The 55,297-nt window shown below is 71.3% G+C and carries 52 protein-coding genes, 1 tRNA gene and 2 pseudogenes; 31 read left to right on the forward strand and 24 right to left on the reverse strand.

What is annotated here, in order from left to right; all coding sequences use genetic code 11:
- Positions 1-212: 212 nt before the first annotated feature.
- Entirely contained in the window at positions 213-1,220 is a 1,008-nt protein-coding gene (locus WFI16_RS24880; RefSeq protein WP_419900561.1) for an enoyl-CoA hydratase/isomerase family protein, read from the reverse strand.
- Between the two features lie 114 nt (positions 1,221-1,334).
- Between WFI16_RS24880 and WFI16_RS24885 the strand changes: the two genes are divergently transcribed.
- Positions 1,335-2,429: an ABC transporter ATP-binding protein gene (locus WFI16_RS24885; protein ID WP_419900562.1), complete on the forward strand. Its 1,095-nt coding sequence runs from the start codon at positions 1,335-1,337 to the stop codon at positions 2,427-2,429.
- Here the strand turns inward: WFI16_RS24885 and WFI16_RS24890 are convergent, their stop codons facing one another.
- The 6 genes from WFI16_RS24890 to WFI16_RS24915 form a co-directional block, all read right to left on the reverse strand.
- On the reverse strand, positions 2,430-2,855 hold the full coding sequence (locus tag WFI16_RS24890) for a Rap1a/Tai family immunity protein (protein ID WP_419900563.1): 426 nt from the start codon (positions 2,853-2,855) through the stop codon (positions 2,430-2,432).
- A gap of 70 nt (positions 2,856-2,925) precedes the next feature.
- Positions 2,926-3,669, reverse strand: a complete 744-nt coding sequence (locus WFI16_RS24895) for a superoxide dismutase (RefSeq protein ID WP_419900564.1) — start codon at positions 3,667-3,669, stop codon at positions 2,926-2,928.
- 130 nt (positions 3,670-3,799) lie between these two features.
- The gene (locus WFI16_RS24900) at positions 3,800-4,042 is read right to left on the reverse strand and encodes a twin-arginine translocation signal domain-containing protein (RefSeq protein WP_419900565.1); all 243 of its coding nucleotides are present in this window, start codon (positions 4,040-4,042) and stop codon (positions 3,800-3,802) included.
- Between the two features lie 212 nt (positions 4,043-4,254).
- On the reverse strand, positions 4,255-5,028 hold the full coding sequence (locus WFI16_RS24905) for an ABC transporter permease (protein WP_419900566.1): 774 nt from the start codon (positions 5,026-5,028) through the stop codon (positions 4,255-4,257).
- A complete protein-coding gene (locus WFI16_RS24910; protein ID WP_419900567.1) occupies positions 5,025-6,215 on the reverse strand; it encodes an ABC transporter permease in 1,191 nt (396 codons plus the stop codon). The genes WFI16_RS24905 and WFI16_RS24910 overlap by 4 nt, the downstream gene beginning before the upstream one ends.
- A 2-nt stretch (positions 6,216-6,217) precedes the next feature.
- Positions 6,218-7,264, reverse strand: a complete 1,047-nt coding sequence (locus tag WFI16_RS24915) for an ABC transporter substrate-binding protein (protein ID WP_419900568.1) — start codon at positions 7,262-7,264, stop codon at positions 6,218-6,220.
- Positions 7,265-7,837: 573 nt separating this feature from the next.
- Here WFI16_RS24915 and WFI16_RS24920 point away from each other — a divergent pair.
- The 4 genes from WFI16_RS24920 (at position 7,838) to WFI16_RS24935 (ending at position 11,760) form a co-directional block, all read left to right on the forward strand.
- Positions 7,838-9,019 carry a CaiB/BaiF CoA transferase family protein gene (locus WFI16_RS24920; protein ID WP_419900569.1) on the forward strand — a complete coding sequence of 394 codons (1,182 nt, stop codon included), beginning with the start codon at positions 7,838-7,840 and terminating at the stop codon, positions 9,017-9,019.
- Positions 9,020-9,021: 2 nt separating this feature from the next.
- Entirely contained in the window at positions 9,022-9,924 is a 903-nt protein-coding gene (locus WFI16_RS24925; protein ID WP_419900608.1) for a hydroxymethylglutaryl-CoA lyase, read from the forward strand.
- 290 nt (positions 9,925-10,214) lie between these two features.
- On the forward strand, positions 10,215-10,709 hold the full coding sequence (locus WFI16_RS24930) for a CHAP domain-containing protein (protein ID WP_419900570.1): 495 nt from the start codon (positions 10,215-10,217) through the stop codon (positions 10,707-10,709).
- A 64-nt stretch (positions 10,710-10,773) separates the two neighbouring features.
- Positions 10,774-11,760: a Bug family tripartite tricarboxylate transporter substrate binding protein gene (locus WFI16_RS24935; RefSeq protein ID WP_419900571.1), complete on the forward strand. Its 987-nt coding sequence runs from the start codon at positions 10,774-10,776 to the stop codon at positions 11,758-11,760.
- Between the two features lie 46 nt (positions 11,761-11,806).
- Here WFI16_RS24935 and WFI16_RS24940 read toward each other — a convergent pair whose 3' ends face one another.
- Positions 11,807-12,814, reverse strand: a complete 1,008-nt coding sequence (locus WFI16_RS24940) for a TerC family protein (RefSeq protein WP_419900572.1) — start codon at positions 12,812-12,814, stop codon at positions 11,807-11,809.
- A 370-nt stretch (positions 12,815-13,184) separates the two neighbouring features.
- Between WFI16_RS24940 and WFI16_RS24945 the strand changes: the two genes are divergently transcribed.
- The 8 genes from WFI16_RS24945 to WFI16_RS24980 all read left to right on the forward strand — a co-directional run bounded on the left by WFI16_RS24945 (position 13,185) and on the right by WFI16_RS24980 (position 20,570).
- The gene (locus tag WFI16_RS24945) at positions 13,185-13,454 is read left to right on the forward strand and encodes a twin-arginine translocase TatA/TatE family subunit (protein WP_419900609.1); all 270 of its coding nucleotides are present in this window, start codon (positions 13,185-13,187) and stop codon (positions 13,452-13,454) included.
- A 318-nt stretch (positions 13,455-13,772) separates the two neighbouring features.
- Positions 13,773-14,426, forward strand: coding sequence for a methylthioribulose 1-phosphate dehydratase (locus WFI16_RS24950; protein WP_419900573.1), 654 nt, complete (start codon positions 13,773-13,775; stop codon positions 14,424-14,426).
- A complete protein-coding gene (locus tag WFI16_RS24955) occupies positions 14,423-14,962 on the forward strand; it encodes a 1,2-dihydroxy-3-keto-5-methylthiopentene dioxygenase (protein WP_419900574.1) in 540 nt (179 codons plus the stop codon). The genes WFI16_RS24950 and WFI16_RS24955 overlap by 4 nt, the downstream gene beginning before the upstream one ends.
- Positions 14,959-15,696 carry an acireductone synthase gene (gene mtnC / locus WFI16_RS24960; protein WP_419900575.1) on the forward strand — a complete coding sequence of 246 codons (738 nt, stop codon included), beginning with the start codon at positions 14,959-14,961 and terminating at the stop codon, positions 15,694-15,696. Before WFI16_RS24955 ends, mtnC begins: the two co-directional genes overlap by 4 nt.
- A gap of 90 nt (positions 15,697-15,786) precedes the next feature.
- Entirely contained in the window at positions 15,787-16,776 is a 990-nt protein-coding gene (corA, locus tag WFI16_RS24965; protein ID WP_419900576.1) for a magnesium/cobalt transporter CorA, read from the forward strand.
- Between the two features lie 75 nt (positions 16,777-16,851).
- Complete coding sequence (locus WFI16_RS24970; protein ID WP_419900577.1) at positions 16,852-18,720, forward strand: ABC transporter ATP-binding protein; 1,869 nt, start codon at positions 16,852-16,854, stop codon at positions 18,718-18,720.
- A gap of 65 nt (positions 18,721-18,785) precedes the next feature.
- The gene (locus tag WFI16_RS24975) at positions 18,786-19,772 is read left to right on the forward strand and encodes an acetamidase/formamidase family protein (protein WP_419900578.1); all 987 of its coding nucleotides are present in this window, start codon (positions 18,786-18,788) and stop codon (positions 19,770-19,772) included.
- Between the two features lie 195 nt (positions 19,773-19,967).
- Positions 19,968-20,570, forward strand: coding sequence for a GcrA family cell cycle regulator (locus WFI16_RS24980; protein ID WP_419900579.1), 603 nt, complete (start codon positions 19,968-19,970; stop codon positions 20,568-20,570).
- A gap of 113 nt (positions 20,571-20,683) precedes the next feature.
- Here the strand turns inward: WFI16_RS24980 and WFI16_RS24985 are convergent, their stop codons facing one another.
- The 3 genes from WFI16_RS24985 to WFI16_RS24995 form a co-directional block, all read right to left on the reverse strand.
- Positions 20,684-22,369 (reverse strand): methyl-accepting chemotaxis protein, encoded by a 1,686-nt coding sequence (locus WFI16_RS24985; protein ID WP_419900580.1) that lies wholly within the window; start codon positions 22,367-22,369, stop codon positions 20,684-20,686.
- 98 nt (positions 22,370-22,467) lie between these two features.
- Positions 22,468-23,373 (reverse strand): DMT family transporter, encoded by a 906-nt coding sequence (locus tag WFI16_RS24990; protein ID WP_419900581.1) that lies wholly within the window; start codon positions 23,371-23,373, stop codon positions 22,468-22,470.
- 155 nt (positions 23,374-23,528) lie between these two features.
- On the reverse strand, positions 23,529-24,494 hold the full coding sequence (locus WFI16_RS24995) for a LysR family transcriptional regulator (protein WP_419900582.1): 966 nt from the start codon (positions 24,492-24,494) through the stop codon (positions 23,529-23,531).
- Between the two features lie 238 nt (positions 24,495-24,732).
- Between WFI16_RS24995 and WFI16_RS25000 the strand changes: the two genes are divergently transcribed.
- The 13 genes from WFI16_RS25000 to WFI16_RS25060 all read left to right on the forward strand — a co-directional run bounded on the left by WFI16_RS25000 (position 24,733) and on the right by WFI16_RS25060 (position 38,635).
- On the forward strand, positions 24,733-25,521 hold the full coding sequence (locus WFI16_RS25000) for an SIMPL domain-containing protein (RefSeq protein ID WP_419900583.1): 789 nt from the start codon (positions 24,733-24,735) through the stop codon (positions 25,519-25,521).
- A gap of 104 nt (positions 25,522-25,625) precedes the next feature.
- The gene (locus WFI16_RS25005) at positions 25,626-26,504 is read left to right on the forward strand and encodes a DMT family transporter (RefSeq protein ID WP_419900584.1); all 879 of its coding nucleotides are present in this window, start codon (positions 25,626-25,628) and stop codon (positions 26,502-26,504) included.
- 163 nt (positions 26,505-26,667) lie between these two features.
- Positions 26,668-27,390, forward strand: a complete 723-nt coding sequence (locus WFI16_RS25010; protein WP_419900585.1) for a class I SAM-dependent methyltransferase — start codon at positions 26,668-26,670, stop codon at positions 27,388-27,390.
- 569 nt (positions 27,391-27,959) lie between these two features.
- Positions 27,960-28,793, forward strand: a complete 834-nt coding sequence (gene coxB / locus WFI16_RS25015; RefSeq protein ID WP_419900586.1) for a cytochrome c oxidase subunit II — start codon at positions 27,960-27,962, stop codon at positions 28,791-28,793.
- 46 nt (positions 28,794-28,839) lie between these two features.
- Entirely contained in the window at positions 28,840-30,441 is a 1,602-nt protein-coding gene (gene ctaD / locus WFI16_RS25020; protein WP_419900587.1) for a cytochrome c oxidase subunit I, read from the forward strand.
- Between the two features lie 64 nt (positions 30,442-30,505).
- Positions 30,506-31,438, forward strand: a complete 933-nt coding sequence (locus WFI16_RS25025; RefSeq protein WP_419900610.1) for a heme o synthase — start codon at positions 30,506-30,508, stop codon at positions 31,436-31,438.
- Entirely contained in the window at positions 31,435-31,608 is a 174-nt protein-coding gene (locus WFI16_RS25030; RefSeq protein WP_419900588.1) for a hypothetical protein, read from the forward strand. Before WFI16_RS25025 ends, WFI16_RS25030 begins: the two co-directional genes overlap by 4 nt.
- A gap of 23 nt (positions 31,609-31,631) precedes the next feature.
- A complete protein-coding gene (locus tag WFI16_RS25035) occupies positions 31,632-32,300 on the forward strand; it encodes a cytochrome c oxidase assembly protein (RefSeq protein ID WP_419900589.1) in 669 nt (222 codons plus the stop codon).
- A gap of 105 nt (positions 32,301-32,405) precedes the next feature.
- On the forward strand, positions 32,406-33,257 hold the full coding sequence (locus WFI16_RS25040) for a cytochrome c oxidase subunit 3 (RefSeq protein ID WP_419900590.1): 852 nt from the start codon (positions 32,406-32,408) through the stop codon (positions 33,255-33,257).
- 61 nt (positions 33,258-33,318) lie between these two features.
- Entirely contained in the window at positions 33,319-34,020 is a 702-nt protein-coding gene (locus tag WFI16_RS25045) for an SURF1 family protein (RefSeq protein WP_419900591.1), read from the forward strand.
- A complete protein-coding gene (locus WFI16_RS25050) occupies positions 34,004-35,485 on the forward strand; it encodes a carboxypeptidase M32 (RefSeq protein ID WP_419900592.1) in 1,482 nt (493 codons plus the stop codon). The genes WFI16_RS25045 and WFI16_RS25050 overlap by 17 nt, the downstream gene beginning before the upstream one ends.
- A gap of 118 nt (positions 35,486-35,603) precedes the next feature.
- Complete coding sequence (locus WFI16_RS25055) at positions 35,604-37,034, forward strand: amidohydrolase (protein ID WP_419900593.1); 1,431 nt, start codon at positions 35,604-35,606, stop codon at positions 37,032-37,034.
- 32 nt (positions 37,035-37,066) lie between these two features.
- Positions 37,067-38,635 (forward strand): ABC transporter substrate-binding protein, encoded by a 1,569-nt coding sequence (locus WFI16_RS25060; protein ID WP_419900594.1) that lies wholly within the window; start codon positions 37,067-37,069, stop codon positions 38,633-38,635.
- A 160-nt stretch (positions 38,636-38,795) separates the two neighbouring features.
- Here the strand turns inward: WFI16_RS25060 and lpxK are convergent, their stop codons facing one another.
- Genes lpxK through WFI16_RS25075 form a run of 3 tightly spaced genes read right to left on the reverse strand, consistent with a single transcriptional unit; the run spans position 38,796 to position 41,821 of the window.
- Positions 38,796-39,785, reverse strand: a complete 990-nt coding sequence (gene lpxK, locus WFI16_RS25065) for a tetraacyldisaccharide 4'-kinase (protein ID WP_419900595.1) — start codon at positions 39,783-39,785, stop codon at positions 38,796-38,798.
- Positions 39,786-39,809: 24 nt separating this feature from the next.
- Entirely contained in the window at positions 39,810-41,117 is a 1,308-nt protein-coding gene (locus WFI16_RS25070; protein WP_419900596.1) for a 3-deoxy-D-manno-octulosonic acid transferase, read from the reverse strand.
- Positions 41,114-41,821 (reverse strand): lysophospholipid acyltransferase family protein, encoded by a 708-nt coding sequence (locus WFI16_RS25075; RefSeq protein ID WP_419900597.1) that lies wholly within the window; start codon positions 41,819-41,821, stop codon positions 41,114-41,116. The genes WFI16_RS25070 and WFI16_RS25075 overlap by 4 nt, the downstream gene beginning before the upstream one ends.
- A gap of 156 nt (positions 41,822-41,977) precedes the next feature.
- Here WFI16_RS25075 and WFI16_RS25080 point away from each other — a divergent pair, with 156 nt between their 5' ends.
- Positions 41,978-43,033 carry an AbrB family transcriptional regulator gene (locus WFI16_RS25080; RefSeq protein WP_419900598.1) on the forward strand — a complete coding sequence of 352 codons (1,056 nt, stop codon included), beginning with the start codon at positions 41,978-41,980 and terminating at the stop codon, positions 43,031-43,033.
- A gap of 81 nt (positions 43,034-43,114) precedes the next feature.
- On the opposite strand, the gene pyp is transcribed toward WFI16_RS25080, so the two are convergent.
- Together pyp and WFI16_RS25090 are read right to left on the reverse strand one after the other, a co-directional pair.
- Complete coding sequence (pyp, locus tag WFI16_RS25085; protein WP_419900599.1) at positions 43,115-43,504, reverse strand: photoactive yellow protein; 390 nt, start codon at positions 43,502-43,504, stop codon at positions 43,115-43,117.
- Between the two features lie 198 nt (positions 43,505-43,702).
- Entirely contained in the window at positions 43,703-44,386 is a 684-nt protein-coding gene (locus tag WFI16_RS25090; RefSeq protein WP_419900600.1) for an NnrU family protein, read from the reverse strand.
- A 73-nt stretch (positions 44,387-44,459) separates the two neighbouring features.
- Here WFI16_RS25090 and WFI16_RS25095 point away from each other — a divergent pair, with 73 nt between their 5' ends.
- Positions 44,460-44,981: a TetR/AcrR family transcriptional regulator gene (locus WFI16_RS25095; RefSeq protein ID WP_419900601.1), complete on the forward strand. Its 522-nt coding sequence runs from the start codon at positions 44,460-44,462 to the stop codon at positions 44,979-44,981.
- A 63-nt stretch (positions 44,982-45,044) separates the two neighbouring features.
- Here WFI16_RS25095 and WFI16_RS25100 read toward each other — a convergent pair whose 3' ends face one another.
- The 8 genes and pseudogenes from WFI16_RS25100 to rplU all read right to left on the reverse strand — a co-directional run bounded on the left by WFI16_RS25100 (position 45,045) and on the right by rplU (position 51,859).
- Positions 45,045-45,497 (reverse strand): 23S rRNA (pseudouridine(1915)-N(3))-methyltransferase RlmH, encoded by a 453-nt coding sequence (locus WFI16_RS25100; protein WP_419900611.1) that lies wholly within the window; start codon positions 45,495-45,497, stop codon positions 45,045-45,047.
- A 173-nt stretch (positions 45,498-45,670) separates the two neighbouring features.
- A pseudogene (gene rsfS, locus WFI16_RS25105) lies at positions 45,671-46,012 on the reverse strand (ribosome silencing factor); the annotation flags it as partial.
- Between the two features lie 987 nt (positions 46,013-46,999).
- The gene (locus WFI16_RS25110; protein ID WP_419900602.1) at positions 47,000-47,656 is read right to left on the reverse strand and encodes a nicotinate-nucleotide adenylyltransferase; all 657 of its coding nucleotides are present in this window, start codon (positions 47,654-47,656) and stop codon (positions 47,000-47,002) included.
- Positions 47,657-47,675: 19 nt separating this feature from the next.
- Positions 47,676-48,929 carry a glutamate-5-semialdehyde dehydrogenase gene (locus WFI16_RS25115; RefSeq protein ID WP_419900603.1) on the reverse strand — a complete coding sequence of 418 codons (1,254 nt, stop codon included), beginning with the start codon at positions 48,927-48,929 and terminating at the stop codon, positions 47,676-47,678.
- Between the two features lie 30 nt (positions 48,930-48,959).
- Positions 48,960-50,084 carry a glutamate 5-kinase gene (gene proB / locus WFI16_RS25120; RefSeq protein ID WP_419900604.1) on the reverse strand — a complete coding sequence of 375 codons (1,125 nt, stop codon included), beginning with the start codon at positions 50,082-50,084 and terminating at the stop codon, positions 48,960-48,962.
- Positions 50,081-51,109 carry a GTPase ObgE gene (gene obgE, locus WFI16_RS25125; RefSeq protein ID WP_419900605.1) on the reverse strand — a complete coding sequence of 343 codons (1,029 nt, stop codon included), beginning with the start codon at positions 51,107-51,109 and terminating at the stop codon, positions 50,081-50,083. The genes proB and obgE overlap by 4 nt, the downstream gene beginning before the upstream one ends.
- A 127-nt stretch (positions 51,110-51,236) precedes the next feature.
- A complete protein-coding gene (gene rpmA / locus WFI16_RS25130; RefSeq protein WP_120005978.1) occupies positions 51,237-51,506 on the reverse strand; it encodes a 50S ribosomal protein L27 in 270 nt (89 codons plus the stop codon).
- A 35-nt stretch (positions 51,507-51,541) separates the two neighbouring features.
- Complete coding sequence (gene rplU, locus WFI16_RS25135) at positions 51,542-51,859, reverse strand: 50S ribosomal protein L21 (RefSeq protein ID WP_419900606.1); 318 nt, start codon at positions 51,857-51,859, stop codon at positions 51,542-51,544.
- A 227-nt stretch (positions 51,860-52,086) separates the two neighbouring features.
- Here rplU and WFI16_RS25140 point away from each other — a divergent pair.
- The 3 genes and pseudogenes from WFI16_RS25140 (at position 52,087) to WFI16_RS25150 (ending at position 55,198) form a co-directional block, all read left to right on the forward strand.
- Positions 52,087-52,176, forward strand: a tRNA-Ser gene (locus WFI16_RS25140).
- 700 nt (positions 52,177-52,876) lie between these two features.
- Positions 52,877-53,790: pseudogene (locus WFI16_RS25145) on the forward strand (Na+/H+ antiporter NhaA).
- Positions 53,791-54,016: 226 nt separating this feature from the next.
- Entirely contained in the window at positions 54,017-55,198 is a 1,182-nt protein-coding gene (locus WFI16_RS25150; protein ID WP_419900607.1) for an AAA family ATPase, read from the forward strand.
- Positions 55,199-55,297: the final 99 nt, after the last annotated feature.

A 55,297-nucleotide genomic window follows, 5' to 3' on the forward strand; every position in this document is an offset into this window, starting at 1 on the left:
GCCCCGCGCCGCGGGCGGGCGGCGGGGGGGGGGGGGGGGGGGGGGGGGGGGGGCGCCCGGGGGCGCCCCGCGGGGCGGGTGGGGGGGGGCGGGGGGGGGGGTAATCCACCCCCCCCCCCCACCCCCTTCTTTTTTCTGGTCACCGGCCGTCCGATGACCGGCGCCTCAGCGGCGGGCGCGGCAGGGCATCACGCCCCTGGCCTTTGGCTGTCTCAGTCCTCGAACATCGCCTTCATGTCGGCCACCGGCTGCCAGGTCGGCGACTGGTCCTTGTCGACCAGCACGGCACGGACGCCTTCCGCGAAGTCGGGGTGCTGGGTCACCGTGCGGGTCAGCACCAGCTCCTGCTCCAGGCAGCCGGGCAGATCGAGCGTCGCGCCGCGCTTCAGCAACTCCAGGGTCACCGCCACGCTGGTCGGCGAGACGCGCCGCAGGATGGCGAGCTGCTCGGCGGCCCAGTCGGTGCCCTCGGCCTCCAGGGCGCGTTCGATCGCGGCGCGGTCGTCATGCGCGAAGCAGCGGTCGATGGCCGGGCGCAGCGACGCGATGCGGCCGGGCGGCACCGCCTCGGCGAAGTCGTCGATGACACTGGCGTCGCCATGCGCCAGCAGCGCCTGGCGCAGCGCCGGCAGCTTGTCGCGCGGCACGAAATGGGTGGCGAGGCCCGCCTCGACCGCCTCGGCGCCCTTCAGCCGGGCGCCGGTCAGCGCGATCCAGCGGCCGAGCCCGCCCGGCAGCCGCGGCAGCACATGGCTGGTGCCGACATCGGGGAACAGGGCGATGGCGGTCTCCGGCATGGCCAGCAGCGCATGCTCGGTGACGATGCGGTGGCTGCCATGCACCGAGACGCCGAGGCCGCCGCCCATGCAGATGCCGTCGATCAGGCTGACCCAGGGGCGCGGGAAGCCAGCGATGCCGCCATTCACCGCGTATTCGCGGGAGAAGAAGGCATCGACCGCCGCGCGGTCGCCATCCAGCACCTGCTGGCGCACCTGGCGGACATCGCCGCCGGCGCAGAAGGCGCGGTCGCCGGCGCCTTCCAGCAGCACCAGCCGCAGCGTCGGATCGTCGCGCCATGCGGCGATGGCGGCGGCGAAGCCGTCGATCATCGGCAGATCCAGCGCGTTCAGCGCCCGCGGGCGGTTCATCAGCAGCCGGCCAACCGGCTGGTCGCCGGCGCCCTCCCGGGTCGCGATCAGGCTGGCATCCGCATCGGTCATCGACGATCCTCCGTTCTTGTCGCCCGCAGAGTTGCGGGGGTTGCGGCGGTTGACAAGCGGGGGCGCCGGGCCCGATGCCTGTCGCGCTTGGCGTGGCGTTGGGGGATGGTGCGAATGGCGGAAGCCCTGGTCCGGTTCGAAGGCGTGCGCAAGGCCTATGGCCCGGCCTCCGGCGGCTATGCGGTGCGGCAGCTCGATCTCGAGGTGCGGCGCGGCGAGCTGCTGACGCTGCTCGGCCCCTCGGGCTCGGGCAAGACCACGACGCTGATGATGCTGGCCGGATTCGAGCTGCCGAGCGAGGGGCGCATCCTGCTGGAGGGGCGCGACATCGCCCGCCTGCCGCCGCACAAGCGCGGCATCGGCGTGGTGTTCCAGTCCTACGCGCTGTTCCCGCACATGTCGGTGGCCGAGAACGTCGCCTTCCCGCTGGAGGTGCGCGGCGTGCCCAAGGCGGAGCGGACCTCGCGGGTGCAGCGCGCCCTGTCGATGGTGCGGCTGGAGGGCTTCGGCGACCGCCGCCCGTCGCAGCTCTCGGGCGGGCAGCAGCAGCGCATCGCGCTGGCCCGCGCCATGGTCTTCGAGCCGCCGATCGTGCTGCTGGACGAGCCGCTGGGCGCGCTCGACAAGGCGCTGCGTGAGGAGATGCAATACGAGATCCGCGCGCTGCACCAGCGGCTCGGGCTGACCATGATGTACGTCACCCATGACCAGCAGGAGGCGCTGACGCTCTCCGACCGCATCGCGGTCTTCGAGGGCGGGCTGATCCGCCAGCTGGCGCCGCCGCGGCAGATCTACGAGACCCCGGCCAATGCCTTCGTCGCCGGCTTCGTCGGCGAGAACAACCGGCTGCCCGGCCGCGTGCTGGGGCTGGAGGACGGGCTGGCCCGCGTCGCCCTGGATTGCGGGCCGGAGGTCTGGGCACGGCCGGTCGATTCCGGCCCGGCCGGCAGCCGCTGCCTGCTGGCGATCCGCCCGGAGCGGGTGGCGGTGGCCGCGGTCGAGGCCTCGACGCTGGGCGAGGACGCGCTGCCGGCGGTGCTGCGCGAGGCGATCTTCCAGGGCGACCATGTGCGGCTGCGGCTCGGCCTGGGCGAGGGCGGCGAGATCCTGGTCAAGCGCGCCATCGGCGGCGGCCAGCTGCCCGAGCCCGGTGGCCCGGCGGCCCTGGCCTGGGATGCCGAGCACGCGCACGCTTTCGCGGCGGCTTGATCAGCAGCGCAGCGCCAGGCGGACCAGCGGGGCAGCGCCGTCGCGCAGCCGCGCCGGCGGCAGGGCGGCCAGGTAGTCGAAGACCCGCGCGTCGCGCTCCTGCGGCTTGAGGGCGGGGCCGGGGCAGACCTGCGGGACCCCGGCATCGAGCACGCCGTCGATATAGGCATGGGCCCGGGTGGTGGCGACGGCGCGGCCGGCCTCGCCCGCCGGGTCATTCAACTCTGCCTCGCCGCGCAGGGCGCCGAGCAGGGCGGCGCCGCTCATCCGGTCGAAGCGGATCTCCGCCTGGGCCGGCAGCGCCGCCAGCAGCGCCATCGACAGCAGCCCGCCCCAGGCGAGGCGGTCAGGGCCGCGGGCGCCGCGGCGGCGGGCGCGCGAGAGGGCGAATCGAAGCTTGTCGAGGCGGAGCGGCAGGCGATGCATGGCGCCGATCCTGCCGGCTGGCGCCGGAAGAGCCGAATCGCAATCGGGCGATCCGGCTCTCCCCTCGGCCTCAGATCCCGAGCGTGCCGGCCTTCGCCGCGGCATAGCGCTGCGAGATCTTCGACCAGTCCAGCACGTTCCACCAGGCGGCCAGGTAGTCGGCGCGGCGGTTGTTGTATTTCAGGTAATAGGCGTGCTCCCAGACGTCGTTGCCGAGCAGCACCCGGCCGCCCTCCATCAGCGGCGTGTCCTGGTTCGGCTTGCTGGCGATCGCCAGCTTGCCGGCCTTGTCGACGGTGACAAAAACCCAGCCCGAGCCGAAGACGCGGGCGCCGGCGCCGTTGAAATCGGTCTTCATCTTGTCGAAGCCGCCGAGGTCGCGGGTGATCGCCTCGGCCAGCTCGCCGGTCGGAGCACCCCCTTGGCCGCCCATGATCTGCCAGAACATGGCGTGGTTGGCATGGCCGCCGCCATTGTTGCGCAGCGCCGTGCGCACCGCCTCGGGCGCCTCGGGCAGCTTGGCCAGCAGCTCCTCGAGCTTCATGCCGGCCAGTGCCGAATGGTCCTTCAGCGCGGCGTTCAGGTTGGTGACATAGGCCGCGTGGTGCCGGTCATGGTGCAGCGCCATGGTGGCCGCATCGATATGCGGCTCCAGCGCGGCATTGGCATAGGGCAGCGGCGGCAGGGTGTAGGGGCCGGTAGCGGCGGCCGGTGCCGCGGCCTGGGCGAAGACGCGCCCCGGCAGCAGGCCGGCGGCGAGCAGCGAGGCTCCGGCGATCAAGGCCCCGCGGCGGGCGAGAAGGGTCTGGGTCATGGCGCATCTCCCTGGATGAGGTTGTTTCCTCAACGCGGGAGTTTGGTGCGGGATGCGGCGAAAGGAAGGGGGATGCGGCGCCCGCCTCGACTGCCCCCGGCCCTGCGGCCGGGGGAAGGCGGGGTATGGCCTACCAGCGCCGCGGCGGCGGGCGGCGGTAGTAGCGGCGGCGGTAGCGCGGCGGCGGCGGCGGCCGGCGATAGCCGCGGTAATAGCGCCGGCGGTAGCGCGGCGGCGGCGGCGGGCGATAGGGGCGGCGATAGGGATAGGGCTGCGCCTCCGCCTCGCTGCTGAGCACCACCGGGGCCGCCGCCACGACAGGGGCGGCGACCGCGACGGCCAGCAGACGCGAGAGGAATCCACGTCGGTTCATCGGCGATCCTTTGCTCGGCGGGGGCTGCGAGAAACCCGACCCCCACGAGTCAGCTAAAACCGTGACGCCCGCGCCGGTTTCGGTGAGCGGGCCCGACGTCGAGGTTTGGCGCCGCTTGTGGCCAAAGCGGGGCGCCGGCGTGGCGGCAAAAGGGTCAAATGCCGAAGGCCGGCCCCCTCGATGGCGGGGTCCGGGGGGCGGCGCCCCCGGCCTTACTGGCGCCGCTTCAGCAGCGTCACCGCGAGGAGCAGCAGCCCCGAGATCAGCACCAGCACCATGGCCGCGGCCATGATGGTCAGGCTGATCGAATCGTTCAGCCCGGAGAACATCTGTCGCGGCAGCGTGCGCTGGGCGGGCCCGGCGATGAACAGGGCCACTGCCACCTCGTCGAGCGAGGTGGCGAAGGCGAAGACCCCGCCGGCGGCGACGCCCGGCATGATCTGCGGCAGGCAGACGCGCCAGAAGGCGCGCGCCGGCGAGGCGCCGCAGGAGGCGGCGGCGCGCAGCTGCACCGCGTCGAACTGCTGCAGCGCGGCCAGCACGGTCACCACCACGAAGGGCGCGCCGAGGGCCGAATGGCCCAGCACCAGGCCGGTGAAGCTGTTGGTCAGGCCGAGCGGCCCGAAGGCCAGCAGCAGGGCGACGGCGACGATGATGGCGGGCACCACCATCGGCGCCAGCAGGATCGCCATGATCAGCGTCTTGCCCGGGAAGGGCGCGCGCCACAGGCCGAAGGCGGCCAGCGTGCCCAGGCTGCCGGCCAGCAGCGCCGCCGCCGCGCCGATGCGCAGGCTGTTCCACAGGGCGGGCAGCCAGAAGTCGGAGCTCCAGAAATCGGCGTACCAGCGCAGCGACAGGCCGGGCAGCGGGTAGAACAGGAAGGAGCCGGCCGAGAAGGAGAGCGGCAGCACCGCCAGCACCGGCGCCATCAGGAAGAGGATGGCGAGGAGGCCGGTGCTCCACAGCAGGATGCGGGAGGGGGTCATGCGGTCTTCACCCGTCCGAAGCCGACCAGCCGGCCATAGAGCAGCACCACCAGCGCCACCGCCAGCAGCAGCAGGCAGGAGAGCGCGGCCGCCATGCCCCAGTTGACCGTGCGGCTGGCATAGAAGGCGACGAAATAGGGCACCATCTGGTCGTTGGCGCCGCCGAGCAGGGCGGGCGTCACGTAGAAGCCCAGCGCCTGGATGAAGACCAGCAGGCTGCCGGCGCCGATGCCGGGCAGCGACAGCGGCAGCGAGATGCGCAGGAAGGCCCGCATCGGCGAGGCGCCGAGCGAGACGGCGGCGCGCGGCAGCCGCCAGTCCAGCGCCTTCAGGCTGGCATAGATCGGCAGCACCATGAAGGGCAGCAGGATATGCACCATGGCCAGCAGCACGGCGCCGCGGTTGAACAGCAGCGGCAGTGGCCCGTCGGTGATGTTCAGCGCGGCCAGCGTCGCATTGACCACGCCTTCCCGCTGCAGCAGCACCATCCAGGCGGCGGTGCGCACGATCAGGCTGGTCCAGAAGGGCAGCAGCACGCCGGCCAGCAGCCAGGGGACCGCCCGGGCCGGCGCCGTCGCGATCAGCCAGGCCAAAGGATAGCCGATGGCGAGACAAATGAACGTCGCCAGCGCGCCGATCCACAGCGTGCGCCAGAGGATGCCGCGGAAGATGGCGGCGTCCTCGGCGGCGGCGGCGATGTCGCCGGCGGCGTCGCGCTTCAGGTCGAGCACCGCCAGCAGGTTGAAATCGGTGAGCGGCCCGCCGGCGCGGCGGATCGCCAGCCAGGGCAGGCCAGTGCCCCAATCCTCGTTGATGCCGATGAGGGTCTCGCGTGGCGGGCCTTCGGCCGCGGCGACGCGGCGCGCGGTCAGCGGCAGCAGGCTGCGGAAGCCGGGCCAGTCGGCGTTCAGCCGCGCGGCGGCACGGGCGATGGCGCCGCCGCCGGTTTCCTGGTCACGGGCGCGCGCCTCCTTCAGGTCGGCGACCAGGCTGGCGAAGGCGGCGTCATCCGGCAGGCCCTGGCCGTTCCAGCCGGACAGCGCCGCGACGGTGCGCGGCAGCACCGGCGCGACATCGGTCTCCTGCACGGCGCGGGTCAGGAAGGCGCCGATCGGCAGCACGAAGACCGCCAGCAGGAAGAGCAGCAGCGGCGCCACCAGCGCCGCCGCCATCCAGCGTGCCCGCACGCTTACCGCGACACCCAGTTGTTGAAGCGCTGGTTCAGCTTGTCGAGGTTGTCGAGCCAGAACTGGTCGCTGATCTGCAGCGCCCCTTCGGCATTGGCGGGCGTGGTCGGCAGGTTGGCCAGCACCGCGGCGGGCAGGTTGTCCTGGGCGCCGCGCGCCGTCGGGCCATAGGGGATGCGCGGCGGCAGCTCGGCCTGGCGGGCGGGCTGCGTCACGAAGTTGATGAAGTTCAGCGCGGCGGCGCGGTTCGGCGTGCCCTTCATCACCACCCAGCTGTCCAGGGTGAAGAGGTTGTTGCGCCAGCTGATGCCGAAATTGCGGTTGTCGGTCTGGTTGGCCGCGGTGATGCGGCCGTTATAGGCGACCGTCATGGCCAGCTCGCCGCTGGCCAGCAGCTGCGCCGGCTGGCTGCCGCGCTCCCACCAGATGATGCTGGGCTTCAGCTGGTCGAGCTTGCGGAAGGCGCGGTCGACGCCGGCATTGGTGGCCAGCAGCTTGTAGACCTCGCCGGGCGGCACGCCATCGGCCAGCAGCGCGATCTCCAGCGTCGCCTTCGGGCCGCGGCGCAGCCCGCGCTTGCCGGGGAAGCGCTGGGTGTCGAAGAAATCCGCCCAGCTCTGCGGCGCGTTCGGCGTGCGGGCGCGGTCGAAGGCCAGGATGAAGGAGTAGAGGATGTTCCCCACGCCGCATTCGCTGACGGCCTCGGGGATGAATCGCTCGCGCCCGCCGATGGCGGAAAAATCCATCTTCTCGAAGAGGCCTTCCTCGCAGCCGATCAGCAGCTCCTCGCTCTCGACCTGGACGACGTCCCAGTTGTTGGCGCCGGACTGGATCTTGGCGCGCAGCACGCCGACGCCGCCATCCCAGGTCTCCTCCAGCAGGCGAGAGCTGGTCGATTGCTGGAACGGCCGGAAGAAGATCTCCCGCTGGGCGTCCTGATAGGCGCCGCCCCAGGAGACGACCGTCAGGTCGCGCTGCTGCGCGGCGGCACTGCCGGCCAGAAGGGTGGCACCAAGCGCCAGAACGGCGCCGAATTGTCTCCGCAGCATCCCTGCACTCCCCTCGCCATGTCAGTCCGGCGTGAAGCGGGAAGCGTAGAACCGCCAAGCCAGCGTGCGAAGGGGGATTTCACGGGGCGAACCCAGGGCGATCCCCGGGCGATCCATGGCGACACGGTCATGTCGTTCAGTGCCGGGTTGTCGGCGCGCGCCTGCATGAAGGACGGCGTGTGGCCGTCCACCACAGTGCCGCCGGCCACTGGTCCAGCTCACTGGCATCCGGCGCGCCCTGCGTCATGGCGCCACGCCAGGCGGCGCCCGGCCAAAAAAGAAGGGCGGATCCCCGGGGGAGGATCCGCCCCCCAGTTGCATGACCGCATCGGGAAGGCCGGGTGATGCGGCGGCGCCGAGGGATTTCGGGGTCCGGCGCCGATCGGGAGAGACAGGGCCATGGGATCGTGGCCCGGACGCATCCTGCCGCGGCCATGGTTGATGCAGGGTTTCCGGGGCGGCAAAAAAAGCCGGGCCAGGGGAAACGGGCCGAAAAATCGGGAGGGCGGCCCTTGCCCGATCGGCCGGGCTCGCCCAAGCCTGGGCCCAGACCGGGGAAAGGGAAGCAGGCACATGGCCGATCCGCGACTGCCACTGGCAGGGCTGAAGGTGCTGGAGCTCGGCCACTATATCGCCGGCCCCTTCGCCACCCGCCTGCTGGCCGACATGGGCGCCGAGGTGGTCAAGGTCGAGCCGCCCGAGGGCGACCCGATCCGCCACTGGGGCAGCAGGCAGGACGGCCATCCGGTCTGGTTCAGCATCCATGGCCGCAACAAGCTCTCGGTCACGCTGGACCTGAAGAATCCGCGCGACCAGGCCCGGCTGAAGGCCCTGGCCGCCCGCGCCGATGCCCTGGTCGAGAATTTCCGCCCCGGCTACCTGGAGCGCATCGGCCTCGGCCCCGCCGTGCTGCACGCGGCGAATCCCCGGCTGGTGATCGCCCGCATCTCCGGCTACGGCCAGGACGGGCCCTATCGCGACAAGCCGGCCTTCGGCGCCATCGGCGAGGCCATGGGCGGCCTCCGCCACCTGACCGCCAATCCCGGCCAGACCGAGCTGCCGCCGCCCCGCTGTGGCATCTCGATCAGCGACGACCTGGCCGGCATGTATGCCGCCATGTCCGTCGTCTCCGCCTGCTGGGGCCGCGACGCCGGGCAGGGCGGGCCGGGCCGCATCATCGACATCAGCCTGGTCGACAGCGTGGTCAGCCTGACCGAGGGGATGCTCCCCGAATACGGGCTGACCGGGAAAATCCGTCAGCCCGCCGGCGCCGCCATCCCGACCACGGCGCCGACCAACACCTACCCCTGCGCCGACGGCAAGTGGCTCTGCGTCGCCGGCAATTCCGACCTGATCTTCCGCCGGCTGATGGCGGCGATCGGCCGGCCGGAGCTCGCCGCCGATCCGCGCATGGCCGACAATGGCGGCCGCTGCGCCAACGTCGAGGAACTCGACTCCGCCATCGCCGGCTGGACCCGCACCCTGCCGGCCAAGGAGGCGCAGGACATCCTGGAAGCCGCCGAGGTCCCGGCCTCGCGCCTCTACGACATTCGCGACATCGCCGAGGACCCGCATTTCCGCGCCCGCGACACGGTGATGCAGGTCGAGGACCCGCTGATCGGCCCGATCCTGCACCCGGCCGCGCCCTTCCGCTTCGACGGCGTGGCGCCGCGCGACATGGTGCGCTGGACGGGACCGGCCGCCGGTGCGCACAACGACCGGGTCTTCAAGGACTGGCTGGGGGAGCAAGCGTGACCATGAACGAAAGCGTCGCCATCAGCGAGGTCGCCCCGCGCGACGGGCTGCAATCGATCGGCCCCTTCGTGCCGACCGCCACCAAGATCGCCATGGTGCGCGCCCTCTACGAGGCCGGGCTGCGCCGGATGGAGATCGGCAGCTTCGTCAGCCCGCGCCACGTGCCGCAGATGGCCGACACCGCCGAGGTGCTGGCCGCCGCGAAAGAGCTGCCCGGCCTGGAATGCACGGTGCTGGTGCCGAACCGCAAGGGCTTCGACCTGGCCATGGCGGCCGGGGCCGACCGGCTCGGCTTCTTCATGTCGGTGACCGAGGCGCACAACCAGGCCAATCTCAACCGCTCGCGCGCCGACAGCCTGGCCGAGCTCTCCGCCCTGGTCGCCGAGGCCGCCACCGCGGGCAAGAAGATGCGCTTCAACCTGTCCTGCGCCTTCCACTGCCCCTTCGAGGGCGTGGTGCCGACGGAGGACGCCATCGCCTTCATCGCCGGGGCCTGCGCGCTCGACCCGGCGCTGGAGATCGGCGTGGCCGACACCACCGGCAATGCCGCGCCCGACCAGGTGAGCACGGTGTTCCGCGCGCTGCTGCGCGACTGGAAGAACCCCTTCGCCTATCACGGCCACGACACCTACGGCATGGGCGTGGCCAACGCGCTCGCCGCCTTCGAGGCCGGGGTGCGGGTCTTCGACAGCGCCGCCGGCGGGCTGGGCGGCTGCCCCTTCGCGCCGGGGGCCACCGGCAATACCGCGACCGAGGACCTGGTCTGGATGTTCCGGCGCATGGGCGTCGAGACGGGGGTGGACTGGTCCAGGCTCCTCGTCGCCGCCGATCTGTCGGCTGCCGTCCCCGGCGGGACCCCCGGCGGGCGGATGCGCGGCGTGCCGGCGGCGCGGCAGGCGGCCTGACCAGGGAAGCCAGAGGCAGGCCAGGGGAATGAATTCCCCTGGACCCCTTCTTCTTTCTGTTCACCGGCCATTGCCAGACCTGCGCTTCACCGGCGGCCACACCCGGGCAGCCCGGCGGGACGGCCGGGCCGTTGCACGTCCCGTCTCCACGTGGACACGGCAGTCACTCCAGAAAAAAGATGGGGGTCCAGGGGGAATTCATTCCCCCTGGCCTTCAGGCCTGTCTTCCTTCTCACCCCTCGCATGAACCTGCTAAGCCACCCCTTGGGGACCAGGGGGTTTTTCGAAGGATGAGGGTCTGGCTGTTGCTGCTGCCGCTGCTCCTGGCGGCATGTGGCGGGGGCACGCCGCGCGGGCCGGTGCTGGGCGCCGCCGCGCTGCAGGAGCCGGTGACCTGCGTGCCTTATGCGCGGGCGCGGTCGGGGATCGACCTGCGCGGCGATGCCTGGCTGTGGTGGGACGCGGCGGCCGGCGCCTATGAGCGCGGCCACAGCCCGCGGCGCGGCAGCGTGCTGGTGCTGACCCGCAGCGGGCGGATGCGCGACGGGCACCTGGCGGTGGTCAGCCGCGTCGTCTCCTCGCGCGAGATCCGGGTGGACCACGCCAACTGGGCCAGCGGCAGCCTGAAGGGCCGCATCATGCGCGACCAGCCGGTGCTGGACGTCTCGCCGCGCAACGACTGGTCGCTGGTGAAGGTCTGGTATCCACCGGTCGGCGATTATGGCGCCACCAGCTATCCGGCGGCCGGCTTCGTGCATGGCAGCAGTGTCATGGCGGCGCGCTGACCGGCTGGACGCCGTTGCGCTGTCGTGCTCAATCGGCCGCGATCCCCTGCCCGGAGAGCTGTCCGTGACCCTGTCCCGCCGTTCCCTGCCTGCTCTGGGCGCCGCTGGCGCCATTGGCCTGGGCGCGCCGCGCCTGTTGCGGGCGCAGCCGGCCTGGCCGGACCGGCCGCTGCGGCTGGTGGTGCCCTTTCCGGCGGGCTCGACCCCCGACATCCTGGGCCGCGTGCTGGCGCCGCACTACACGGCGGCGCTCGGCCAGCCCTGCGTGGTCGACAACCGGGCCGGCGCCGGCGGCAATATCGGCACCGACATGGTGGCCAAGGCGACCGATGGCCACACCTTCGGCCTGACCATCAACGGGCCGCTGGCCACCGCCCTGGCGCTCTATCCGAACCTGCCCTATGACCCGGCCCGCGACCTGGCGCCGATCTCCTGGCTGGCGCGGGCCGGGCAGGTGCTGGTGGTCAATCCGACGCTCGGCGTGAAGAGCTTCGCCGACTTCGTCGCCAAGGCGAAGGCGGAGCCCGGCATGCTGACCTTCGGCTCGGTCGGCGCCGGCTCGGGCGGGCATCTGGCGATGGAGGACATCAAGGCGCGCACCGGCATCGCGCTGGAGCACGTGCCCTATCGCGGCTTCCCGCAGGCGGTGCTCGACCTGGTGGCCGGGCGGATCAGCGCCATCATCCTGACCGTCGCCGGCATCCTGCCGCAGCTGCGCGAGGGCCAGGCGGTGGCGCTGGCGGTGACGTCGGAGAAGCGGCTGCCGCAGCTGCCCGCCGTGCCGACCCTGGTCGAATCGGGGCTGGAGGGGGCGACCTCCTATGCCTGGAACGCGCTGGTGGCGCCGGCCTCGATGCCGGCCGAGCGGATCGATCGGCTGGCGCGCGAGACCAGGACGGCGCTGGCCAGCCCGGCGGTGAAGCAGACGCTGGACACCTCGGGCTTCGAGATCGTCGGCAGCGGCCCGGCGGAGCTGCGCGCCATGGTCGAGGCGGAGACCGCCCGCTGGGGCGGCATGATCCGCAAGCTCGGCATCACCGCGGACGGGTGAAGAAGGTTCCCAGGGGGCCGGGAAGGGCCCCCTGGGATGTCGGGACTTAGAGGGAATCCTCGACCGGGCGCTCGCCCGGGGCACGCTCGTCGATCACCTTCTGGCCGCGGGTCTTCCACAGCGACAGCGCGATCGAGCCGGCGATGATAGTGGCGGTCAGCGCCAGGGCGTATTCCACCGGCACCGCCTTGCCGCCGGCGAACCAGTTGGCCAGCATCTTGGCGCCGACGATCATCAGCACGATCGACAGGCCATGCTTCAGGTACTTGAAGCGGTGGATGACGCCGGCCAGGGCGAAGTACATGGCGCGCAGGCCGAGGATGGCGAAGACGTTCGCGGTATAGACGATGAACGGGTCGGTCGAGACCGCGAAGATCGCCGGGATGCTGTCGAGGGCGAAGAACAGGTCGGTCAGCTCGACCAGGATCAGCACCAGCAGCAGCGGCGTGACCATCAGCTTGCCGGCCTCGCGGACGGTGAAGGCATTGCCGCGGAAGCCGTCGGTCACCGGCAGGCGGCGGCGCAGCCAGGCCAGGATCGGGCTTTCGGTCGGATCCTCCTCGTCATCGGCGGCGCGCAGCATCTTCCAGCCGCTCCAGATCAGGAACAGGCCGAACAGGATCATCATCCAGTCGAATTCGCGCATCAGCGCGGTGCCGACCAGGATCATGATGCCGCGCATCACCAGCGCGCCCAGGATGCCCCAGAACAGCACGCGGTGCTGATAGGCGGCGGGGACACCGAACTTGGCGAAGAGCAGGACAAAGACAAAGATGTTGTCGACCGACAGCGACCATTCGATCACGTAGCCGGTGAGGAATTCCAGGCTCTTGGCGGCGCGTTCATCGGGCGTCGCGCCATAGCTGAAGCGCAGCCAGAAGAAGAAGGCGATGGCCAAGCCGACATAGGCGGCCGACTTGATCAGCGCGGTTTTCACCGGCACCGGCGCCGGGTCGCCATTCGCCTCCTTGCGGGCGAAGACGCCAAGGTCGATCAGCAGCAGTCCAAGGACCGCAGCGTTGAAGGTTACCCAGAACCAGACAGAAGCTTCCATGCGGGCTACGGCCTCTCAGAATAGGGGCCCGGCCGCCGGCAGGACATCATGCCTGCAGGGGAAGCGCACCGGGCCCGGATTGCGCGAGAAGTCGATCCGACATCGCGGTAGCGACGTCCCGGGGCCGGCGCATGCGCAGGCCTCGGGGCATCGCCGGGTCGCCAGAGGGGCCCGGATCAAGAAAATATATGGAGGAAATGTCATGCGCCTGCAAGAGCGGTTGTTTCCGGGCGCGATTCACGCCATCTCCTCATTTGCCTGGCGGGGAACGGGACAGTAGTGTCCCCCGTGTGGCGAGCACTCGCGGTCAGGCCAGCAGGGACGTCCCCGTTCAGGTCGCTGGCCGCCCCAATTTGATCGAGGCGTGGCTATGGGTTCCTTCAGCATCTGGCATTGGCTTGTCGTGCTGCTCGTTGTCCTGCTGCTGTTCGGCGGCGGGAAGATCAGCGGCCTGATGGGCGACCTCGCGAAGGGCATCAAGTCCTTCAAGCAGAACATGAAGGAGGACGACGACAAGGACGCCTCCATGGCGGCCGAGACGCCGCCGCCGCCGGCCGGCAACCTGTCCGCCCCGGTGCAGCAGGCGCGCGCCGCCAGCACCGAGCAGCGGACCTCGACCTCCTCCCACCCCGCCGCCTGAGGGCTGCCCGGCCGCGCCTGCCGCCGGCCGGGATCCCGTGGGCGACGACCCGCCCCGCCACCAAGCGGGGCAGGGGAGCGTCTGGCCAGGACGTGGCTTCGGCCGCGGGCCTGGCCTTTTTCATGCGCCCTGCCGGCCGGCTGACCGTGCCGCCGCGGGTGGCACGGGATGACGGCCGCGTCATCCGGCAGCCGCCCGCCGCGTGACATTGCCGGGTCGGCGGCGCCGCGGTGGCTGCCATTGCCGCCATCCTGCGCTATCAGCCCGCCGCGGGGTACCGATCCCGCCCAGCCCGATTCTCCTGCCGGGAGCCTTGCCATGCCCGACCCCCATGCCCCCGCCTTGCCGCCGCAGGGCCCGGTCCCGCCCGAGGCGATCGACGCCATCATCGGCGCCGGCCGCCGCATGGACCGGTTCAACTGGGTGCCCGCCACCGCCGGCAATTTCTCGCTGCGGCTGCCGGGGGGACGGGTCGCGGTGACGCGGTCCGGCCAGCACAAGGGCTTCCTCGGCCGCGACTCGGTGATGGTGGTGGATCTCGACGGCCGGCCGGAGGATCCCGCGCTGCGCCCCTCGGCGGAGACCCTGCTGCATTGCGGCATCTACCGCCGCTTCCCCGAGGCCGGCGCCGTGCTGCATGGCCATTCCGTCGCCAATACCGTGCTGTCGCGCCGCGCCGGCGCCAGCCTCACCCTGGCCGGCTACGAGCTGCTAAAGGCCTTCCCTGGCCTCGCCACCCATGCCGCCAGCGTCGAGCTGCCGGTGGTCGACAACGACCAGGACATCGCCCGGCTGCAGGGCGTGGTCGAGGCGCGCTGGGACGCCGCCCCCGGTGCCGTGCCGCCGGGCTATTTGATCCGCGGCCACGGCGTCTATGTATGGGCGCGCGACATGGATGCGGCGCTGGCGCGGCTGGAGGCGCTGGAATTCATGCTCGACTGCGAGCTTCAGGACCGGAGGAACCCCGCATGAGCCTGCTCACCATCAAGGACGCCGCGACCGGCGCCGAGCTGCTGCGCGCCAGCGACCCGGCCGAGATCGCCGCCGCCCTGGCGCCGATCAACGTCCGCTTCGAGCGCTGGGAGGTGGCGCCGCTGCCCGAGGGTGCCTCGGCCGAGGCGGTGCTGGAGGCCTATCGCAGCCAGCTCGACACCTTCATGGCCGGCCATGCCGCCGGCACCGCCGATGTCATCCGCCTGACCGCGGACCATCCGCAGAAGGAGGCGCTGCGCGCCAAGTTCCTGTCCGAGCACATCCACACCGAGGACGAGATCCGCTTCTTCCACGAGGGCGCGGGCAATTTCATCATGCATGTCGACGGCAAGGTCTACGACGCGCATTGCACCCGCGGCGACCTGATCAGCGTGCCGGCCAATACCCAGCACTGGTTCGACGCCGGCACCGAGCCGCATGTCACGGCGCTGCGCATCTTCACCGATACCACCGGCTGGACCCCGCATTACAGCGGCACCGACATGGCCGATCGCTTCCCGGCGGTGACCGGATGAGCGGGCCGGGGCCGGGGGCGCCGCTGCCGGCGCCGCTCAGCGCGGTGCTGACCGATATCGAGGGCACCACCAGCGCCATCGCCTTCGTCAAGGAAACGCTGTTCCCCTATGCCGAGCGGGCGCTGGACGGCTTCCTGGCGGATGAGGCGGCGAATCCGGAGGTCGCCGCCTGCCTGGCCGAGGCCGCCCGCCTGGCCGAGCCAGGCGAGGACGCTGTCGCCGCGCTGCGCCGCTGGATGGCCGAGGACGCCAAGATCGGCCCGCTGAAGACCCTGCAGGGCCTGATCTGGCGCCAGGGCTTCGTCAGTGGCGAGATCCGCGGCCATCTCTGGCCGGATGTCGCGCCCTGCCTGCGGGCCTGGGCGCGCGCCGGCATCTTCCTCAGTGTCTATTCCTCCGGCTCGGTCGCGGCGCAGAAGCTGCTGTTCGGGCATTCGCTGGAAGGCGACCTGACGCCGCTGTTCGGCGGCTTCTTCGACACGGCCATCGGCCACAAGCGGGAGGCGACCAGCTACGCCGCCATCGCCCAGGGCCTGCACCGCCCGCCGGAGGAGATCCTTTTCCTGTCCGACATCGCGGAAGAGCTGGACGCCGCGGCCAATGCCGGGCTGCAGGTCTGCCAGCTGGTGCGGCCGCAGGACGGCACGGTCGCCTCTGGCCGGCATCCGGCGGCGGCCGACTTCCCGGCGGTCGCGGCCCGCTTCGGCCTGCCGGTGCCGCGGCTGGCGGCCTGACGGAACCGGCCCGAGCACCGGCGAACCCCCTCAAGGCCCGGCGCCGCGTGGCGCCGGGCCGATCCCCCTTCTGCCCGGCGGAGCGCGCGCATGATCACCACCTACAGCGTGCAGGATGGCCGCACCCGGCGGCAGGAAGGCATTCCCGATCTCGAGACGGCACGCAATGCCGTCTGGATCGACCTGCTCTCGCCGACGCTCGAGGAGGGCCGCGCGGTCGAGGCGGCGCTGGCCCTCGAGATCCCGACCCGCGAGGAGATGCAGGAGATCGAAAGCTCCTCGCGGCTCTACAAGGAGGACGAGGCGCTGTTCCTGACGGCGAACTTCCTCTACGGCGTCGACGAGGGCGAATACGGCTCGACCGCCATCACCTTCGTGCTGGCCAGCACCACCCTGGTCACCATCCGCTACGTCACGCCCAAGGCCTTCGCCAATTTCGCCAACCGGGTGCAGAAGACGCCCTCGCTGATCGCCAGCCCGGACGGCGTCATGCTGCATCTGTTCGAGCAGGTGGTGGACCGCCTGGCCGATGTGCTGGAGCGCGTCGGCAGCGACATGGACCGCGCCAGCAAGCAGGCCTTCCGCAATGCCCGCGGCACCAGCAAGGTGAAGGTCAAGGCGCGCGACGCCGAGATGAAGGACGTGCTGATCGCGCTGGGCGAGGTCGGCGAGGTGACCAGCCGCGCCAACGAGACCCTGCTCGGCCTGACCCGCATCCTGACCTATGTCGGCGCCGAGAAGTCGCTGGCGGTGCGCAAGGAGAACCGGGCGACCATCAAGAGCCTGCTGCGCGACGTCCGCTCCCTGGTCGAGCATGCCGCCTTCATGAACAACAAGGCCAATTTCCTGCTCGACGCGGTGCTGGGCATCATCAACATCGACCAGAACGGCATCATCAAGACCTTCACCGTGGCCAGCGTCGCGCTGATGCCGCCGACGCTGATCGCCAGCATCTACGGCATGAACTTCGCCACCATGCCGGAGCTGCAGCTGTCCTTCGGCTATCCGCTGGCGCTGCTGGTCATGGTGGTCAGCGCGCTGCTGCCGATCGCCTATTTCAAGCGCAAGGGCTGGCTCTGACCCCGTCTCGCTGAGACCCGGCCTCGCCGAGGCGTCGCTTGACTTGCGCCGGGGCAAGGCGCGCTCTGCCCCGGCATGGCTTTCCGATTCTTCGAGACCCTGATCGATCCCGTCGCGCCGCCGGGCGCGCGGGCCAGCCGGCTGCTCGGCACGCCGGTCCCGGCCGAGCCGCCGCCCGCCGGGCTGCTGGCCTTCTACTGGTACTTCATCCGCCAGGCGCGGCTGCTCTTCGTCCTGCTCTTCCTGGCCGGGCTGCTGGTGGCGCTGCTCGACGCGCTGATCCCGGTCTTCATCGGCCGCGTCGTCGGCCTGCTCTCGGCGCATGCGCCGGGCAACCTCTTCGCCGAGGCCGGCGGCAGCCTGCTCGGCATGGCGGCGGTGCTGCTGCTCGGCCGGCCCTCGGCCATCTTCCTGCAGAACCTGATCAGCCAGCAGGCGATCAATGCCGGCGTCACCAGCCTGATCCGCTGGCAGGCGCATTGGCACGTGGTCCGCCAGGGCTGGGCCTTCTTCCAGGAGGATTTCGCCGGCCGCCTCTCGGCCCGCGTCATGCAGGCGGGGCCGGCGCTGCGCGAGAGCGTCGTCCAGGCGGTCAATGCGGTCTGGTACATCCTGGTCTATGGCACCGGCGCGGTGGCCTATCTGGCGACGGCCGATCTCTGGCTGGCGCTGCCGATCCTGCTGTGGTTCGCCGCCTATTGTACCCTGCTGCGCGTCATCGTGCCGCGGCTGCGCGACCGCGCTAAGGCGGCCTCCGAGCAGCGCAGCCTGCTCACCGGCCGCATCGTCGACAGCTACACCAACATCCTGACCCTGAAGCTCTTCGCCCGGGCGGAGGAGGAGGATGCGGTGGTGCGCGACGGGCTGCGCAGCCTGACCGCCGCCTTCCAGGGCCAGATGCGGCTGATCACGCTGAACGGGCTGCTGCTGTCGGCGCTGAACGCGACGCTGCTGGTGGGCATGGCGGCGCTGTCGCTCAGCCTCTGGGATTCCGGCCGGATCGGCCTCGGCACCGTCGCCGCGGCGCTGCCGATGGCCTGGCAGATCGCCAATATCTCCGGCTGGGTCGCCTTCAACGTCGCCGGCATTTTTGAGAACATCGGCGTGGTGCAGGAGGCCAGCCGCAGCATCGCCGTGCCGCCCACCGCGCCGGACCCCGAGGGCGCGCAGCCGCTGCGGGTGACCCAGGGTCGCATCCGCTTCGAGGCGGTGGACTTCACCTATGCCGGGGCCGGGCAGGGGGTGCTGCACGGCCTGACGCTCGACATCGCGCCGGGCGAGCGGGTCGGGCTGGTCGGCCAGTCCGGCGCCGGCAAGACCACGGCGATCAACCTGCTGCTGCGCTTCTTCAGCCCCCAGGCCGGGCGCATCAGCATCGATGGCCAGGACATCGCTGGGGTGACGCAGGAGAGCCTGCGCGCCGCCATCGGCGTGGTGACCCAGGACACCGCCCTGCTGCACCGCTCGATCGCCGACAATATCCGCTTCGGCCGCCCCGACGCCGCGCGCGCGGAGATCGAGCGCGCCGCCGCCCGCGCCGAGGCCGCTGGCTTCATCGCCGCGGTGCAGGACTGGCGCGGCCGCCGCGGCTATGACGCGCAGGTCGGCGAGCGTGGCGTCAAGCTGTCGGGCGGCCAGCGCCAGCGCATCGCCATCGCCCGCGTGCTGCTGAAGGACGCGCCGATCCTGGTGCTGGACGAGGCCACCAGCGCGCTCGACTCCGAGGTCGAGGCGGCGATCCAGCAGCAGCTCGACGGGCTGATGGCCGGCAAGACGGTGATCGCCATCGCGCACCGCCTGTCGACCCTGGCGCGGATGGACCGGCTGGTGGTGCTGGAGGCGGGGCGCATCGTCGAGCAGGGCAGCCATGCCGAGCTGCTCGCCCTCGGCGGCGCCTATGCCCGGCTGTGGCAGCGGCAGTCGGGCGGCTTCGTCGGCCGCTGAACCCCGGTTGACCGCGCGGCCGCGCGCCGGGAAGCTTGCCGTCTTGCCAGAAGGAGCCGCGCCGCATGTCCGCCACGCATGAGTTGCACGCCACGCCGGAGACGGTGCGCTGGGGCGCCTTCGACGCCAGCTTCGGACCGGCGCTGACCATCGCCTCGGGCGACCGCGTGGTGATGCATTGCGTCTCCGGCCCGGCCGAGGTGCTGCCCCCCGCCGGCAGCGGCCTGACCGTGCCGCCGGCGCTGGCCGCCATCCATGCCGCGGTCGAGGACGGCCGGGTGCCGCGCCTCGGGCCGCATATCCTGACCGGCCCGGTCGCCGTCGCCGGCGCCGAGCCGGGCGATGCGCTGCGCGTCGAGATCGAGGCGATCGAGCCCGGCGCCGACTGGGGCTACAACCTGTTCCGCCCGCTGGTCGGCACCCTGCCGGAAGACTTTCCCTATCGCCGGCTGATCCACATCCCGGTCGACCAGGCGGAAAGGACCTGCCGGCTGCCCTTCGGCCCGGATCATGGCGGGCTGACCCTGCCGCTCTCGCCCTTCTTCGGGGTGATGGGCGTGGCGCCGCCCGAGGCCTGGGGGCAGATCTCCACCAAGGAGCCGCGCGCGCATGGCGGCAATCTGGACAACAAGGAGCTGGTTGCCGGCACCACGCTGTGGCTGCCGGTGCACACCGCCGGCGGCCTGTTCAGCGCCGGCGACGGGCATGGCGTGCAGGGCGATGGCGAGGTCTGCATCACCGCGCTCGAGATGTGCCTGACCGGCCGCTTCCGCCTGACGGTGGAGAAGGGCGGCGGCGCCCGCCAGCCGGCGCTGGCCTTCCCGCGCGCCGAGACGCCGACCCATTATATCAGCATGGGCATCCACGAGGATCTCGACCTCGCCATGAAGCAGGCGCTGCGCGAGATGATCGCCTTCATCGTGGCGCGCGCCAACATCTCTGCGGCAGAGGCGTATCAGTTCTGCTCGCTGGCGGTCGATTTCCGCGTGACGCAGACGGTGAATGGTGAGAAAGGCGTGCACGGCATGCTGCGCAAGGGCCTGCTGTTCTAAGCCGGAACCGGTCCTTGGCGGGGGACGTCATCGCGTCCTCCGCCTGCGCATTTGGTTACGACTTCGCCATCACTTCGAATTCACTTGCGGCAGAGGTTTTCCACACCTTTTTGGAGTCCCGCTCCCTGCCGCATCTTGTGCCACCATCGCCCGTTTCACTACCGTATATGGTGGTGGAGGCAGGAGTTTAGGCCTATGGATTGGACGGCTGAAGCTATCGACGCGCTCCGCGCGCTCTGGGCCGAGGGGCATTCGACGGCCGAGATCGGCCGCCGCATGGGGATCTCCAAGAATGCCGTGGTGGGCAAGGCGCATCGCCTGAATCTGCCGCCGCGCCCGAGCCCGATCCGCCGCGAGGCCGAGACCGGCACCATGGCCGCTGCCGCTCCCGCCGCCACCCCGCCTGCAGCACCGGTTGCCGCGCCCACGCCGGCCGCCGCTGTCCGGCCGCCCGCGGCTGCTCCCGCCCCGGTCGCCGCCGAGCCGGCCCCGCCGCCGCGCGCGCCGGAGCCGGTCATGCCGGCGATGGTCACGCTGCCGCCGGCCACCATGCCGCCCGCCATGGCCGCTCCCCGCCCGGCCGCGCCGCCGCGCCGCCTGCCGCCCGCCCCGCCGATCGCCGTGGTCCGCCCGTTCCAGCGCAGCGGCGGCCGTTCCTGCTGCTGGCCGATCGGCGAGCCGGGCACGCCCGACTTCCGCTTCTGCACCGCCGAAGCCATTCCCGGGAAGCCCTACTGCCCCGAGCACGCGGCCGTCGCCTATGTGAAGGCGCGGGACCGTCGGGAAGACGCCGCCTGACGCCTGCCTCGCCGCCCGGAAGGGCGCGGCCGGGCTGCTGAAGGGCGGCGGAACGGCGGACAGGCCGGAAGCGGCTTTCCCCGCTCCTGCACCTCACCACCCTGGATTGCGCTTCAGGCCGCGCGCACGGCGCGGATGAAGGTGCCGACCTCGACGCCGAGCTGCCCGGCCTGCTTGGCGACCTGACCGGCGGCATCCAGCACGTCCTGGGCGGACTGCCCGGTGACGCTGGCCGCCTGGCTGACGCCCGAGATGTTCTGCGTCACCTCCCGCGTCGAGGTGGCGGTCTTCTGCACCGACCGCGCGATCTCCTGCGTCGCCTGGCCCTGCTCGTCGACGGCGGTGGCGATGCTGCCGGCGATGTTGCTGATCTCGCCGATGGTGCCGCCGATGCCCTGGATGGCCCCGACCGCCTCCTGCGTCGCGGCCTGGATCTGGGCGATCTGGGCGCTGATCTCCTCCGTGGCCTTCGCCGTCTGGCTGGCCAGGTTCTTCACCTCGGAAGCGACCACCGCGAAGCCCTTGCCTGCTTCGCCGGCGCGGGCCGCCTCGATCGTGGCATTGAGCGCCAGCAAATTGGTCTGGCCGGCGATGTTGTTGATCAGGCCGATGACGTCGCCGATGCGCTGGGCGCCGCTGGCCAGGGCGCGCACGGTGGCGTCGGTGCGCTGCATCTCGGCGGTGGCGCGGGCGGTGATGGTGGCCGATTGCGCCACCTGCCGGTTGATCTCGGCGATCGAGGCGGTGAGCTCCTCCACCGCGGCGGCGACGGTCTGCACGCCGCCGCTGGTCTCCTCGGCGGCATGGGCGACGGCGCTGGCCTGGCGGCCGGCCTGGCCGGCGGTGTCGCTCATCGAGCGGGCGGTGGCCTCGAGCTCGGCGGCGGCGGCGGAGAGGTGGCTGGACAGGCCGCCGGCCGCCTCCTCGAAGCTTTTCACCAGCCCGTCCATGCGGTGGCTGCGCTCCTGCCGGCGCTGCTGGGCGGCGGCCTGCTCGGCGCCCAGCCGCTCGGCCTCGGCCATGCTGTCGCGGAAGACGGCGACGGCGGCGGCCATGCCGCCGATCTCGTCCTGGCGGCCGCTGCCGGGGATCGGGCTGGTCAGGTCGCGCTGGGCCAGGCTGCGCATGCGCTCGGCGATCTGGTTGACCGGCCGCCCCAGGTCCATGGTCAGCCAGAGCGCGGCGCCGATCGCCACCAGCAGGGTGATGCCGGCCAGCAGCGCGTCCAGCCAGACCGAGCGGGTGAAGGTGTCGTCCGCATTGGCCATGCTGCGCTGCGCGCCGTCGCGATTGGCCTGCTTGGCGGCTTCCAGCGCTTCCCAGGCCTGGTTGAAGATGGCGGCGGCCGGGGCGCTGAAGGCGGTGATGGCGGCGGACCGATCCTGCAGGCTCTGGGCGAAGGCGCGCTCCTGGGCGGCCAGGTAGCTCTGCCAGTGCTGGCTGAAGGCGGCATAGGCGGTGCGCTCGGCCGGTTCCGAGATCAGCACCGCATAGGCCTGCATCGCCTGCTTCTGCGCGGTCAGCCGGGTTTCCAGCCGGCTCAGGGCCTCGGCCCGGGCGGTGGGGTTCTCGGCGGTGACCACCTGGAAGGCGACGAGCCGCACCCGCGTCGCGGTGGCGCGCAGGTCGCCCAGCGCATCGACCGCCGGCATCCAGTTGGTGGCCAGGTCGAGCGTCGAATGGTTGACCGAGCGCAGCGCCATGACGCTGATGCCGCCCATCGCCATGACCATCACCACCAGCAGGCCGAAGGCCAGGCCCAGCTTGCTGCGGATGCCGAGATTGCTGAGGAAGGACATGGGAATCGCCGGGCTCCTGCGGGCGCCACCGAGGCGCGCTGCCGTGATCTAGCCCGCTTCAGCTTAACGTCCGGATTATGCCGCCAGGAAAGCGGCGCTCAGCGCCCGAGCAGCACCAGCACCACGCCGGCGACGACGATGATCGCGCCGGCCACCTCGCTGCGCTTCAGGCTCTCCTTCAGGTAGAAGCGGCTGAACAGCAGGGTGAAGAGGATCTCGGTCTGGCCGAGGGCGCGCACCATGGCGACGGGGGCGAGCGCGAAGCCGCTGAACCAGCAGGCCGAGCCGCAGGCGGAGAGCGCGCCGACCGGGGCGCTGCTGCGCCAGGTGGCGAAGACGGCGCGCAGCTGGGCAGGCTCGCGCCAGGCCAGCCAGCCGCCCTGCATCAGCGTCTGCAGGATATTGGTGAAGACCAGGGTGACCAGAGCGCGCAGCACCGGGTCGGGATGCGCCAGCTCCAGATTGGCCGACTTGATCAGGATCGAGGTCAGCGCGAAGCAGCCGCCGGCGCCGAGGCCGCAAAGCGCCGCCGGCTGCAGGGTGGAGCGGACCAGCTCCGCCGGTGTCAGCTTCTTGCCCGCCAGCGACAGGTAGAGAACCCCGCCCACGCCGATCGCGATGCCGATCCAGGCGAGGAGGGAAAGCTGCTCGTTCAGCAGGATCAGCGCCAGGATGGCGCCCTGCACCGCCTCGGTCTTGGCATAGGCGGTGCCGACGGCGAAGCCGCGGGCGCCGAAGGCCATGATCAGCAGGTTGGTGCCGAGGATCTGCATCAGCCCGCCCGCCGCGGCGAAGGCCAGGAAGCCCCAGCTCGGCGGCGGCGGCACGAAGCCGAAAAGCGCGGCATAGAGGCCGAGCAGCAGCATCCCCACCGGCACGCCGTAGAGATAGCGCACCACGCCCGCGGCATTGACCGAGAGCTGGCCGCGCAGCTTCTGCTGCAGCGCGGTGCGCCAGGTCTGCAGCAGGGCGGCGGCGAGGGTGGTGGCGATCCAGAGCGGCATGGGCGGTCCCGTCGCGGCGCGGCAGGCCCGCGCCGTCGGGGTCAGCTTAAGCCAAGGCTGCCGGATTGCACCCCGGCCAGCCGCGCGGTCTGCGCAGTTTTGTTATGCGAAGGGCGGGATACGCGACATTTAATTGCCAATTTTCCTGTGACCGGTCAGGCCGCCTGGCCGGCGCCGCCGGCCGTCGCGGGCAGCGCGCGGGCCGGGCCGAAGACGCCGTTGAAGGCCTCCACCACCACGCCGCGGAACCAGCGCTCGGCCGGGTCGCGGTCCTGCGCCTCGGTCCAGGCCATGGCGTTCGGCATCGGCGCCGGGGCCACCGGCGGCTGGTCCACCGCCAGCTTGGCGCGGATCGCCAGCCGCTCGCCGACGAAGTCGGGCACCGTCGCCACCAGGTCGGTCCCCGGCAGCACCGCCGAGAGCAGGGCGAAGGAGCTGACCCCCACCACCACCCGCCGCTGCAGCCCCTGCTGGTGCAGGAGCGCGTCGACCAGCCCGCTGAGGTCGCCGCGCGGCGAGATCAGCGCATGGCTGCGGGCGCAGAAATCCTCGACGGTGGCGACCGGCGGCGTCGCCGGGTCGCGCAGCAGCACCCAGTCGGCATGGCGCAGCACCCGCAGCCGCGCATTGGCCGGCAGGTCCTGGCCGAGGAAGCCGAGCGCCAGGCCGATCTCGCCCTGGGCCAGCATGGTCGGCAGGGTGCGGTGGTCGCCGGTGCGCATCGACAGGTCGCAGCGCGGCGCCTCCTGGCGCAGCCGCGCCAGCAAGGTCGGCAGCAGGGCGAAGGCGACGGCATCGGTGCAGCCGAGCTGGAAGCTGTGCGCGTCGCGCCCGGGCTCGAAGGGGGTGGCGGCCGAGACCTCGGCATCGAGCTGGCGCAGCCGCGGCGCGATCGCGGCATAGAGCGCCTCGGCCCGCGGCGTCAGGCGCAGCTCGCTGCCCTGGCGCACCAGCAGCGGATCGTCGAACTGGGCGCGCAGCCGCTTCAGCCCGCCCGAGGCGGCCGGCTGGGAGAGGAACAGCCGCTCGCCGGCGCGGGTGACATGGCGTTCCTCGGCCAGGGCCACGAACAGCCGCAGCAGATTCAGGTCGGCCACATGGTGGTGCGGGGCCTGGTTCATGGCAGGGGGTTTTTCATGAAAGGGGGGCGGGGCCGTCAAAAGGGGCGGGGCAGGGGCATTGCATCTTCCGATACCCGGCATCAGGCCGGAAGCCGTTGCGGATCGCTGCGCCAAGTGGGTCTGACTCCGGCGCAGCAGAAGGGGGCGGCGATTTTTCTGGCCAAAGCGTGACCGCCCGCGGGCTGGCGACCGACGCCCCTGACCCCGATATCCTGCGGAAAAGCCAGGAGAACCGCCGATGTCCCGTCCGTCCCCCCTGCTGCTCGCCGCCCTGCTGGCGCCGGCCCTGCTCGCGACCCCGGTCCTCGCCCAGACCAGTGCGCCCGGCGCTGCGCCCGGAACGGCGGCGGGCACCGTCCCGGGCGCCTTGGCAGAGGCCGCCCCGCCCGCGGCCGGCCGCGCCGGTCGTGCCGGGCAGTCCGCCCGTCGCACGGTGCTGGCGCTGAGCGAGACCGCCGAGGTCCGCCGCGCCCCGGACGAGGTGCAGGCCGAGCTGCGCGCCGAGGCCCGCGCCGGCAATGCCGCCGCCGCCCAGGCGGCGCTGAACGCCGCCATGGAGAAGGCCCTGGCGACCGCCAAGGCGGTGAACGGCGTCACCGCCACCACCGGCGCCTACTGGACCAGCCGCAACGAGGAGAACCGGCAATGGGTGGCGACCCAGAGCCTGCGACTGCGCGGCGCCGAGGCCGCCCCGCTGCTCGAGCTGGTCGGTAGCCTGCAGGAGCAGCGCCTGGCCATGAGCGAGCTCGGCTGGTCGCTGTCCCGCCCGCAGGAGCAGGCGGCGCGGCAGGAGGCCGAGCGCATGGCCATCGCCGCTTTGCGGGCGCGCGCCGAGGCGGTGGCCGGCCAGCTCGGCCTGAAGGTCGCCGCCATCCGCCGGCTGCAGCTGGGCGAGACCGAGCGGCCGCAGCCGCGCATGATGGCGCTGGCCATGGCCCGGCGCGACGCCGCCCCGGCCCCCGTCTCGGCTCCCGAGGATGTGATCGTACGGGCGACGGTCTCGGCCGAGATCCTGCTGACCCCCTGATCCTGCGGGGTGGCGGCGGAATTGATGGCGAAAGCGCCGCGCGGTGGCTGCCCGGCGCGGCGGGGCGGTGGCATGCTCGGCGGGACACCATGATCACAGGGTAAATGTCCGCCACCGTCGCCGGCATCGGCCTGCAGCTCCTGGCCATCGCGCTGTTCGTGGCGATGGACACCACCGTGAAGGCGATGACGGCGGAATTCGCCGTCGCGCAGCTGATGTTCTGCCGCTTCGTGGTGCATGTGGCCTTCGTCGCCCTCCTGCTGCGGATCCTCAGCGGTCCGCTGCCCTGGCGGTCGAAGGCGCCGGTCCAGCAGATCCTGCGCAGCCTCTGCCTGGCCGGCGCCAACTACATGTTTTCCCACGCGCTGGCGCATGTGCCGCTGGCCGATGCGACGGCGGTGAACTTCGCCTCGCCGCTGCTGACCGTGGCGCTGGCGGCGCTCTGGCTGGGCGAGAGCGTCGGCTGGCGGCGCTGGCTCGGCATCGGCATCGGGCTGGTCGGCGTGCTGGTGGCGCTGCGGCCGCCCTTCCTGACCGGCGGGCCGCTGCCGCCGGCGGCGATGCTGCTGCCGCTGGGGACGGCAGCGATCTATGCCGTCTACCAGATCATGACCCGGCGGCTGGCGGCGATCGACGACCCGCGCACCACCATCCTGCACACCGGGGTCGCGGCCGCCGTGGTCACCGCCCTGGCGCAGCCCTTCGTCTGGACCTGGCCGGCGACCGGCTGGGGCTGGACCGGGCTGGCGGTGCTCGGCGCGCTGGGCGGGGTCGGCCATGCGCTGCTGGTGATGGCCTTTGCCCGGGCGCCGGCCAGCCTGCTGGCGCCGCTGAGCTACACCCAGCTGGTCTGGGCGGTGCTGGCCTCGATGCTGGTCTTCAACGACTGGCCGGATGGCTGGACCCTGGCCGGGGCGGTGATCATCGCCGCGGGCGGCGTGCTGGTGGTCCTGCCGGCGCGGCCGGCCACGGCGAGGCGATGATGCGGCGATGATCTCGGCCGATCGGCCGTCATTCGGCGTGCGGCCGATCAACCGTCAGCGAGCCGCAGCGTTGCAGCCCCGTCACCCCTGGGGCCCGCAATGACGCGGCGGCTTGCGCCGGAAGCGCCGAGCGGGTAGCGGAATGCGGGCGCGAGGACAGGGAATGGCCACGACATTCGGAACACCGCGGCAGCAGCCGGCGGAACAGGCGCTGCGGGACCACCCGCGCGCGGCGCTCGATGCCAATTCGGTGCGGGACGCCTATCGCCGCTGGGCGGGGGTTTATGACGCGGTCTTCGGGGGGGTCTCCTCCTATGGCCGCCGGCGGGCGGTCGCGGCGGTCAACCGCCTGCCCGGCACGCGCGTGCTGGAGGTGGGGGTGGGCACCGGCCTGGCCCTGCCGCGCTACCGCGGCGACAAGCGCGTGGTCGGCATTGACCTGTCGCGCGAGATGCTGCTGAAGGCGGAGGAGCGGGTGCGCGAGGAGCGTCTCGCCCATGTCGAGGGGCTGCTCGAGATGGATGCCGAGCAGATGGCCTTCCGCGACGGCGCCTTCGACATCGCGGTGGCGATGTTCACCGCCTCGGTGGTGCCGGACGCCAAGAAGCTGATGGCCGAGATGCAGCGCGTCGTCCGCCCGGGCGGTCACCTGCTGTTCGTCAACCATTTTGCCGCCGAGGCCGGGCCGCGCTGGTGGGTCGAGCGCACCATGGCGCCGCTGTCGCGGATCCTCGGCTGGCATCCGGACTTCGCCTTCGCCGACCTGTTCGACCGCGAGAAGGTGCAGGTCGAGGAGATCCAGCCCTGCCCGCCGGCCGGGTTGTTCACCCTGGTGCATCTGCGCAACGCCGCGCCGGGTGCGTTGGCGGTCGCCGCCGCGGCCTGAGGTTTTTTTCGCGGCCGGAGATGGCGAGGGGGCGTCCGCCAGGGCGCCCCTTTTTGCATGGCCGCGCGCCTGCTGCTGGCTTGGCGCCCGGCCGGGCTTCGCTGCGCGAATCGAAGGATCCGCAGCAGGGATTGTTACACCGTTCATCCTGACAATTGTTCCTGGAAGCGTGCCTGGCCGGGCCGTGTCCGGCGTGCCGCCGCGGAAAAGCGGCCCGTCGCGCCGCCGGCAGGGCGACCGGTGCCCCTTCATTCCCCCGGCATCCCTTGTGCGGGGCGGCAGGGGGCGACTATGGTCTGCCAAACGCTTCTCCTCCGCTCCCCAGCGGGGGAGGGTGGCTGGGCCGTGCGGTGCGGCCTGGCTCGGGATAGCGCAGACATGCGCGGCCTGCGCCCCGGTTGGGTGCAAGGGATAACGGGCGGACGGGATAGGGAATGCGGCGGTCGATCGTTTCGCGCTTCGCAGGTTTGGCGGCCACTCTCGGGGTGGCGGCGACCTCCTTGCTGAACGGGGCGGCTGCCCTGGCCCAGGCTCCTGCTGCTCAGGCGGCTCCCGGAAGTGAGGCGCCGATGATCGGCCAGCCGCACAACTGGGCGATGTCGCTGCAGCAGGCGGCGGGGCCCATCAAGGAAAGCATCCACGACTTCAACCAGCTGGTGCTCTGGATCATCGTGATCATCACGATCTTCGTGGGCCTGCTGATGATCTACGCCATGTGGCGCTTCCGCGCCGCGGCGAACCCGGTGCCCAGCCGCACCAGCCACCACACGATGCTCGAGATCGCCTGGACCGTGGTGCCGGTGCTGATCCTGATCGCCATCGCGGTGCCGTCCTTCCGCCTGATCTACTACCAGGACCGGGCGCGCGACGCCGAGCTGACGGTCAACGTGACCGGCCGGCAGTGGTACTGGCACTATGCCTATCCGGACCAGGGCAACTTCGCCTTCGACAGCTATCCGATCCAGGAAGCCGATCTGAAGCCGGAGCTCGGCCATCTGCGGAACCTGTCGGTGGACGAGCCGATGATGATCCCGGTGGGCAAGGACATCCGCATCATCACCACCGGCCAGGACGTGATCCACAGCTTCTTCGTGCCGAGCCTCGGCGTGCAGAAGTACACGATCCCGGGCCGCACCATGGAGACCTGGCTGCGCGCCGACCGGGTCGGCACCTTCTATGGCCAGTGCAACCAGATCTGCGGCACCAACCACTGGTTCATGCCGATCGTGGTGAAGGCCGTGCCGCAGGCCGAGTTCGACGCCTGGGTGGCGAGCGCCAAGCAGCGCTTCGCCCAGGGCGAAGGCGCCCCCGCCCAGGTCGCCGCGGCGCCGGCGGCCGCCCTCCCGGCGGCGGCCTCCCAGGACCCCGAGGCCGGCACGCAGCTGGCGCAGCTTGGCCGCTGACGCGGCCTCACGAGACGGTACGAGATAGCGGGACGGACGGACAAACATGGCGACCGCGTCACACACGCATGACGATCATGGCCACGGCCATCACGACCACACGCCAGGCTTCGTGGCGCGCTGGTTCTTCAGCACGAACCACAAAGACATCGGCATCCTCTACATCATCTTCGCGGTGCTGGCGGCTTTCGTGGGTGTCGGCCTCTCGCTGCTGATGCGCATCGAGCTGCAGTCGCCGGGGATGCAGATCTTCGCCGACGGCCAGGCCTGGAACGTGGCGGTCACCGCGCATGGCGTGGTCATGGTGTTCTACGTGATCATGCCGGCGCTGATCGGCGGCTTCGGCAACTACTTCGTGCCGATCATGATCGGCGCCCCCGACATGGCCTTCCCGCGGCTGAACAACATCAGCTTCTGGCTGCTGGTGCCGGCGCTGATGCTGGCCGTCGGCAGCCTGTTCGTGGGCGGCGCCGGCACCGGCTGGACGCTGTACCCGCCGCTGTCGAACAGCACCTACCAGTCGGGCATGGGCCTCGACATGGCGCTGTTCAGCCTGCACCTGGCGGGCGCCAGCTCGATCCTGGGCGCGGCCAACTTCATCACCACCATCTTCAACATGCGCGCCCCCGGCATGACGCTGCACAAGATGCCGCTGTTCGTGTGGGGCATGCTGGTCACCGCCTTCCTGCTGCTGCTCTCGGTGCCGGTGCTCGGCGGCGCGATCACCATGCTGATCACCGACCGCAACTTCGGCACGGCCTTCTTCGACCCGGCCGGCGGCGGCGACCCGGTGCTGTTCCAGCACCTGTTCTGGTTCTTCGGCCACCCCGAAGTCTACATCATGATCCTGCCGGGCTTCGGCATCATCAGCCACGTGCTGTCGACCTTCAGCCGCAAGCCGATCTTCGGCTATCTCGGCATGGCCTATGCCATGGTGGCGATCGGCGTGGTCGGCTTCGTGGTCTGGGCGCACCACATGTTCACCTCGGGCATCTCGGTGGACACGCGGGCCTACTTCATGGCGGCGACGATGATCATCGCCGTGCCGACCGGCATCAAGATCTTCTCCTGGATCGCCACGATCTGGGGCGGCTCGATCACCTTCAAGACGCCGATGCTCTTCGCCCTCGGCTTCATCTTCCTGTTCACCATGGGCGGCGTGACCGGCGTGAAGCTGGCCAATGCCAGCATCGACGTCATCCTGCACAACACCTATTACGTCGTGGCGCACTTCCACTACGTGCTGTCGCTGGGCGCGGTGTTCTCGATCTATGCCGGCTTCTACTACTGGATCGGCAAGATGAGCGGGAAGCAGTATCCGGAGCGCTGGGGCCAGATCCACTTCTGGATGACCTTCATCGGCGTCAACCTGACCTTCTTCCCGATGCACTTCCTGGGCGCCCAGGGCATGCCGCGCCGCTACCCGGATTATCCGGACGCCTTTGCCGGCTGGAACCTGATCGCCAGCCTGGGCGCCTATGTCTCGGTGGCATCCTTCCTGGTGTTCATCTATGTCTGCTTCCGCACCCTGATGGGCTCCGAGAAGGCCGCGGCCAATCCCTGGGGTGAGGGTGCCACGACGCTGGAATGGCAGGTCTCTTCGCCGCCGCCCTTCCACACCTTCGACGAACTGCCCCGCATCCGCTGAGCGGGCCTCCCTACCAGGGTTTGCAAGTCTGATGAGCGAAAGCGCGATCAAGACCGATATCCAGATGGGGGGGGCTTCGGCCCCCCTCGGCACATCGGGCGAGCTTGACCTGAGCGAGGTGCGCGACTGGGTCGCGCTGCTCAAGCCGAGGGTCATGTCGCTGGTGGTCTTCACCGGCCTGGTCGGGCTGCTGGTGGCGCCGGGGGTGATCCATCCGGTGCTGGCGGCGACCGCCATCCTCTGCATCGCGGTGGCCGCCGGCGCCTCGGGCGCCATCAACATGTGGTATGACCGCGACATCGACGCGGTGATGCGGCGCACCGCCAACCGGCCGATCCCGGCCGGGCGCATCCGCCCCGAGGCGGCGCTGAGCTTCGGCATCTTCCTGGCGATCGGCTCGGTGGTCGTCATGGGGCTGGCCACCAACTGGGTGGCGGGCGCCGTGCTGGCCGGCTCGATCGGCTTCTACGTCTTCATCTACACCATGTGGCTGAAGCGCCGGACGCCGCAGAACATCGTCATCGGCGGCGCCGCCGGCGCCTTCCCGCCGGCGATCGGCTGGGCGGCGGTGACCGGTAGCCTCGGGATCGAGGCGCTGGTGATGTTCGCCATCATCTTCGTCTGGACGCCGCCGCATTTCTGGTCGCTGGCGCTCTTCGCCAATGGCGACTACCAGCGCGCCGGCGTGCCGATGCTGCCGGTGGTGGCCGGCGCCAAGGAGACGCGGCGGCAGATCTGGCTCTACAGCCTGGTGATGGCGCCGCTCGGCCTGCTGCCGACGCTGATCGGCATGGCTGGCCTGGCCTATGGCGCGGCCGCGCTGGTGCTGGGCGGCTTCTTCCTGGAAGCCATGTGGCGGGTGAAGCAGGACGTGCAGGACGCCGAAGGGCGGAGCCTGAGCAACGACGCGCCGGCGCGCTATGCCTTCAAGTTCTCGATCCTCTATCTGTTCCTGCTCTTCGCGGCGCTGGCCGCCGACCGGATGATCTTTGGATGACCGCCGCCCCGAAGCCGATGCCCGGCGCCCCGACCGGCATGACCGATGACGAGAAGAAGGCCTTCATCCGGCGGCGGCGCGGGCGGAACTGGGCGGTGATGCTGGCGCTGCTGGCGCTGGTCGGCCTGTTCTACTTCGTCGCCATGGCCCGCATGTCGGTCAGCGGCTGAGCCGGGATCGGGGGAGGGACGCCATGCCGCAACACCGGCCGCAAGACCCGCAGCTCGCCCGCCGCAACCGGCGGGTGGCGCTCGGCGCCGCCGTGGTGGTGGGGGGGATGCTCGGCCTCTCCTTCGCCGCCGTGCCGCTCTACACCCTGTTCTGCGCCGTCACCGGCTATGGCGGCACGCCGATGATCGGCGGCCCCGGCGCGCCGGGGGCCGCCGCCGATGCGCGGACCATGACCATCCGCTTCAGCGCCAATACCCATCCGGGCCTGCCCTGGCGCTTCCAGCCGGGCCAGAACAGCATGCAGGTCAAGCCGGGGGAGGAGGCGCTCGCCTTCTACACCGCGGCCAGCCAGTCGAACGGGCCGTCCACCGGCATCTCGACCTACAATGTGACGCCGGAGATCGCCGGGCCGTATTTCCACAAGGTGCATTGCTTCTGCTTCGACGAGCAGACGCTGGCGGCCGGCCAGCAGGCCGAGATGCCGATCTCCTTCTGGGTCGATCCGAAGATCGCCGAGAATCCGGAGACGCGTGACATCCGCACGATCACCTTGAACTACACCTTCTTCCGCACCCTGGCGGATGCCGAGCGGGCCGGGGCGCTTGCCAAGGCCGGGCCGCATGTCGGCCGGGCCAGCGATGCCACGCCGGTCAGCCAGCCCGCCGGGTCAAGCCCCAGATCCATTCCGTGACAGGCTTGATCCCCAAGCGTTTTTGGGGATTGATGCCAGGCACTGGCGGGCTGCCCCGCCAAGCCAAGTAAGACAGTTCCCCTGCAGTCGAGTCCAGGAAGCCCCATGGCCAGCAGCACCCCGACGGTGGAAGCCGACCACCCGCCCGCGAACAAGCACCCCTACCACCTGGTCGATCCCAGCCCCTGGCCGCTGACCTCGTCCTTCGCCGCGGGGCTGATGCTGTTCGGCATCATCCTCTTCGCGCAGAAGGGCATCCACTGGGTCTTCGGCGTCGGCCTGCTCGGCGTGCTGGTCTCGATGTATTTCTGGTTCCGCGACGTGGTGCGCGAGGCGCGGACGCCGGGCATCCACACCTCGGTGGTGCGGCTGGGCATGCGCTACGGCATGCTGCTGTTCATCGCTTCCGAGGTGATGTTCTTCGTCGCCTTCTTCTGGGCCTATTTCCACTTCGCCCTCTACCCGGAGCATGTCGCGGGCGCCGCCAAGGCGGTCTGGCCGCCGGCCGGCATCCACACCTTCGACCCGTTCCACCTGCCGCTGCTGAACACGCTGATCCTGCTGCTCTCGGGCTGCACCGTGACCTGGGCGCACCATGCGCTGATCGAGGGTGACCGCAAGGGGCTGCTGCAGGGCCTGGGCCTGACCGTGCTGCTCGGCATGACCTTCACCTTCTTCCAGGCGGTGGAATATGCCGAGGCGCCCTTTGCCTTCCATGGCGGCGGCATCTACCCCTCGGTCTTCTTCCTGGCCACCGGCTTCCACGGCTTCCACGTGATCGTCGGCACCATCTTCCTGGCGGTCTGCTGGTTCCGCGCCAAGGCCGGCCACTTCACCCCGCAGCGCCATTTCGGCTTCGAGGCCGCCGCCTGGTACTGGCACTTCGTCGACGTGGTGTGGCTGTTCCTCTTCGTCTGCGTCTACGTGCTGGGCGCCGGCGAGCTCGTGCAGCACTGACGCTGCACCGCCCGGGACCGCTGCCGGTCCCGGGCCTTTCCCTGATGCATCGCCTCTCCTGATGACCGCCTGGCGACGCCTGCGCCTGCCGCTCCTGGCGGGGCTGCCGGTCTTCCTCATCCTGCTGGGGCTCGGCACCTGGCAGTGGCAGCGTCTGCAGTGGAAGACGGCGCTGCTGGCGGAGCTCGCCAGCGCCGAGGCCGGCCCGGCCCGCCCGCTGGACGACGCCACCCCCACCCCCTGGACCAAGGTTTTTTCCAATGGCCGCTTCCGGCATGACCGGGAAGCGCTGCTGGGACTTGAGGTGCGCGGCGGGGTGCTGGGTGCCCAGCTGCTGACGCCGCTGGAGCGCGACGGCGCCGCCCCCCTGCTGGTGGTGCGCGGCTGGGTGCCGCTGGAGGGCAATGCGCCCCTCGACCGGCCGGCAGGCCCGGTCCGCGTCGAAGGCTATCTGCGCCCTGGCGAGACCGCGGATTCCTTCGCCGCCCGCGACGACCTCGCAAAGAAGCGCTTCTACACCCTGGACCCGGCGGTGATCGGCCCCGCCATCGGTCAGCCCGGCCTCGCGCCCTTCGCCCTGGTGGCGCTGGGCGCCACGCCGCCGGGCGTGCTGCCGGCAACGGCGCAGAGCCTGCCGCGGCCAGCCAACAACCATCTGGGCTATGTCATCACCTGGTACGGGCTGGCCCTGGCCGAGCTCGGCGTGTTCATCACCTTTGCCCGCCGCCGCCTGAAGGAGCCCGCCGATGAACCCCGCCTATGACCGCCTGAAGGCCCGCTTCGCCCGCATCGGCGCGCTGGGCGAGGCGCAGTCGATGCTGCATTGGGATGCCGCCGCGGTGATGCCGCCGGGCGGCGCGGCGGCGCGGGGCGAGCAGCTGGCGACCCTGGCCGGCCTGGCGCACCAGCTGATGACCGAGCCGGGCCTGGCCGCTGACCTGGCCGAGGCGGAAGCCGCCGGCGACTGGGACAGCGCCAATCTCGAGCTGATGCGCCACGCCCAGGCGCGCGCCACCGCTTTGCCGGGCGACTTGGTCGAGGCCAGCGCCCGCGCCAATGCCGCCTGCGAGACCGTCTGGCGCGACGCGCGGGCGAAATCCGATTTCGCGATGGTCCGCCCGCTTCTGGAAGAGGTGGTGCGGCTGCAGCGGGAGACGGCGGCGGCGCTCTCGGCGGTCAGCGGCCTCTCGCCCTATGACTCGCTGATGGAGAGCTACCAGCGCGGCATCGGCGCCGGCGATGTCGAGCCGATCTTCTCGGCCTATGAAAGCTTCCTCGCCGAGGCCCTGCCGCGGGCCGAGGAGATCCAGGCCCGCCAGCCGGCGCCGCGCGAGCCCGCCGGCCCCTTCGCCACCGCCACCCAGCAGACGCTGTGCCGCGAGCTGGCCGGGCGCGTCGGCCTCGACTTCGCCCATGCGCGGCTGGACGAGAGCCTGCATCCCTTCTGCGGCGGCACGCCGACCGATGTGCGCATCACCACCCGCTACACCCCCGACAGTTTCGCCCAGGCGCTGCTCGGCGTGCTGCACGAGACCGGCCACGCCATGTATGAGCGCGGCCTGCCGCCGGATTTCGCCCGCCAGCCGGTGGGCGGGGCGGCGGGGATGGCGGCGCATGAATCGCAGAGCCTGATCGTCGAGATGCAGGCGGCCCGCTCCGAGGCCTTCCTGTCCTATCTGGGCCGCAAGCTGCCGGAGGTCTTCGGCGAGGACCCCGCCTATGCGCCGGAGAATCTCGGCCGGCTGTGGCGCCGGGTGGAGCGCGGTTTTATTCGTGTCGACGCCGGGGAAATCAGCTACCCCGCCCATGTTATCCTGCGCTTCCGGCTGGAGCGGGCGCTGATCGGCGGCGAGCTGGCGGTGGCCGACCTGCCCGGCGCCTGGAACGAGGGTTTCTCGCGGTTGCTGGGCCGCGCGGTGCCGGATGATGCGCGCGGCTGCCTGCAGGACATCCACTGGCATGACGGTGCCTTCGGCTATTTCCCGTCCTATACGCTGGGCGCCATGGCCGCCGCGCAGCTGATGCAGGCCGTGCGGCAGGCGGTGCCTGACGTCGACGCGGCCCTGGCCGAGGGCGATTTTTCCCCGATGATGGCCTGGCTGCGCGAGAAGGTGCACAGCCAGGGCTCGCGCCTGGGCTTCCAGGACCTGTTGCGGCATGCGACGGGCAAGCCTTTGGACCCGTCCGACTTCATGGCGCATCTGCGCGCCCGTTACCTGGCGGATTGATCGCGGGGTCCGGGGGGATCGTATCCCCCCGGCGGGGGCCAGGGGGCGGCGCCCCCTGTCTTTCTTTTCTGCTGCCTGTTTATAACCCGGGAAACGCTGTTCCCCGGGGGATCCCGCCGTGAAGAATTCCGACGCCGTCTGGCGCCATGTCGAGTCGCGCCGCGACCGTTACAACGACCTCAGCGACACCGTCTGGGGCATGCCCGAGCTCAACTATGCCGAGCATCGTTCCGCCGCCGAGCATGCCGCCCTGCTGCGCGAGGAGGGCTTCCGGGTGACCGAGGGCGTCGCTGGCATCCCGACCGCGGTGATGGGCGAGGCGGGCGACGAGGGCCCGGTGATCGCCATCCTCGGCGAATACGACGCGCTGCCGGGCCTCAGCCAGGAGGCCGGCGTCGCCGAGCACCGCCCGATCGAGGCCGGCGGGCATGGCCATGGCTGCGGCCACAACCTGCTGGGCTCGGCCTCGCTGCTGGCGGCGGCGGCGGTGAAGGACTGGCTGGCCGAGCGGGGCCTGAAGGGCCGCGTCCGCTACTATGGCTGCCCGGCCGAGGAGGGCGGCTCGGCCAAGGGCTTCATGGTGCGCGACGGCGCCTTCGACGATGTCGACATCGCCATCTGCTGGCACCCGGCGGCTTTCTCCGGCGTCAACAAGCCGCGCTCGCTGGCCTGCATGGAGGTCGATTTTTCTTTCACCGGCCGCTCCAGCCATGCGGCCGCCGCGCCGCATCTGGGCCGCTCGGCGTTGGATGCGGTCGAGCTGATGAATGTCGGCGTCAACTACATGCGCGAGCACATGCCGAGCCATGCCCGCATCCATTACGCGCTGCAGGATGCCGGCGGCATCGCGCCCAACGTCGTCCAGGGCAAGGCGCGGGTGCGCTACCTGGTGCGCTCGCTGACCATGGCCGAGGTGCTTTCCCTGCTGGAGCGCGTCAAGAAGATCGCCCAGGGCGCCAGCCTGATGACCGAGACGCAGGTGACGCATCGCGTGCTCAGCGCCGATGCCGAGCTGGTGGCCAACCCGCCGCTGGAGCAGGCGATGGAGGAAGCCTTCCTGCATCTCGGCGCGCCGGCCTTCGACGAGGCCGACAAGGATTTCGCCCGCGCCATCCAGGCGACGCTGACGCCGGCCGAGATCGACGCCGCCTATCGCCGTGCCGGTCTGGCCCCGATCCCCGGCGAGGTGCTGGCCGAGCGGCTGGTGCCGCTCTCGGCGCCGGAGCCGGCGGGCATCGGCTCGACCGATGTCGGCACGGTCAGCTGGAAGGTGCCGACCGTGCAGGCGCGCGGCGCCACCTATGCCATCGGCACGCCGGGCCATTCCTGGCAGCTGGTCGCGCAGGGCAAGGCGCCGGCGGCGCACAAGGGCCTGGAGCACGTGGCCAAGGTGATGGCGGCGACCGCCACGCAGGTCTTCGAGGACCCGGGCCTGCTGGCCCGGGCGCGCGCCGACCACGCCGCCCGCACCGCCGAGATGCCCGACGTCTTCCCGATCCCCAAGGACGTGCCGCCGCCGCTCGACATGGCCGGCACGGCGCAGGCCTGATGCCGATCCTCTCCCCGCAGCGGAGCGCCCGCATGACCCCCCGCCTCATCGCCGCCGCCCTGGCGGCCGTCGCGCTGGCGACGCCGGCTCTCGCCGATGACCTGCGCATCGGCCTCTCGGCGCCGGTGACCTCGATCGACCCGCATTTCGCCAATGCGGCGCCGAACTCCTCCTTCGCGCGGCACATCTTCGACCCGCTGGTGGTGCGCGGCACCGATGGCCGGCCGATGCCCAACCTGGCGCTGTCCTGGACCGCGCTGGAGGACAATCTCTGGGAGTTCAAGCTCCGCCCCGGCGTCACCTGGCATGACGGCAAGCCCTTCACCGCCGATGACGTGGCCTTCAGCTTCAACCGCGCGCCGAACGTGCCGAACAGCCCGGCCAGCTTCGGCGGCGCGCTGCGCACCGTGGCCAGGGTCGAGGTGGTCGACCCGCTGACGCTGCGCATCACCACCTCGGCGCCGACGCCCAACCTGCCGATCGACCTGACCGCCATCGCCATCGTCTCCCGCCATGTCGGCGAGGGCGCGACCACCGCCGACTATAATGCCGGCAAGGCCGCCATCGGCACCGGCCCCTTCCGCCTGCTGAGCTACAGCGCCGGCTCCTCCATCGAGGTCGAGCGCAACCCGGCCTGGTGGGGCCCGAAGCAGGACTGGGACAAGGTCACCTTCCGCATCATCCCCAATCCCGGCGCCCGCACCGCGGCGCTGCTCTCGGGCGATGTCGAGCTGATCGCCGCGCCCTCCGCCTCCGACCTGCCGCGGCTGCGTGGCGACCAGAACGTGCGGATCTTCGAGCGCCAGGGCTCGCGCGCGCTGTTCCTCTCGCCGGATTTCAGCCGCGAGGGCAGCTCGCCCTTCATCACCGACAATGAGGGCAAGCCGCTGGCCGGCAATCCGATGCGCGACCTGCGGGTGCGCCAGGCGCTGTCGCTGGCGATCAGCCGCCAGGGCCTGGCCGAGCGGGTGCAGCAGGGCATGGCGGAAGCCACCGGCCAGTGGATGCCGCCCGGCGCCTTCGGCCACAACCCGGCCATCCCGGTGCCGCAGCAGGACCTGGCCCGCGCCCGCGCCCTGCTGGCCGAGGCCGGCTTCCCCAATGGCTTCCGCCTGACGCTGCATGCCAGCAACGACCGCTACCCGGCCGACGGCCAGACCGCCCAGGCCGTCGCGCAGATGTGGAGCCGCATCGGCGTCGCCACCACGGTCGAGGCGCTGCCCTTCTCCACCTACCTGACCCGGCTGGCCAAGCAGGAATACTCGATGGTGCAGAACAGCTGGGGCAGCACCACCGGCGAGGCCGGCAGCGTGCTGCTGAACATCGTCCACAGCTACGACGCGCCGCGCCGCCTGGGCGCCAGCAACGACACCCGCTACGTCAATCCGGACCTCGACCGGATGATCGAGGAGGCGCTGTCCACCATGGACCCGGCCGAGCGCGAGCGGCGGGTCGCGGCGGCGGTGAAGGCCTCGGTCGACGACCTGGCGCTGATCCCGATGATCCTGTTCAAGGCCGCCTGGGCCGCCCGCCGGCCGCTGACCTACGAGCCGCGCATGGATGAGCAGACGCTGGTCATGGGGATCAGGCGGGAGCGGTAAGCCATGGCAGCCGGCCGTCAGGCCGGCTGAGGCCGCGAAGGCGGCCCGCGCCCGGTGGTGCGGAAGCCAAGCCCGCGGAGCGGGCGCCGGCGTCTGAGGCAAAGAAAAGGCCGGGGGAAGGAATTCCCCCGGACCCCCATCTTTTTTCTGTCAGACAGAATTACGCGGGAACCGGCACCCTCTGCGCCAGGGGATCGAGCAAGGTCTCGATCGCGGTCGGCTCCTCCCAGGCCAGCTTCACGGTCAGCACGGTCACCCGGCTGCGGAAGGCGGGCGGGATGCGGACATAGTCCTTGGCCGTGGTCACCGGGATGGCACGCAGCGCCTCGGCCTGCTCCAGCAGCTCGCGCAGGTCGCTGGCATCGAAGGGATAATGGTCGGCATAGGCCATGCGGCCGGCCAGCACCGCGCCAGCCGATTGCAGGCTGGTGAAGAACTTGCGCGGATTGCCGATGCCGCAGAAGGCGAAGACCGGCTGGCCAGCCAGCAGCTCCGCCTCCGGCCCCGGCACCTGGCGGGCGCGCAGCACCGGCAGGTTCGGCGGCAGCATGTCGAGCGCCCCGGTCTCGTCCTCGCCGATCAGCACCGCCGCGCGGCAGCGCGCCGCCGCGGCATGCACCGGCTCGCGCAGCGGCCCCGCGGGAATGATCCGCCCGTTGCCGAAGCCGAAATTGCCGTCGACGACGAGAAGGGAAAGATCCTTCACCAGGCCGGGATTCTGCAGCCCGTCATCCATGATGATCGCCTGGGCATGGGCGGCGACCGCCGCCTGGCCGCCGGCGGCACGGTCGCCGGCCACCCAGGTCGGGCGGGTCGCGGCCAGCAGCAGCGCCTCGTCGCCCACCGCCTGGCTGTCATGCTGCACCGGGTCGACCAGCACCGGCCCCTTCAGCTTGCCGCCATAGCCGCGGGTCAGGAAATGCGTCGCCACGCCACGGTTCGACAGCCGCTGCCCCAGGTCGAGGGCCACCACCGTCTTGCCCGAGCCGCCGGCCGTGGCATTGCCGCAGCAGATCACCGGCACGGGCGCCTGCCAGCCCGGCTTGGCCACCCGCCGGGCGGTGGCGGCGGCATAGATCGCGGCGATGGGGGACAGGAGCAGGGGCGCAATTCCCCCGCTGCCCCCGTTCCAGAAGTCGGGTGCGCGCATCCGGCTGAGACCTGTCCTCTCTCTTTAGGCGTCGCGGGCGACCGGCATGGCGCCAGTGCCGAAAGGCAGCATGTCGAGGATCGCGGAGGCCAGCTTCCCCGGCAGGTGGGAGGCATCCTCGGCGATCGTGGCCGCCGCCTGGGCCATGGCCCGGGCGCGACCGGCATCGGATAGCACGTCTGCGGCGGCCTCGGCCAGCGTGGCGCTGTCCTGCACCCGGCGGGCGCCGCCGGCGGCGATCAGCGCCTCGGCCAGCTCGCGCACATGCTCGGTATGCGGGCCGATCAGGATCGGGCAGCCGAGCCGGGCGGCCTCCAGCGGATTGTGCCCGCCCTTGGGCACCAGGCTGGCGCCGACGAAGGCGACCCCCGAGAGCCGCAGGAACAGCCCGAGCTCGCCCAGCGTATCGACCAGATAGAGGTCGCAGTCGCGCCCCGGCAGCCCGCCGGCGCTGCGCTGGATCGCCGCTCCGAAGGGCGCGGCCAGCGCCAGCACCTCTGGCGCCCGCGCCGGGTGGCGCGGCGCGATCAGGGTCAGCAGGTCCGGGAAGCGGGCGCGCAGCGCCGCATGCGCCTCCAGCACCGCCTGCTCCTCGCCCGGATGGGTGCTGGCGCCGAACAGGACCGGGCGTTCGCCGATCAGCGCGCGCAGCCGGGCGAGCTCGGCCGGATCGGCCGGCAGCGGCTCGGCGGCGGCCTTCAGCGAACCCCAGAACACCGCCCCCTCGGCGCCGAGCGCCCGCAGCCGGGCCAGGTCGTCCAGGCTCTGCGCCACCACCAGCCGGAAGCGCGACAGCATCTCGCGCGCCAGGCCCGGCGCCCAGCGCCACAGCCGCGCCGAGCGCGGCGAGATCCGCGCATTGATCAGCGCCGCCGGCACGCCGCGCCGGGCCAGCGCCGCGGAGATGTTCGGCCAGAGCTCGCTCTCGACGAAGACCGCGCCATCCGGCCGCCAGCCGTCGAGGAAGGTCTCCGCCCAGCGCGGCACGTCGAGCGGCGCGAAGCGGTGGATCACCCGCGGCGCCAGCGCCTCCGGCAGGCGCTGCGCCAGCAGGGTGGCGGCGGTGACGGTGCCGGTGGTGACCAGCAGGTGCAGCGCCGGCGCCCGCTCCAGCAGCGCCCGCATCAGCGGCAGCAGGGACAGCGTCTCGCCGACGCTGGCGCCGTGCAGCCAGAGCAGCGGGCCGGGCGGGCGGTCGGCGTCCAGGCCGCGGCGCTCGGCCAGCCGCGCCGGCACCTCCTTGCCGCGGCGGGCGCGCAGCCGCAGCCAGTGCGGCAGCACCGGGGCCATCGCGCTGCCCAGCAGCCCGCTGGCGCGGCCCAGCAGGCTCACAGGCGTCGCTCCTCCATCGGCGTCCCGGCCGTCCAGGCATCGGCGGTGTCGCAGGCGGCGTTCAGCGCGGCCTCGATCGCCGGGATGGCGCCGGCCGGGTCGTCGCGCGGCACGGTGATGGGCGGGCCGCAGACCAGCACGGCACGGCCGAAGGGCAGCGGCAGCATCATGCGGTCCCAGCTGGGCAGCAGCCGGTGCCGCGTGCTCGCCGCCGCGGTCGGCAGCACCGGCACGTCGCCCAGCGCCGCGATCATCGCGACGCCCTCGGCCGCCCGGCGGCGCGGCCCGCGCGGGCCGTCCGGGGTGATGGCCACCGGGCTGCCGCCCTTCAGCACCTTGAGCAGGCTGCGCATGCCGGCCGCCCCGCCACGCGAGGTCGAGCCATGCACCATCACCAGGCGGAAGCGCGAGACCACCTCGCCGATGAAGCGGCCGTCGCGGTGCTGCGAGACCAGCACATGCGGCTGCCAGTCGGCGGCGCCGGGGAACAGCTTGTGGGTGGCCGTCCAGAGCATCGGCATCATCGGCAGCCGCTCGTGCCAGAAGGCGATGATCGCCGGCTGATTGGCCAGGGCATGGGCCTCGATGTGCCCGGCGCCGACCAGCGACCAGCGCGAGGTACGATAGCAGAAGCCGAGATAGGCGCTGAGCAGCCGGGCCAGCACGATCTGCGTGCGCGGGTGGCGGATCAGTTTGCGGAGCATGGGGCGTCGCGGTTCGTCACAATGGCGGCCCTAGCACAGCTGTGGCCAGGGCGGAAATGAACCGCGCTCCACGCGGGGGTCGGTGGCCAAACCACGCCGGCTTCTTGTGCATTGCAGCACGTTGTCATCCCTGACCCAGCCTCTAGGCTGGCGGCGATGCGACTCCCGATCCCCGCCCCCGCCGCGCTGCTGCCGCATCTGCTGTGCCTGGCGCTGTCCGGCCTGGGCGGCGCGCTGTTCTTCCGCCTGGGCACGCCGCTGCCCTGGCTGCTCGGCGGCATGCTGTTCGTGGCGATCGGCCAGCTGGCCGGGCTGCGGCTCGCCGCCTGGCGGCCGGCGCGCAACCTCGGCATGCTGGTGATCGGCGCGGCGCTGGGCCTGTTCTTCACGCCCGAGGCGGCCGGGCACCTGGCGCAGCGGGCGCCGCTGGTGGTGGGGGCGGCGCTGGCGACGCTGCTGCTCGGCGTGCTGCTGTCGCCGCTGCTGGCGCGGCTTGGCCGGCTGGACCGGGCTTCCGCGCTGTTCGGCTCGATCCCCGGTGGCGTTGCCGAGATGAGCGTGCTGGGCGAATCCTACGGCGCCCGCCCGATCGCTGTCGCCATCATCCAGCTGCTGCGCGTGGTCGGCGTGGTCGTGCTGGTGCCGAGCGCCTTCGCCGCCCTCGGCGTCGCCGGGCACGTGCCCTCCGCCGCGCTGGCGCATCCGCTGGTGCCGCTCGGCTTCCTCGGCCTGGTCCTGGGCGGGCTGCTGGCCACCGGGCTGCTGATCCGCCTCGGCGTGCGCAATGCCTGGCTGCTGGGCGGCCTGTTCGTCAGCCTGGGCCTGACCGCGACCGGCCATGCGGTGACCGGCATCCCCGGCTGGATCACCGCCATCGCCCAGGTGGCGCTGGGCGCGCAGCTCGGCGCGCAGTTCGAGCGGGCCGCGCTGCTGGGCAGCGGCCGGCTGCTGGGGGCGGCGATCCTGCACGTGCTGCTGCTGACCGGGCTCTGCGCCGCGCTGGGGGCGGCGCTGACCCTGGTCTCCGGCATCGACCTGGCGACGCTGGTGCTGGCCACCGCCCCGGGCGGCGTCGCCGAGATGTCGCTGACCGCCAAGATCCTGCTGCTCGACGTGCCGGTGGTGGTGGCCTTCCACCTGGTGCGCATCGCCATGACGGCGATGCTGGTGCAGCCCTGCAGCGTGCTGCTGCGCCGCTGGGGCTTCCTCTGAGCGGGCAGGGGGCCAGAGACCCCGCCCGGCCGGTGCCCTCAGGCACCGTCGAGCGGCCAGTGGGCTGCCGCGCCCGGCCGGTCAGAGGCGCTTGACGAAGACCCAGTAGGTGTCGCCGATCAGCGCCTTCTTCATGTGCACCTTGACCCGGGTCGGCTTCATGTTGTGGTCGAAGGTGTACTCGATCATCGTGTTGAGGTCGCCGGCGGCGACGCCCTTGTCGAAGACGCCCTTGAAGGCCGGCGTGTTGGTGCAGGGCGCGACGTCGGTGAAGAAGTTGCTGCCGATCACCGCCTGCGGGTCGCGGCCGGTGATGGCGCCTTCCGCGGCGTTGTAGCGCAGGATCTTGCCGGTCCGGTCCAGCTCGACCGCGCCGAAGGCCAGCTGGTCGATGGCCGCGGCCGACATCTTGGAAAGCACGTTGTCGATGTCGGCTTTGCCGAAGCCGACGATGTCCATCATTCCGCTCATGGCGTCTTCTCCCCAGGGCTGTCCGCACGGCGGTCTTCCGGCGGCTGCGCGGTATGAAGTCGTCACATTGACGGTTTGCTAACGGATTGGTTCATTTTACTTGGATATCCGGCTTCGTTATTGCCTGAATTCTTCTGGAAAAGTCTCATATTTGCGCCCCTGGTGCCGATTGCTTGCCTGTCAATCCCGGCACCGCCTCTATCCCGCCATCGGCGGCAGCAGCGCCGCGCCGAACAGCAGCCCGTGCCCCAGCAGCAGCCCCAGCCAGAGGGCCAGGGCCAGCAGCGGCGCCGGCCAGCCGATCTCGGCCGGGCGGAACGGCGCGCGGCCGGCCAGGATCGCGGCGAAGGGCAGGATCGAGCTGCCGGCCGCCATCCCGCGCCAGGCAGCCGGATCGCGCCGCGCCAGCTTGGCGTCGATCGAGGGCATCCCGGCCAGCGCCACCAGGCCGAGGCTGCCGAAGAACAGCAGGCTGGCCAGGTCGCCGCGCGCCTGCAGGTGCAGCGCCGCCCAGAGCGCGAAGGACCACAGCATCGGGTGGCGGGTGACCCGCTGCAGCCCGCGTGGCCCCTGCGCCAGCAGGCGCTCGCCGCCGACCGCGGTGGGGTTGGGCCGGGTCAGGGCGCCGGCGAAGAGCAGCAGCACCGGCAGCATGCCGGCGATGGCCAGGCCGCGGGCGAAGGAGGGCGGCGTCCAGAGCGGCACCCAGGGGGCGGCGCGCCAGGCCAGGATCAGCCCGGCCAGGCTGGCGGCGGAGAGCAGGGAGAACAGGCCGCGGAAGCCGGCCTCGCCGAGCCGGGCGGCGAGCGGCGTGCGGCCGCGCCCGGCGATCAGCCCATGCAGGCCGATCCAGGCGAGGGCGGCGAGCGACAGGAGAAGCATCGGGGAGCTCCCTTGCCCGCGATGGAGGGCGGGGCGATGTTGGCGGCGACAACATCGAGGATTGATGTGGGCGATGTCAACATCGAAGGAGCCCTATCACCACGGCGATCTGCGCCCGGCGCTGCTGGCGGCGGCCGAGGCGCTGCTGGTGGCGGGGGGCCCGGCCGGGCTGTCGCTGCGCGCGGTGGCGCGGGCGGCGGGGGTGTCGCACAACGCGCCCTACCGGCATTTCGCCAGCCGCGAGGCGCTGCTGGCGGCGCTGGCGGCGGAGGGTTTCGGGCGGCTGGGCGCGGCCTTGCGGCAGGCCGGCGGGCTGGCCGGGCAGGGGCGGGCCTATCTGGCCTTTGCCGCCGAACACCCGGCGCTGTACCGGCTGATGTTCGGGGCGGAGCTGCAGGGGACGTCGCATCCGGCGCTGCGGGAGGCGGCGGCCGGGGCTTTCGCCGCGCTGGCCGGGGTGGCGGCCGACCGATCGACGGCGCTGGCGGCCTGGGCGCTGGTGCATGGCCTGGCCGGCCTGCGCGCCGACGGCCACTGGCCCGCCGATGTCGATCCCCTTGCCGTCCTCAGCATCGCGATCCCGGCCAAGCCCTGACGCGGCAGCACGGACAGAAGAAAGAGGGGGGTCCGGGGGAATTCCTTCCCCCGGATTCTTTTTCTACGGCCGCCAGCCCCGGTGGTACGGATGGTTGGCCTTGATCGCCTGGGCCCGGTAGAGCTGCTCGGCGAGCATCCCGCGCACCAGGAAATGCGGCCAGGTCATCGGCCCCAGCGACAGCCGCTGGTCGGCGCGCGCCTGCACGGCGGGGTCCAGCCCCTCGGCGCCGCCGATGACGAAGGCCAGGCTTTTCCCCGATTCCTCCCAGCGGGCCAGCAGGGCGGCCAGCCCCTCGCTGTCCGGCATGTGGCCGCCGAGGTCCATGGCCACCACCAGGGCGCCGGCCGGCAGGGCGGCGAGCAGGGCCTCGCCTTCCCGCCGCCTGACTTCCGCGGGCGAGCCGCGCCCCTCGGCGATTTCCTTGACGCCGAGGGGCGGGCGCAGCCGCGCATTGTGCTGGGCGAAGAGATCCGCCTCCGGACCGGGCTTGATCCGGCCGACGGCGACCAGCAGCGGCGCGCGGCTCAGCCGCGGCCCTCCGCGTCCTCGTCGTCGCCCTCGTCCATGCCGCCGTCGAGGGCGTCGCCGTCGAGATCCTCCTCCTCGTCATCCGCGTAGTCGGCGGCGGTCAGCGAGGGCAGGGGGGTGTCGTCGGCCAGGGTGTCGTCCTCGCCGGGCGGCGGGCTGTCGGGGCCCCACATCTTCTCCAGCCGGTAGTTGGCGCGGGCCTCCGGCTTGAACAGGTGGACGATCAGGTCGCCGGCATCGAGCAGCACCCAGTCGGGCGAGGTCTCGGTGCGGATGCGGCGGATGCCGTGCTCGCCCAGCACCTTGTCCAGATGCGCGGCCATCGCCTGGATCTGGCGGTCGGCCAGGCCGGTGGCGACGACCATGCGGTCGGCGAAGGCCGAGCGGCTGGCGATGTCGAGCACCACCACATCCTCGGCCTTGTCATCCTCCAGGCTGGCGACGGTGGCCTTGACCAGCAGCTCGATCTGGTTGGGGTCGAGCTTGGCGCGCTGCGGCATCTTGCGCGGCTTGCGGGTGGCGGCCGGCTTCTCGGCGGCCTTGGCGGGCTTCGCCGGCTTGGCGACGGGCTTGCCGGCGGCCGGGTTCACCGTGGCGCCCTTGCGGGCCGGCGGCCTGGCCTGGGCGGCGGCGGCCTTGGACGCGCTGGCCTTGCTCGCTGCGAGCTGGCGGATGGCCGGAGCGCTGCGGGCGGGCTTGGCGGCGGCGCTGCGGGTCGGCTTGGCAGCGGCGGTGGCGCGGGCCGGACGGGCGTCCGACTTCGGCGCAGCAGCGCGGGCCGGCTTGGCAGCGGCGGAGGCGCGGGCCGGACGGGCCTCTGGCTTCGGCGCGGCGCTGCGGGCGGGCTTCGCGGCGGCGGCGGCGCGGGCCGGACGGGCGTCCGACTTCGGCGCGGCGCTGCGGGTCGGCTTCGCGGCGGCGGCGGCGCGGGCCGGACGGGCCTCTGGCTTCGACGCGACGCTGCGGGTCGGCTTGGCAGCGGCGGTGGCGCGGGCCGGACGAGCCTCTGGCTTCGACGCGGCGCTGCGGGTGGGCTTCGCGGCAGCGGTGGCGCGGGCCGGACGAGCGTCCGCCTTCGGCGCGGCGCTGCGGGTCGGCTTCGCGGCAGCGGCGGCGCGGGCCGGACGGGCGTCCGACTTCGGCGCGGCGCTGCGGGTCGGCTTCGCGGCAGCAGTGGCGCGGGCCGGACGGGCGTCAGCCTTCGGCGCGGCGCTGCGCGTCGGCTTGGCGGCGGCGGCCGTCTTCGGCTTGGGCGGCGCGACGCGGGTCGGCTGCTTCAGCGCCGGCGCCGCCTTGCCGGGCTTGCGCGGCGCGGGGGAGGGGCGCGTCGCCGTGGTGGCCTTGCGGCGGGCCTGTTCGGGGGTCTTCGGGTTGCGGGCGATGGCGGCCTCCTGTCGGCAGTCCATGGGTTTCTTGAAAGAAGTCTTCTGGGCGGGTGTATGGCGCGAACCGAGGCCCCGGGGCCAGCACCGAAAATGCGCCAGCGCTCAGCCGGGCCGCAATCCTGCCCGGCGCAATTGTTCCGGCGCGACCGGTGCGGCGGCCGCGGCCGCCGCCTGGCGCAGCGCGGTGGCGCTGGCCGGGTGTTCCGGCGCCGGCACCAGCGCCCAGCCGGGCGGGCCGTCCTGCAGCAGCGCGCCCGGCGCCCGGCGATGGCGCCGCAGCCGCGCGGCGGCCGCCCCGTGCAGCGCCCGCCGCGTCCAGCCTGGCCGCGGCAGCACCGCCAGCGGGGTGCGCGCCGCCAGCCGCCGCCAGTCGCGCCATTTCGGCAGCTGCCACAGATTGTCGGCGCCGATGATCCAGACGAATCGGGCGCGCGGGAACAATTGCTGCAGCCGCTGCAGCGTGCGGGCGCTGTAGCGCTGGCCGATGGCGGCCTCGATGCCGCTGGCCAGCAGCCGCACCCCGTCGCCGATCCTTTGCGCCGAGGCCAGCCGCTCGGCGAAGGGCGCCATGCCGGCACGCGGCTTCAGCGGATTGCCCGGCGAGACCAGCAGCCAGACCTGGTCCAGCCGCAGCGCCTTGAGCGCGTGCAGCGCGACATGGCGGTGGCCGTCATGGGCGGGGTTGAAGCTGCCGCCCAGCAGGCCGATGCGGATCCGCCGCCGATCCCCCCAGCGCCCCGGTTTCTTTCCAGTGTTCATCGAGGCGTGGAGCGTGTCGTCAGGGCCGGGTCTGGCCGGTGCCGGTGATGCGGTAGCGATAGGTGCAGAGCTGCTCCAGCCCGACCGGGCCGCGCGCATGCAGCCGGCCCGTCGCGATACCGATCTCGGCGCCGAAGCCGAACTCGCCGCCGTCGCAGAACTGCGTCGAGGCATTCCACAGCCCGACCGCCGAATCGATGCCGTTCAGGAAGACCTCGGCGGCGGCGGCATCCTCGGCGACGATGCATTCGGTGTGCTCGCTGCCATGGCGGCGGATATGCGCCAGCGCTTCCTCGACACCGTCGACCACCTTCACCGAGAGGATGGCATCGAGCCATTCGGTGGAGAAATCCGCCTCGCTCGCCGGCGGCAGCGCGGGCATCAGGGCGAGCGCCCGGGCATCGGCGCGGAAGCTGCAGCCCAGGGCAGCAAGGTCGGCGACCAGCAGCGGCAGCAGCGAGGGCGCGATGCCCGAGTCGATCAGCAGCGTCTCGGTGGCGCCGCAGACGCCGGTGCGGCGCATCTTGGCATTGGCCAGGATGGCGCGCGCCATCGCCGGGTCGGCGCTGGCATGGATGTAGGTGTGGCAGAGGCCCTCGGCATGGGCGAGGACCGGCACCCGCGCCTCCTCCATCACCCGGGTCACCAGCCCCTTGCCGCCGCGCGGGATGATCAGGTCGATCACCCCCGCCGCGCGCAGCATGGCGCCGACGAAGGCGCGGTCCTGGGTGGGGGCGATCTGCACGGCGCCCTCGGGGAGCCCCGCTTCGCGCAGCCCGTCCAGGATGCAGGCATGGATGGCGGCGGCCGAGCGGGCGCCCTCGCTGCCGCCGCGCAGGATCACCGCCGAGCCCGCCTTCAGGCAGAGGCCGGCGGCATCCGCCGTGACGTTGGGCCGGCTCTCATAGATCATGCCGATGACGCCGAGCGGCTGCGCCACGCGGCGGATCACCAGACCATTGGGGCGGGTCCATTCCGCCAGCACGCGGCCGACCGGATCGGGCAGCGCGGCGATCTCCTCCAGGCCCACCGCCATCGCCTCGACCCGCGCCGGGTTCAGCGTCAGCCGGTCCAGGAAGGAGCCGGTCAGCCCGGTCGCCGCCGCGAGGTCGGCGGCATTGGCCTCGAGGATGGTGCGGGCCTTGGCGCGCAGGCTGGCGGCGGCGGCCAGCAGGGCCCGGTCCTTCGACGGTCGATCCGCACGCGCGAGCTGGCCGGCCGCCGCGCGGGCGGGGCTGGCGAGGGCGGCGATGGGATCGGCGATGAGGTTCACGGGATGCGCTCTCTCTCGGGCGTGGAAAGCTTACAGCAGGACCAGGTCGTCGCGGTGGATCAGCTCGTCGCGGCCGCGCCAGCCCAGGATGGTCTCGATCTCCTCCGAGCGGCGGCCGGCGATCGCCCGCGCCGCCTCGGCATCATAGGCGGAGAGGCCGCGGGCCAGCTCGGCCCCCGCCTCGTCGCGCACCGCGACCGGGTCGCCGCGGCCGAATTCGCCCTCGACCGCACGGACGCCGGCGGGCAGCAGGGAACGGCCGTCGCGCAGCGCGCGCGCCGCCCCGGCATCGACCCGCAGCACGCCGAGCGGCGCCAGCGAGCCGGCGATCCACTGCTTGCGCGCGGTGCGGCCCTCGGGAGCCGGCAGGAACCAGGAGCAGCGGGCGCCTTCCTCCAGCGCCTGCAGCGGATGCGGCCGGGTGCCGAGGGCGATGGCCATGGCGCAGCCGGCGCCGGTGGCGATCTTCGCCGCGATCAGCTTGGTGCGCATGCCGCCCGAGGAATAGCCCGGCGGCGGCTCGCCCCCCATCGCCATGATGCTGTCGGTCATCCGCTCGATCACCGGCAGGTGCACCGCCTCGGGGTCGCGGCGCGGATCGGCGGTGTAGAGCCCGTCGATATCCGACAGCAGCACCAGCGCATCGGCATGGATCATCTCGGCGACGCGGGCGGCCAGGCGGTCATTGTCGCCGAAGCGGATCTCCGCCGTGGCCACCGTGTCGTTCTCGTTGATCACGGGGACGCAGCCGAGGTCGAGCAGGGTGCCGAGCGTCGCCCGCGCATTGAGGTAGCGGCGGCGGTCCTCGCTGTCCTCCAGCGTCAGCAGCAGCTGCGCCGCGGTCAGGCCGTGCTGCGACAGCGCGGTCTGCCAGGCGCCGGCCAGGCGGATCTGCCCGACAGCGGCCGCCGCCTGCTTTTCTTCCAGCCGCAGCTTGCGCTTCACCAGGCCGAGCGAGCGGCGGGCGAGGGCGATGGCGCCCGACGAGACCAGGACGACCTCGACCCCGCGCGCCCGCAGCATGGCCACATCGGCGGCCACGGACGAGATCCAGGCCTCGCGCGGCGCCGCCGTCTCCGGATCGACCACCAGGGCCGAGCCGATCTTCACGACGAGGCGCCGGGTGGTGGCGAGCGAAGGCGGCGGCAGGCTCATGCCGCGGTGCCCTTCTGCGCCGCCTGCTCCTCGCGTTGGCGGTAGATGGTGTCGGCCAGCTCGCGCAGCACGCCGGGCACGCCTTCCTGGGTCACGCCGCTGATCAGCCGGACCTCGCGGCCGGTGGCGCGCTCCAGCGCCTTGACGCGGCTGGCGCGGGCCTGCGGCGTCATGGCGTCGAGCTTGTTCAGCGCGATGATCTCCGGCTTGTCGACCAGGCCGCCGCCATATTCCTCGAGCTCGCCGCGCACCGTCTCATAGGCGCGCACCGGGTCGGGCTGGCTGCCATCGATCAGGTGCAGCAGCACGGCGCAGCGCTCGACATGGCCGAGGAAGCGGGTGCCGAGGCCCGCACCTTCGGCCGCGCCCTCGATCAGCCCGGGGATGTCGGCCAGGACGAACTCTTCCGTGGCGTTCAGCCGGACCACGCCCAACTGCGGCGTCAGGGTGGTGAAAGGATAGTCGGCGATCTTCGGCCGTGCCGCGCTGGCAACGGAAAGAAAAGTCGACTTGCCGGCATTGGGCAGGCCGACCAGCCCGGCATCGGCGATCAGCTTGAGGCGCAGCCAGAGCCAGCGCTCCTCGCCCGGATAGCCCTTGTCGGCGCGGCGCGGGGCGCGGTTGGTCGAGGTCTTGAAATGCGCATTGCCATGGCCGCCATCGCCGCCGGTGCAGATCACGCTGCGCTGGCCGGGCTCGGTCAGGTCGGCCAGCACCGTCTCCTTGTCCTCGTCCAGCACCACGGTACCGACGGGGACCTTCAGCACGACATCCTCCGACCCGGCGCCGGTGCGGTCGGAGCCGGCGCCGTTGCCGCCCTTGCGCGCCTTGAAATGTTGCGCGTAGCGGTAGTCGATCAGGGTGTTCAGCCCGGGCACGGCCTCGATGATGACATCGCCGCCCTTGCCGCCATTGCCGCCATCCGGCCCGCCGAACTCGATATACTTCTCGCGGCGGAAGGCGATGACGCCATCGCCGCCATCGCCGGCCTTCACCCAGATCTTGGCTTCGTCGAGGAACTTCATGTCAGTCGGATCCGGGGGGAGAAGGGGGATGGCCGGGGCAGGGGGCGAGGGCAGGCTCGGGCACAAACAAAAACGGGGGCCTTGCGGCCCCCGTTCGCGTCTGTACCGGTCGCGAAGGCGCGCGAGGTTACTCGGCGGCCTGCGGCAGCGGCTCCACGGAGACGTGGACGCGGCCCTCGGCGCGGCGGGTGAACTTCACCTTGCCCTCGACGGCGGCGTGGATCGAATGGGTGCGGCCGACCAGGACATTGGTGCCCGGGACCATCTTCGTGCCGCGCTGCGTCACGATGATGTTGCCGGCCAGCACGTGCTCGCCGCCGAACTTCTTGACGCCGAGGCGCTTGCCCGCGGAGTCGCGACCGTTGCGGGACGAGCCGCCAGCCTTCTTATGTGCCATGAGGAGTGTCTCCTAAATCTCGAGGACGCTGGCGATCAGGCCGCGGCGATGGCGGAGATGCGCAGCACCGTCTGGGGCTGGCGATGGCCATTCTTGCGGCGGCTGTTCTGCCGGCGGCGCTTCTTGAAGATCAGGACCTTGTCGCCCTTCTTGTGCTCCAGCACCGTGGCGGTGACGGAGGCGCCGGCCACGATGGGCGCGCCGATCGTCAGCCCGGCCTCGCCGGAGATCGCCAGGACATCCTGGAAGGTGATGGTCTGGCCGGCTTCGGCCTCCAGCTTCTCGACGATCAGCACGGCGTTCGGGGTGACGCGGTACTGCTTGCCGCCGGTGCGGATCACTGCGTAGGTCATTGGGGCGCCCTGAAAGCTCTGCCGTGCTGGCCTGATTCGAAAAGAATAGTGGCCGAGAACGGCCGTCGGCGACGCCACAGGCATCGTCGGGAGGACGGCCGTATAGCGCCGGGGGGTCCGGGGAGTCAACGCTGGCCAGGGGATTCGCGCTTTTTCCGTGAAAAGCCGCGTTGCGCTCCGGCCGAAGCCCCTCTATACCCCGCCCCGCCTGACGACCAGCGCACCGCGGAGAGGTGGCAGAGTGGTCGATCGCGTCGGTCTCGAAAACCGAAGTAGGTGCAAGCCTACCGTGGGTTCGAATCCCACCCTCTCCGCCAGCGGACCAGCTTTTCTGCGGGTTTCCGGCCGGTCAGACCGATCTACCCCCAACGCTACCCCCAATGCCGCAGAGGCTGCCGTTTTCGGGCGGCGCCTTACATGCCCGAGTGGCCGCGCCTACGGCGGGGTTGCTTCCGCTCTGAGATCGTCGGCGGATCTGTAAGGCTGGCAGCTGCGGTTATTTGCTGTTCCAGCCGTTCCGCTGTTCCCGGACGATCTAAATAACTGATATCAAACGTTCTCTATGGAACGGCAGGATGAAGTCTGCCGTTCCCCTTGCCGTTCCACCGCAGGGTTGCGCCTAGCCACGGCCAAAGGGTGGGCGAGCACAGCATGCCGGCAGTGTCTCCAGCTGCTCGCGCGGGCGAAATTCCCAGGTTGATTGCGGCCGTCGGTCAGCGATGCAATCGAGGCCGCGGGTGCAGTTCCAAGAATGGGGCGGGCAGGGCATAGCGTCGGTCGGGCCGCCAGCGAGCCTTCGCTTTTCCAGAATTCGCCTGATGGCCCAGCCTGCCTATTTCCGCCCCAGCGTCCTGCGCCGCTTTCTGGACGGCCACTCCTCCGCCGGCTTGGTCCTAATGGCGGCCGCCGCCCTGGCGCTGGTCGTCGCCAACTCGCCCCTCGCGCCCGCCTGTAGGGCGACGCTGGCCGCCTATGTCGGGCCGCTCTCGGTCGGGCACTGGATCAATGACGGGCTTAATGGCCGCCTTCTTCCTGCTGGTCGGACTGGAGATCAAGCGCGAGGCGCCGGACGGCCAGTTTCCCACCTGGTCGCGCCTCGCCCTGCCGGGCTTCGCGGCGCTGGGCACCATGGTGGTGCCGGCGCTGATCTTCCTGGCCTTCAACCGCTCGGCCCCGGCCGCGGGTGGCTGGGCGTGCTGTCGCTGCTGGGCAACCGGGTGCCGGCCTCGCGGCGCATCTTCCTGGCGGCGCTAGCGATCATCGACGATCTCAGCGCCGTGGTGATCATCGCGCTGTTCTACACGGCGCAGATCTCGCTGCCGGATCTCACCGGCGCGGCGGCGGTGGTCGTGCTGCTGGTGGCGATGAACCGGCTCGGCGTGCGGCGCTTGGCACCCTATCTGCTGCTCTGGCTGCTGGTGCTGCGCTCCGGCGTGCATGCGACGCTCGCCGGCGTGATCCTGGCCTTCACCATCCCGCTCGCCGCCAGCCCGGGCCGCCCCGATGACGCCACTAGCCCGCTGCACCGGCTGGAACATGCGCTGCACCTGCCGGTCGGCTTCCTGGTGGTGCCGATCTTCGGCCTGGCCAATGCCGGCGTGCCCTTCCTCGGCCTGCTGGCCGGCAAGCTGGTGGGCGTGCTGGGCTTCTCGCTGCTGGCGATCCGGCTGGGCCTGGCCGACTTCCCTGTACATGCCGGGCAGCTGCAGCTGGCCGGCATCGCGCTGCTCTGCGGCATCGGCTTCACCATGGCCCTGTTCATCACGCTGCGGGCCTTCCCGGCCGACCCGCTGCTGCAGACCGAGGCGAAGATCGGCATGCTTAGTGGCTCGCTGGTGGCGGGGCTGCTGGGCTACCTAGTGCTGCAAGTGGCGCCGCAGGACTGGCCGGGCACGCCTTCGCGCATTCAGGCGGCAAGGGCGTTCCCTTGAACGGGTGGTCCGCTCGACGTCCGCCCGAGGGACGCATGCCATTCCGGCAGTCTCCACAATTGCACTGCTATCCCAGTTCGGTCGTTGCTCCGCCCTCGGGTGCTGACCTGGACTTGCTGCGGCTGGGTCAAGGCCGCAATTGTTCAGATCAGCAACCAGGCGGCACATCCTGGATCGATCCGCGTCCGAAAAGTCCAGCTGGCGCTTGCTAGGACTGAGGTGTAGCTTGCTGCCTTCCAAGATTGAGAACCAAGAGGCAGCTGTGCTCACGTCGATTGAGATAGTTGGGGAGGCAACCTACCCGCCGTCAGGCGCAAAGCTCTCCGAGCTGCGCAAGATCAACTATTTATTTGGCCATAACGGGTGCGGAAAGACAACGATCTCGCGGGCGATCCACGACCCGAGCGCTCGGCCTGGCTATAACGTTGCCTGGGCTGATGGACGAGCCATTCCGACATTTGTGTACAATCGCGACTTCGCTGAGGCCAACTTTGGCGAGCAGATGAGAGGGATCTTCACTCTTGGTGAAGAGTCGATCAGAGCAGCCGAAGAGGTTAGCCGCCTTCAGGCAGAAATTTCCAAAATTACCCGAGAGATTGATAGCTTGGGTCGGCAGCTCAACGGCGAAGGAGGTGCTGGTGGGCGGTGTGCTGAGCTTTTGGCGGCGCGTTCCGCCCTAGAGGACGCTTGCTGGGAGTCGCAAAGGTCTCACAAAGGAGCTTTCGAGGTCGCGTTTACCGGGCATCGAGGAAGCAAATCAGCCTTTTGCAGCAAGCTTTTAGCTGAGCATCAGACCAACAGTGCTGATCTAGTCGCTCATACTGATCTCACGTTCCAGGCCGCCACCGTCTACCGATCTTCTGCACTAACCGTGGCGACGATTGATCTGCCGTCGTTTGATGGTCTAGCCCTCATAGAAGCACATGAGATCCTACGACGTAGGATCGTTGGCCGAGACGATGTCGTGGTTGCAGGGTTGATTCGGCGCCTGGAAAACAGCGACTGGGTTAAGCAGGGCGTCCCTTTTCTTCGCATCGCCGAAGGTTCGTGCCCATTTTGCCAGCAGCCAGCTCCTCCGGATCTTCTGGATAGCTTGAATGCGTTCTTCGACGCTCAATACGAATCGGATATATCTCAGATAGCAAGCCTTGCTGCTCAATATGCCGAACGGACCCTGAATATCGATAAAAGAATTAACTCAATAATTTCTACGCCACATCTTTTTTTGAATGCAGAATTATTGGCTGAGAGATATCAGGTATTTAAATCTATAGTAGATTTGAACCACGATCGCTTGATTTTGAAGCGTCGGGAGCCCAGCAGTGAAGTTGCCCTCGAGGCGACTGCTCATGCAGGGGAGGCCATCTCTGCCCTTCTAATTGCCGCGAATGAACAGGCTAGAGCATGATCCGACCTGTTTGACTCGGACGGGGATTCCCGGGCGGCTGGAAATCTGATTCACCCTGTTGGCCGGGAGGAGGCCGGTGGTGATGAGCAGAGCGCTGTC

Source organism: Roseomonas sp. USHLN139 (genome assembly GCF_037145735.1).
In the GTDB taxonomy this organism is placed as follows: Bacteria; Pseudomonadota; Alphaproteobacteria; order Acetobacterales; family Acetobacteraceae; genus Pseudoroseomonas.

What these genes read in the sequence shown, in the direction of transcription:
- WFI16_RS24990 (WP_419900581.1), bottom strand. Translation starts at nt 23,373, where the DNA reads ATGCCGCTCTGGATCGCCACCACCCTCGCCGCCGCCCTGCTGCAGACC.
- WFI16_RS24930 (WP_419900570.1), top strand. Translation starts at nt 10,215, where the DNA reads ATGAGGGTCTGGCTGTTGCTGCTGCCGCTGCTCCTGGCGGCATGTGGC.
- obgE (WP_419900605.1), bottom strand. Translation starts at nt 51,109, where the DNA reads ATGAAGTTCCTCGACGAAGCCAAGATCTGGGTGAAGGCCGGCGATGGC.
- WFI16_RS24970 (WP_419900577.1), top strand. Translation starts at nt 16,852, where the DNA reads ATGGCTTTCCGATTCTTCGAGACCCTGATCGATCCCGTCGCGCCGCCG.
- WFI16_RS25110 (WP_419900602.1), bottom strand. Translation starts at nt 47,656, where the DNA reads ATGAACACTGGAAAGAAACCGGGGCGCTGGGGGGATCGGCGGCGGATC.
- rpmA (WP_120005978.1), bottom strand. Translation starts at nt 51,506, where the DNA reads ATGGCACATAAGAAGGCTGGCGGCTCGTCCCGCAACGGTCGCGACTCC.
- WFI16_RS24900 (WP_419900565.1), bottom strand. Translation starts at nt 4,042, where the DNA reads ATGAACCGACGTGGATTCCTCTCGCGTCTGCTGGCCGTCGCGGTCGCC.
- WFI16_RS24940 (WP_419900572.1), bottom strand. Translation starts at nt 12,814, where the DNA reads ATGGAAGCTTCTGTCTGGTTCTGGGTAACCTTCAACGCTGCGGTCCTT.
- proB (WP_419900604.1), bottom strand. Translation starts at nt 50,084, where the DNA reads ATGAGCCTGCCGCCGCCTTCGCTCGCCACCACCCGGCGCCTCGTCGTG.
- WFI16_RS25040 (WP_419900590.1), top strand. Translation starts at nt 32,406, where the DNA reads ATGGCCAGCAGCACCCCGACGGTGGAAGCCGACCACCCGCCCGCGAAC.
- WFI16_RS24915 (WP_419900568.1), bottom strand. Translation starts at nt 7,264, where the DNA reads ATGCTGCGGAGACAATTCGGCGCCGTTCTGGCGCTTGGTGCCACCCTT.
- WFI16_RS24920 (WP_419900569.1), top strand. Translation starts at nt 7,838, where the DNA reads ATGGCCGATCCGCGACTGCCACTGGCAGGGCTGAAGGTGCTGGAGCTC.
- pyp (WP_419900599.1), bottom strand. Translation starts at nt 43,504, where the DNA reads ATGAGCGGAATGATGGACATCGTCGGCTTCGGCAAAGCCGACATCGAC.
- WFI16_RS25000 (WP_419900583.1), top strand. Translation starts at nt 24,733, where the DNA reads ATGTCCCGTCCGTCCCCCCTGCTGCTCGCCGCCCTGCTGGCGCCGGCC.
- WFI16_RS24895 (WP_419900564.1), bottom strand. Translation starts at nt 3,669, where the DNA reads ATGACCCAGACCCTTCTCGCCCGCCGCGGGGCCTTGATCGCCGGAGCC.
- WFI16_RS24945 (WP_419900609.1), top strand. Translation starts at nt 13,185, where the DNA reads ATGGGTTCCTTCAGCATCTGGCATTGGCTTGTCGTGCTGCTCGTTGTC.
- mtnC (WP_419900575.1), top strand. Translation starts at nt 14,959, where the DNA reads ATGAGCGGGCCGGGGCCGGGGGCGCCGCTGCCGGCGCCGCTCAGCGCG.
- coxB (WP_419900586.1), top strand. Translation starts at nt 27,960, where the DNA reads ATGATCGGCCAGCCGCACAACTGGGCGATGTCGCTGCAGCAGGCGGCG.
- WFI16_RS25050 (WP_419900592.1), top strand. Translation starts at nt 34,004, where the DNA reads ATGAACCCCGCCTATGACCGCCTGAAGGCCCGCTTCGCCCGCATCGGC.
- WFI16_RS25095 (WP_419900601.1), top strand. Translation starts at nt 44,460, where the DNA reads ATGTCAACATCGAAGGAGCCCTATCACCACGGCGATCTGCGCCCGGCG.
- WFI16_RS24890 (WP_419900563.1), bottom strand. Translation starts at nt 2,855, where the DNA reads ATGCATCGCCTGCCGCTCCGCCTCGACAAGCTTCGATTCGCCCTCTCG.
- WFI16_RS24955 (WP_419900574.1), top strand. Translation starts at nt 14,423, where the DNA reads ATGAGCCTGCTCACCATCAAGGACGCCGCGACCGGCGCCGAGCTGCTG.
- WFI16_RS25080 (WP_419900598.1), top strand. Translation starts at nt 41,978, where the DNA reads ATGCGACTCCCGATCCCCGCCCCCGCCGCGCTGCTGCCGCATCTGCTG.
- WFI16_RS25045 (WP_419900591.1), top strand. Translation starts at nt 33,319, where the DNA reads ATGACCGCCTGGCGACGCCTGCGCCTGCCGCTCCTGGCGGGGCTGCCG.
- WFI16_RS24905 (WP_419900566.1), bottom strand. Translation starts at nt 5,028, where the DNA reads ATGACCCCCTCCCGCATCCTGCTGTGGAGCACCGGCCTCCTCGCCATC.
- WFI16_RS25075 (WP_419900597.1), bottom strand. Translation starts at nt 41,821, where the DNA reads ATGCTCCGCAAACTGATCCGCCACCCGCGCACGCAGATCGTGCTGGCC.
- WFI16_RS25030 (WP_419900588.1), top strand. Translation starts at nt 31,435, where the DNA reads ATGACCGCCGCCCCGAAGCCGATGCCCGGCGCCCCGACCGGCATGACC.
- rplU (WP_419900606.1), bottom strand. Translation starts at nt 51,859, where the DNA reads ATGACCTACGCAGTGATCCGCACCGGCGGCAAGCAGTACCGCGTCACC.
- WFI16_RS25025 (WP_419900610.1), top strand. Translation starts at nt 30,506, where the DNA reads ATGGGGGGGGCTTCGGCCCCCCTCGGCACATCGGGCGAGCTTGACCTG.
- WFI16_RS24880 (WP_419900561.1), bottom strand. Translation starts at nt 1,220, where the DNA reads ATGACCGATGCGGATGCCAGCCTGATCGCGACCCGGGAGGGCGCCGGC.
- ctaD (WP_419900587.1), top strand. Translation starts at nt 28,840, where the DNA reads ATGGCGACCGCGTCACACACGCATGACGATCATGGCCACGGCCATCAC.
- WFI16_RS24980 (WP_419900579.1), top strand. Translation starts at nt 19,968, where the DNA reads ATGGATTGGACGGCTGAAGCTATCGACGCGCTCCGCGCGCTCTGGGCC.
- WFI16_RS25010 (WP_419900585.1), top strand. Translation starts at nt 26,668, where the DNA reads ATGGCCACGACATTCGGAACACCGCGGCAGCAGCCGGCGGAACAGGCG.
- corA (WP_419900576.1), top strand. Translation starts at nt 15,787, where the DNA reads ATGATCACCACCTACAGCGTGCAGGATGGCCGCACCCGGCGGCAGGAA.
- WFI16_RS25005 (WP_419900584.1), top strand. Translation starts at nt 25,626, where the DNA reads ATGTCCGCCACCGTCGCCGGCATCGGCCTGCAGCTCCTGGCCATCGCG.
- WFI16_RS25035 (WP_419900589.1), top strand. Translation starts at nt 31,632, where the DNA reads ATGCCGCAACACCGGCCGCAAGACCCGCAGCTCGCCCGCCGCAACCGG.
- WFI16_RS25060 (WP_419900594.1), top strand. Translation starts at nt 37,067, where the DNA reads ATGACCCCCCGCCTCATCGCCGCCGCCCTGGCGGCCGTCGCGCTGGCG.
- WFI16_RS24985 (WP_419900580.1), bottom strand. Translation starts at nt 22,369, where the DNA reads ATGTCCTTCCTCAGCAATCTCGGCATCCGCAGCAAGCTGGGCCTGGCC.
- WFI16_RS24925 (WP_419900608.1), top strand. Translation starts at nt 9,022, where the DNA reads ATGAACGAAAGCGTCGCCATCAGCGAGGTCGCCCCGCGCGACGGGCTG.
- WFI16_RS24950 (WP_419900573.1), top strand. Translation starts at nt 13,773, where the DNA reads ATGCCCGACCCCCATGCCCCCGCCTTGCCGCCGCAGGGCCCGGTCCCG.
- WFI16_RS25090 (WP_419900600.1), bottom strand. Translation starts at nt 44,386, where the DNA reads ATGCTTCTCCTGTCGCTCGCCGCCCTCGCCTGGATCGGCCTGCATGGG.
- WFI16_RS24975 (WP_419900578.1), top strand. Translation starts at nt 18,786, where the DNA reads ATGTCCGCCACGCATGAGTTGCACGCCACGCCGGAGACGGTGCGCTGG.
- WFI16_RS24995 (WP_419900582.1), bottom strand. Translation starts at nt 24,494, where the DNA reads ATGAACCAGGCCCCGCACCACCATGTGGCCGACCTGAATCTGCTGCGG.
- WFI16_RS24885 (WP_419900562.1), top strand. Translation starts at nt 1,335, where the DNA reads ATGGCGGAAGCCCTGGTCCGGTTCGAAGGCGTGCGCAAGGCCTATGGC.
- lpxK (WP_419900595.1), bottom strand. Translation starts at nt 39,785, where the DNA reads ATGCGCGCACCCGACTTCTGGAACGGGGGCAGCGGGGGAATTGCGCCC.